General features: G+C 42.4%; 62 protein-coding genes, 1 tRNA gene and 1 riboswitch (2 of these 64 cut by a window edge). Of the genes, 49 read left to right on the plus strand and 14 right to left on the minus strand.

Translation table 11 applies throughout. The features are described from left to right. The 8 genes from N8M93_RS12340 to N8M93_RS12375 form a co-directional block, all read left to right on the plus strand. On the plus strand, positions 1–114 hold the 3' portion of the coding sequence (locus tag N8M93_RS12340; RefSeq protein WP_261132265.1) for a DUF402 domain-containing protein. The gene continues 441 nt to the left of window position 1, outside the view; the window shows 114 of its 555 coding nt (coding positions 442–555); its start codon lies beyond the left edge, outside the window; it ends in the stop codon at positions 112–114. After that, positions 111–638: a hypothetical protein gene (locus tag N8M93_RS12345; RefSeq protein WP_261132267.1), complete on the plus strand. Its 528-nt coding sequence runs from the start codon at positions 111–113 to the stop codon at positions 636–638. Before N8M93_RS12340 ends, N8M93_RS12345 begins: the two co-directional genes overlap by 4 nt. Positions 639–645: 7 nt before the next feature. Then, positions 646–1,197, plus strand: coding sequence for a hypothetical protein (locus N8M93_RS12350; RefSeq protein WP_261132268.1), 552 nt, complete (start codon positions 646–648; stop codon positions 1,195–1,197). Further along, positions 1,187–1,705 (plus strand): hypothetical protein, encoded by a 519-nt coding sequence (locus N8M93_RS12355; RefSeq protein ID WP_261132269.1) that lies wholly within the window; start codon positions 1,187–1,189, stop codon positions 1,703–1,705. Before N8M93_RS12350 ends, N8M93_RS12355 begins: the two co-directional genes overlap by 11 nt. Positions 1,706–1,784: 79 nt before the next feature. Then, a complete protein-coding gene (locus tag N8M93_RS12360) occupies positions 1,785–2,117 on the plus strand; it encodes a nucleoside triphosphate pyrophosphohydrolase (RefSeq protein WP_261132688.1) in 333 nt (110 codons plus the stop codon). Between the two features lie 3 nt (positions 2,118–2,120). Beyond that, positions 2,121–2,846 (plus strand): class I SAM-dependent methyltransferase, encoded by a 726-nt coding sequence (locus tag N8M93_RS12365; RefSeq protein WP_261132271.1) that lies wholly within the window; start codon positions 2,121–2,123, stop codon positions 2,844–2,846. A 140-nt stretch (positions 2,847–2,986) separates the two neighbouring features. Further along, entirely contained in the window at positions 2,987–3,850 is an 864-nt protein-coding gene (locus N8M93_RS12370) for an STAS domain-containing protein (RefSeq protein ID WP_261132272.1), read from the plus strand. Between the two features lie 114 nt (positions 3,851–3,964). Continuing rightward, positions 3,965–4,213: a hypothetical protein gene (locus N8M93_RS12375; RefSeq protein ID WP_261132273.1), complete on the plus strand. Its 249-nt coding sequence runs from the start codon at positions 3,965–3,967 to the stop codon at positions 4,211–4,213. 15 nt (positions 4,214–4,228) lie between these two features. On the opposite strand, the gene N8M93_RS12380 is transcribed toward N8M93_RS12375, so the two are convergent. Further along, a complete protein-coding gene (locus N8M93_RS12380) occupies positions 4,229–4,489 on the minus strand; it encodes a DUF6154 family protein (protein ID WP_261132274.1) in 261 nt (86 codons plus the stop codon). A gap of 121 nt (positions 4,490–4,610) precedes the next feature. Between N8M93_RS12380 and N8M93_RS12385 the strand changes: the two genes are divergently transcribed. The 5 genes from N8M93_RS12385 to N8M93_RS12405 all read left to right on the plus strand — a co-directional run bounded on the left by N8M93_RS12385 (position 4,611) and on the right by N8M93_RS12405 (position 8,098). Continuing rightward, a tRNA-Gln gene (locus N8M93_RS12385) sits at positions 4,611–4,685 on the plus strand. Between the two features lie 131 nt (positions 4,686–4,816). Then, entirely contained in the window at positions 4,817–5,923 is a 1,107-nt protein-coding gene (locus tag N8M93_RS12390; RefSeq protein WP_261132275.1) for an NADH:flavin oxidoreductase, read from the plus strand. Positions 5,924–6,127: 204 nt separating this feature from the next. Further along, positions 6,128–6,230, plus strand: a riboswitch (glycine riboswitch). Between the two features lie 138 nt (positions 6,231–6,368). After that, positions 6,369–6,866 (plus strand): serine dehydratase beta chain, encoded by a 498-nt coding sequence (locus tag N8M93_RS12395; protein WP_261132277.1) that lies wholly within the window; start codon positions 6,369–6,371, stop codon positions 6,864–6,866. Positions 6,867–6,882: 16 nt separating this feature from the next. Next, positions 6,883–7,857, plus strand: a complete 975-nt coding sequence (sdaAA, locus tag N8M93_RS12400; RefSeq protein ID WP_261132278.1) for an L-serine ammonia-lyase, iron-sulfur-dependent, subunit alpha — start codon at positions 6,883–6,885, stop codon at positions 7,855–7,857. Further along, the gene (locus N8M93_RS12405; RefSeq protein WP_261132280.1) at positions 7,790–8,098 is read left to right on the plus strand and encodes an iron-sulfur cluster biosynthesis family protein; all 309 of its coding nucleotides are present in this window, start codon (positions 7,790–7,792) and stop codon (positions 8,096–8,098) included. Before sdaAA ends, N8M93_RS12405 begins: the two co-directional genes overlap by 68 nt. Positions 8,099–8,392: 294 nt before the next feature. On the opposite strand, the gene N8M93_RS12410 is transcribed toward N8M93_RS12405, so the two are convergent. Beyond that, on the minus strand, positions 8,393–8,572 hold the full coding sequence (locus N8M93_RS12410; protein WP_261132281.1) for a hypothetical protein: 180 nt from the start codon (positions 8,570–8,572) through the stop codon (positions 8,393–8,395). Between the two features lie 180 nt (positions 8,573–8,752). Between N8M93_RS12410 and N8M93_RS12415 the strand changes: the two genes are divergently transcribed. The 6 genes from N8M93_RS12415 to N8M93_RS12440 all read left to right on the plus strand — a co-directional run bounded on the left by N8M93_RS12415 (position 8,753) and on the right by N8M93_RS12440 (position 12,422). After that, the gene (locus N8M93_RS12415) at positions 8,753–10,321 is read left to right on the plus strand and encodes an alkaline phosphatase family protein (protein ID WP_261132283.1); all 1,569 of its coding nucleotides are present in this window, start codon (positions 8,753–8,755) and stop codon (positions 10,319–10,321) included. A 76-nt stretch (positions 10,322–10,397) separates the two neighbouring features. Beyond that, positions 10,398–10,520: a hypothetical protein gene (locus N8M93_RS12420; protein ID WP_261132285.1), complete on the plus strand. Its 123-nt coding sequence runs from the start codon at positions 10,398–10,400 to the stop codon at positions 10,518–10,520. Between the two features lie 32 nt (positions 10,521–10,552). After that, positions 10,553–10,867, plus strand: coding sequence for a GNAT family N-acetyltransferase (locus tag N8M93_RS12425; protein ID WP_261132287.1), 315 nt, complete (start codon positions 10,553–10,555; stop codon positions 10,865–10,867). Beyond that, positions 10,846–11,217 (plus strand): nucleoside deaminase, encoded by a 372-nt coding sequence (locus tag N8M93_RS12430; protein WP_261132288.1) that lies wholly within the window; start codon positions 10,846–10,848, stop codon positions 11,215–11,217. Before N8M93_RS12425 ends, N8M93_RS12430 begins: the two co-directional genes overlap by 22 nt. A 1-nt stretch (position 11,218) precedes the next feature. Further along, a complete protein-coding gene (locus tag N8M93_RS12435) occupies positions 11,219–11,374 on the plus strand; it encodes a hypothetical protein (RefSeq protein ID WP_261132289.1) in 156 nt (51 codons plus the stop codon). A gap of 142 nt (positions 11,375–11,516) precedes the next feature. Next, complete coding sequence (locus N8M93_RS12440) at positions 11,517–12,422, plus strand: DUF899 family protein (RefSeq protein ID WP_261132291.1); 906 nt, start codon at positions 11,517–11,519, stop codon at positions 12,420–12,422. 156 nt (positions 12,423–12,578) lie between these two features. On the opposite strand, the gene N8M93_RS12445 is transcribed toward N8M93_RS12440, so the two are convergent. Continuing rightward, on the minus strand, positions 12,579–14,240 hold the full coding sequence (locus N8M93_RS12445; RefSeq protein WP_261132293.1) for an alpha-glucosidase: 1,662 nt from the start codon (positions 14,238–14,240) through the stop codon (positions 12,579–12,581). A gap of 225 nt (positions 14,241–14,465) precedes the next feature. Between N8M93_RS12445 and N8M93_RS12450 the strand changes: the two genes are divergently transcribed. The 4 genes from N8M93_RS12450 to N8M93_RS12465 all read left to right on the plus strand — a co-directional run bounded on the left by N8M93_RS12450 (position 14,466) and on the right by N8M93_RS12465 (position 20,361). Then, positions 14,466–16,163, plus strand: coding sequence for a DUF2339 domain-containing protein (locus N8M93_RS12450; RefSeq protein WP_261132294.1), 1,698 nt, complete (start codon positions 14,466–14,468; stop codon positions 16,161–16,163). Between the two features lie 136 nt (positions 16,164–16,299). Further along, a complete protein-coding gene (locus N8M93_RS12455; RefSeq protein ID WP_261132295.1) occupies positions 16,300–17,001 on the plus strand; it encodes an RNA polymerase sigma factor in 702 nt (233 codons plus the stop codon). An 11-nt stretch (positions 17,002–17,012) separates the two neighbouring features. Beyond that, positions 17,013–17,999 (plus strand): hypothetical protein, encoded by a 987-nt coding sequence (locus N8M93_RS12460; RefSeq protein ID WP_261132297.1) that lies wholly within the window; start codon positions 17,013–17,015, stop codon positions 17,997–17,999. A gap of 910 nt (positions 18,000–18,909) precedes the next feature. Continuing rightward, positions 18,910–20,361, plus strand: coding sequence for an amidase (locus tag N8M93_RS12465; RefSeq protein WP_261132298.1), 1,452 nt, complete (start codon positions 18,910–18,912; stop codon positions 20,359–20,361). Between the two features lie 71 nt (positions 20,362–20,432). On the opposite strand, the gene N8M93_RS12470 is transcribed toward N8M93_RS12465, so the two are convergent. From N8M93_RS12470 to N8M93_RS12480, 3 genes are all read right to left on the minus strand, one after another. Next, the gene (locus N8M93_RS12470) at positions 20,433–20,993 is read right to left on the minus strand and encodes a lipopolysaccharide assembly protein LapB (protein WP_261132299.1); all 561 of its coding nucleotides are present in this window, start codon (positions 20,991–20,993) and stop codon (positions 20,433–20,435) included. A 40-nt stretch (positions 20,994–21,033) separates the two neighbouring features. Then, positions 21,034–21,870 (minus strand): arylamine N-acetyltransferase, encoded by an 837-nt coding sequence (locus N8M93_RS12475; protein ID WP_261132300.1) that lies wholly within the window; start codon positions 21,868–21,870, stop codon positions 21,034–21,036. A gap of 156 nt (positions 21,871–22,026) precedes the next feature. Beyond that, complete coding sequence (locus N8M93_RS12480) at positions 22,027–22,485, minus strand: SRPBCC family protein (protein ID WP_261132302.1); 459 nt, start codon at positions 22,483–22,485, stop codon at positions 22,027–22,029. Between the two features lie 574 nt (positions 22,486–23,059). Between N8M93_RS12480 and N8M93_RS12485 the strand changes: the two genes are divergently transcribed. From N8M93_RS12485 to N8M93_RS12505, 5 genes are all read left to right on the plus strand, one after another. Beyond that, on the plus strand, positions 23,060–23,479 hold the full coding sequence (locus N8M93_RS12485; RefSeq protein ID WP_261132304.1) for a hypothetical protein: 420 nt from the start codon (positions 23,060–23,062) through the stop codon (positions 23,477–23,479). 75 nt (positions 23,480–23,554) lie between these two features. Then, a complete protein-coding gene (locus tag N8M93_RS12490; RefSeq protein WP_261132306.1) occupies positions 23,555–24,064 on the plus strand; it encodes a GNAT family N-acetyltransferase in 510 nt (169 codons plus the stop codon). Between the two features lie 422 nt (positions 24,065–24,486). After that, entirely contained in the window at positions 24,487–25,239 is a 753-nt protein-coding gene (locus tag N8M93_RS12495) for a DeoR/GlpR family DNA-binding transcription regulator (RefSeq protein ID WP_261132307.1), read from the plus strand. Beyond that, a complete protein-coding gene (pfkB, locus tag N8M93_RS12500) occupies positions 25,236–26,159 on the plus strand; it encodes a 1-phosphofructokinase (RefSeq protein WP_261132308.1) in 924 nt (307 codons plus the stop codon). Before N8M93_RS12495 ends, pfkB begins: the two co-directional genes overlap by 4 nt. Before the next feature lies 1 nt (position 26,160). Then, complete coding sequence (locus N8M93_RS12505; protein ID WP_261132310.1) at positions 26,161–28,029, plus strand: PTS fructose transporter subunit IIABC; 1,869 nt, start codon at positions 26,161–26,163, stop codon at positions 28,027–28,029. A 151-nt stretch (positions 28,030–28,180) separates the two neighbouring features. Here the strand turns inward: N8M93_RS12505 and N8M93_RS12510 are convergent, their stop codons facing one another. The 3 genes from N8M93_RS12510 to N8M93_RS12520 all read right to left on the minus strand — a co-directional run bounded on the left by N8M93_RS12510 (position 28,181) and on the right by N8M93_RS12520 (position 31,230). Then, the gene (locus N8M93_RS12510; protein WP_261132311.1) at positions 28,181–28,441 is read right to left on the minus strand and encodes a hypothetical protein; all 261 of its coding nucleotides are present in this window, start codon (positions 28,439–28,441) and stop codon (positions 28,181–28,183) included. Positions 28,442–28,773: 332 nt separating this feature from the next. After that, on the minus strand, positions 28,774–28,974 hold the full coding sequence (locus N8M93_RS12515) for an alpha/beta-type small acid-soluble spore protein (protein WP_261132312.1): 201 nt from the start codon (positions 28,972–28,974) through the stop codon (positions 28,774–28,776). A gap of 240 nt (positions 28,975–29,214) precedes the next feature. After that, positions 29,215–31,230 (minus strand): molybdopterin-dependent oxidoreductase, encoded by a 2,016-nt coding sequence (locus tag N8M93_RS12520; protein ID WP_261132313.1) that lies wholly within the window; start codon positions 31,228–31,230, stop codon positions 29,215–29,217. Between the two features lie 149 nt (positions 31,231–31,379). On the opposite strand from N8M93_RS12520, the gene N8M93_RS12525 reads away from it, so the two are divergent. Beyond that, positions 31,380–31,745 carry a VOC family protein gene (locus tag N8M93_RS12525; protein WP_261132315.1) on the plus strand — a complete coding sequence of 122 codons (366 nt, stop codon included), beginning with the start codon at positions 31,380–31,382 and terminating at the stop codon, positions 31,743–31,745. A gap of 342 nt (positions 31,746–32,087) precedes the next feature. Here the strand turns inward: N8M93_RS12525 and N8M93_RS12530 are convergent, their stop codons facing one another. Next, on the minus strand, positions 32,088–33,176 hold the full coding sequence (locus N8M93_RS12530) for a citrate synthase/methylcitrate synthase (RefSeq protein ID WP_261132316.1): 1,089 nt from the start codon (positions 33,174–33,176) through the stop codon (positions 32,088–32,090). Positions 33,177–33,298: 122 nt separating this feature from the next. Here N8M93_RS12530 and N8M93_RS12535 point away from each other — a divergent pair, with 122 nt between their 5' ends. The 12 genes from N8M93_RS12535 to N8M93_RS12590 all read left to right on the plus strand — a co-directional run bounded on the left by N8M93_RS12535 (position 33,299) and on the right by N8M93_RS12590 (position 45,522). Beyond that, on the plus strand, positions 33,299–34,183 hold the full coding sequence (locus tag N8M93_RS12535) for a LysR family transcriptional regulator (RefSeq protein ID WP_261132318.1): 885 nt from the start codon (positions 33,299–33,301) through the stop codon (positions 34,181–34,183). A 122-nt stretch (positions 34,184–34,305) separates the two neighbouring features. After that, positions 34,306–34,485 carry a hypothetical protein gene (locus N8M93_RS12540; protein WP_261132320.1) on the plus strand — a complete coding sequence of 60 codons (180 nt, stop codon included), beginning with the start codon at positions 34,306–34,308 and terminating at the stop codon, positions 34,483–34,485. A 94-nt stretch (positions 34,486–34,579) separates the two neighbouring features. Beyond that, entirely contained in the window at positions 34,580–35,797 is a 1,218-nt protein-coding gene (locus tag N8M93_RS12545) for an MFS transporter (RefSeq protein WP_261132322.1), read from the plus strand. 275 nt (positions 35,798–36,072) lie between these two features. Further along, complete coding sequence (locus tag N8M93_RS12550) at positions 36,073–37,089, plus strand: ABC transporter ATP-binding protein (protein ID WP_261132324.1); 1,017 nt, start codon at positions 36,073–36,075, stop codon at positions 37,087–37,089. After that, entirely contained in the window at positions 37,067–38,083 is a 1,017-nt protein-coding gene (locus tag N8M93_RS12555; protein WP_261132690.1) for an ABC transporter ATP-binding protein, read from the plus strand. Before N8M93_RS12550 ends, N8M93_RS12555 begins: the two co-directional genes overlap by 23 nt. Before the next feature lie 95 nt (positions 38,084–38,178). Continuing rightward, complete coding sequence (locus N8M93_RS12560; RefSeq protein WP_261132326.1) at positions 38,179–39,837, plus strand: peptide-binding protein; 1,659 nt, start codon at positions 38,179–38,181, stop codon at positions 39,835–39,837. A gap of 177 nt (positions 39,838–40,014) precedes the next feature. After that, the gene (locus N8M93_RS12565) at positions 40,015–40,965 is read left to right on the plus strand and encodes an ABC transporter permease (RefSeq protein WP_261132328.1); all 951 of its coding nucleotides are present in this window, start codon (positions 40,015–40,017) and stop codon (positions 40,963–40,965) included. Between the two features lie 12 nt (positions 40,966–40,977). Further along, a complete protein-coding gene (gene opp4C / locus N8M93_RS12570; RefSeq protein WP_261132331.1) occupies positions 40,978–41,904 on the plus strand; it encodes an oligopeptide ABC transporter permease in 927 nt (308 codons plus the stop codon). 25 nt (positions 41,905–41,929) lie between these two features. Beyond that, positions 41,930–43,909: a S9 family peptidase gene (locus tag N8M93_RS12575; protein ID WP_261132332.1), complete on the plus strand. Its 1,980-nt coding sequence runs from the start codon at positions 41,930–41,932 to the stop codon at positions 43,907–43,909. A 148-nt stretch (positions 43,910–44,057) separates the two neighbouring features. Next, positions 44,058–44,243, plus strand: a complete 186-nt coding sequence (locus N8M93_RS12580) for a hypothetical protein (RefSeq protein ID WP_261132334.1) — start codon at positions 44,058–44,060, stop codon at positions 44,241–44,243. A gap of 79 nt (positions 44,244–44,322) precedes the next feature. Then, on the plus strand, positions 44,323–44,724 hold the full coding sequence (locus N8M93_RS12585) for an HIT family protein (protein WP_261132337.1): 402 nt from the start codon (positions 44,323–44,325) through the stop codon (positions 44,722–44,724). A 3-nt stretch (positions 44,725–44,727) separates the two neighbouring features. After that, a complete protein-coding gene (locus N8M93_RS12590) occupies positions 44,728–45,522 on the plus strand; it encodes a class I SAM-dependent methyltransferase (RefSeq protein ID WP_261132339.1) in 795 nt (264 codons plus the stop codon). 63 nt (positions 45,523–45,585) lie between these two features. On the opposite strand, the gene N8M93_RS12595 is transcribed toward N8M93_RS12590, so the two are convergent. Continuing rightward, the gene (locus N8M93_RS12595) at positions 45,586–46,455 is read right to left on the minus strand and encodes an STAS domain-containing protein (RefSeq protein WP_261132341.1); all 870 of its coding nucleotides are present in this window, start codon (positions 46,453–46,455) and stop codon (positions 45,586–45,588) included. A gap of 139 nt (positions 46,456–46,594) precedes the next feature. Here N8M93_RS12595 and N8M93_RS12600 point away from each other — a divergent pair, with 139 nt between their 5' ends. The 8 genes from N8M93_RS12600 (at position 46,595) to N8M93_RS12635 (ending at position 54,111) form a co-directional block, all read left to right on the plus strand. Next, positions 46,595–46,735, plus strand: coding sequence for a hypothetical protein (locus N8M93_RS12600; protein ID WP_261132343.1), 141 nt, complete (start codon positions 46,595–46,597; stop codon positions 46,733–46,735). Positions 46,736–46,800: 65 nt separating this feature from the next. Then, on the plus strand, positions 46,801–48,495 hold the full coding sequence (locus tag N8M93_RS12605; protein WP_261132345.1) for a M3 family oligoendopeptidase: 1,695 nt from the start codon (positions 46,801–46,803) through the stop codon (positions 48,493–48,495). An 87-nt stretch (positions 48,496–48,582) separates the two neighbouring features. After that, a complete protein-coding gene (gene deoD / locus N8M93_RS12610; protein WP_261132347.1) occupies positions 48,583–49,290 on the plus strand; it encodes a purine-nucleoside phosphorylase in 708 nt (235 codons plus the stop codon). A 383-nt stretch (positions 49,291–49,673) separates the two neighbouring features. Then, the gene (locus N8M93_RS12615) at positions 49,674–50,408 is read left to right on the plus strand and encodes an ABC transporter ATP-binding protein (RefSeq protein WP_261132349.1); all 735 of its coding nucleotides are present in this window, start codon (positions 49,674–49,676) and stop codon (positions 50,406–50,408) included. After that, on the plus strand, positions 50,398–51,414 hold the full coding sequence (locus tag N8M93_RS12620) for an ABC transporter permease (RefSeq protein WP_261132351.1): 1,017 nt from the start codon (positions 50,398–50,400) through the stop codon (positions 51,412–51,414). Before N8M93_RS12615 ends, N8M93_RS12620 begins: the two co-directional genes overlap by 11 nt. Before the next feature lie 29 nt (positions 51,415–51,443). Further along, positions 51,444–52,100, plus strand: a complete 657-nt coding sequence (locus N8M93_RS12625) for a TetR/AcrR family transcriptional regulator (RefSeq protein ID WP_261132353.1) — start codon at positions 51,444–51,446, stop codon at positions 52,098–52,100. A gap of 43 nt (positions 52,101–52,143) precedes the next feature. Further along, positions 52,144–52,878, plus strand: a complete 735-nt coding sequence (locus N8M93_RS12630) for a TspO/MBR family protein (protein ID WP_261132692.1) — start codon at positions 52,144–52,146, stop codon at positions 52,876–52,878. A 177-nt stretch (positions 52,879–53,055) separates the two neighbouring features. Then, positions 53,056–54,111, plus strand: a complete 1,056-nt coding sequence (locus N8M93_RS12635) for a bifunctional 2-polyprenyl-6-hydroxyphenol methylase/3-demethylubiquinol 3-O-methyltransferase UbiG (RefSeq protein WP_261132354.1) — start codon at positions 53,056–53,058, stop codon at positions 54,109–54,111. 19 nt (positions 54,112–54,130) lie between these two features. Here N8M93_RS12635 and N8M93_RS12640 read toward each other — a convergent pair whose 3' ends face one another. The 3 genes in view from N8M93_RS12640 to N8M93_RS12650 are tightly spaced (each overlapping or abutting the next) and all read right to left on the minus strand, a layout consistent with a single transcriptional unit that may run on beyond the window. Beyond that, on the minus strand, positions 54,131–55,252 hold the full coding sequence (locus N8M93_RS12640) for a Ger(x)C family spore germination protein (protein ID WP_261132356.1): 1,122 nt from the start codon (positions 55,250–55,252) through the stop codon (positions 54,131–54,133). Next, complete coding sequence (locus tag N8M93_RS12645; RefSeq protein WP_261132359.1) at positions 55,249–56,352, minus strand: spore germination protein; 1,104 nt, start codon at positions 56,350–56,352, stop codon at positions 55,249–55,251. The genes N8M93_RS12640 and N8M93_RS12645 overlap by 4 nt, the downstream gene beginning before the upstream one ends. Beyond that, positions 56,342–57,671: the 3' portion of a spore germination protein gene (locus tag N8M93_RS12650; RefSeq protein WP_261132361.1), read on the minus strand. The gene runs 215 nt beyond the window's last position; the window shows 1,330 of its 1,545 coding nt (coding positions 216–1,545); its start codon lies beyond the right edge, outside the window — the gene reads right to left on this strand; its stop codon occupies positions 56,342–56,344. Before N8M93_RS12650 ends, N8M93_RS12645 begins: the two co-directional genes overlap by 11 nt.

A 57,671-nucleotide genomic window follows, 5' to 3' on the forward strand; every position in this document is an offset into this window, starting at 1 on the left:
GTAAGTGAACGGGATGATATCCTCTCCAAATGGAAGCAAGGTGAGTTTTCTATCCTCGATCAAGCTGAAGTGCATATGAAATTACTTCAGAAACTAATAGAAGTGAAAACATGACTCGTAAAATGATTTGGTGTGTAATCGGTGTGGTTGTTTCGGTATTACTTGTAGCAATCTCCCTTCCTGCTGTAACTCTCCACTTTGGGAAAAGTTTTGGTGGTCAGGTTTATGGGTTTGAAAAAGGGGAGGAAGAGCACTACGCGGAAAAGCCAAGTGACAATTGGGAGATCACCTTTTACGCCGTCACTCTTCACAATGAAGATATGTATACAGATCCACAATCTATCATGGTAATCAACTATAAGAACGGTGACCTGCCCAAAAAATTCACCTATATTGTTGAAGGGACAGATGTGACTGAAACGATTGACCTTCATGATGGCAAGGTGTACGTCCAACTCCCTCAAAAATCAGTTGAACCGTTTTTATACGATTTGTATGAAAAAGGTCCACACAGTACTTTGAAGATAAAAATGCAGTGGAATAATCAAGAAGAGATGATCGAGCTGCCATTTTTAACATCATTCAGCAGACGACAATATCCCTGGTATTTGAAATTCATGGAACGAGAACTGAGATAGAGGAGGATTGGTTATCTTTAGATACATAATTCTAGTTTGTGTGATTGCATTATTGGCTGCATGTTCACAAGGAGCAGCAAAAGACATAGAAGATTTATTTGAAGAAGGAAAGATAGAAAGTTTTTCAATTAACATCGATAATGTTTCTACAGGTTCCATCAAAGAACAGGAAAAAATCAGTGATCTTTATCAAATCCTGGATAATGTGAAATTTGAAAGTGTCTCTTCAGAGGAAGCAATCGAGATACTTAAGTCTAAACATGCAGAATCCATTCAGGTAATGCTTGAAACTGAAACTCAATTCAATGGATACCATATTGAACTTCTAGAGGATGGCAGATTGACAGTAATTGATGTTAATGAAGGTATAGGAGAAGATTTTTATAAAAGTGTAGGCAGCTCTTCTGAACTGTATGATGAAATTTTCACGTTTTCAAAAGAAAAGCTGGATCATGGTAAACCAGTCCAACAGAATATATTAGAACAGTTAGAAGAGGATGACAAAGACAAAGTTATCGAATATCCTGATGATGATAGGATAACGGATAATGGTGAATAAGCGTTTAATACGAATGATCGGGATTTTCATTGCTGTTGCACTTGCCTTTTGGGGTTACACGTATTTTCAGAATTCCACAATTGAAAAAGTGTTGGAGGGAAAGGATGTTCTGGACGTGGTACCTATTTCCACCAATGATCATTTAGTGATATATCAATCTGATCAAATGATTCACGGTGATCACTATTCTAAAGGGTTACTTGGATGGAAATTGGATGGTACCAGTGCCCCGGCTATCATGAATCGTGCGGAAGATACGATTTTTCGAATCGATAATTTCAGTGTGATCGAAATTGGAAATAAAGGATTTCTGTACGGTTATGCCGATCCAATGAAAATCAAACAAATAAAGTTCCAAAACGGTGACTTCAGCATCAGGACAAATGTGGATTCCTCCTACTGGTACCTCCCTATGCTGAGTGAAGAGACAAGTTTTAATGCTGGACAACTTAGTGTGATTTTAGATGATGGAACTGAAGTTTTCTATCCTTTCGATGGTTTAGAGTAAATCATTCCTTCGGAAAATAGCGTAGTACTTTTTTGGAGAATAGGTGAGTCAGATGAAAAAAACTGAAGGGGCGATGGCTATGCCGGTTTATAACAAGTTGGTTCGAGATCGGATTCCTGACATAATTGAAAATGGTGGAGATTCTTACCAGGCACGTATTTTAGATGAAATGGCGTACATAAAAGCATTAGAGGAAAAAGCGTTTGAGGAACTTAAGGAATATCAGGGAGCAGTAGATACTGAAGACGCACTTGAAGAATTGGCGGATTTGATCGAGGTCATCCATGCTTTGACAAAAGCACGTGGCTTCACTGTCGATGAATTGGAGTCAGTACGAAAGAACAAAGCTGAAAAACGGGGTGCTTTTTCTGAACGTATATTCTTAATCGATGTAAATGGGAGTGGGAAGTAAAGGATGAGCGGCTCTTCCTATTATGATCAACATGATTTCTTTGAACAGTTTCAAAAAAGGCGGAACAGAGCAGAAAGCCCAAATAATGTGTTGGAAGGCCCAGCACTGATGTCCTTGATCGGAGAAGTTGGCGGCACGGACATTCTTGATCTTGGATGTGGCGATGGCCAGTTCGGGGCTGAGCTTCTCTCTTTAGGAGCATCAGTCTATCATGGAGTGGATGGATCAGAGAAGATGATTGAACAGGCTGAACGGAATTTGAAGGATACAATAGCAACCGTAGAACGTGCTGATCTGAATGATATCAAAATTGAAGCGAACAAGTATGATCTGGTTGTTTCAAGGTTCGTCTTCCATTATATCGCTGATGTATCAGAACTTTTTCAAAAAGTACATCATGGTTTGAAAAAAGGTGGAAGGTTTGTGTTCAGTGTACAGCATCCTGTTATAACAGCTTCAACGAAAAGTGCTGACGGAACCCAACGTACAGACTGGTTTGTGGATGATTATTTCAGTCAAGGAGAACGAACAGAACCATGGGTCAACCAGCCTGTAACCAAATATCATCGAACCACAGAACAATATGTCAGCGTATTAATCGGAGTAGGGTTTTCCCTGGAAAACCTGAAAGAAGGAACCCCGGAACGACACCGGTTCAGCTCAGTAGAAGAATATGAACGGCGCAAACGGATACCGCTATGCCTGATCTTAGCGGCAAAAAAACGCTAGAAGTGCCAGGCACCGATCAGAAAGTGTTGTGTAGCAAGGGGTATTAAATGGTGTCAGGTACATGAAAATTTTTGCAGGAATTTTGTGTTTTATTGGAGAAAGCTATTTTAGAAAATTATTAGATTAGGGGTGTGAGCGAAATGAATCAAGTAGAAGAGACCGACAAGGTTACGTTTGTAGCAGAAAAAATACTAGAAAATAAACAGAAGATTGCTGATGATATCGTCAGGTTACGATTGGAAGCTGTCCAAACCGATAATGAGTTCTTTATGAGGGATGCTTTGGAAGAGAGAGCCTTGAGTTTGGTGGAATTGATCGGTACCAATTTGAAGGGAAGTGATCCTGCTGATTTCAATGAAGCGATCAGTTGGGGGAGCGAAAAAGGGAAAGAAGCTGTCGTAAAAGAGGTTCCAATCACCGAGGCCCTTCAAAATACATTTTATTACCGGAAAGCGATTTGGCTATACATTGCGGAGATTGCAAAACAAGAAAGGCTAAGTGGAGAAACGATCATTAAAGTAGCGAACAACTTGGATCCAGTTTTGGATCAAGCAGTATTTGGATACAGCAAAAGTTATGTAGAATACAATCTGGAAGTGGCAAACAGGTACCAAAATACATTGCTAGAACTCTCCGTTCCGGTCGTCCCTTTGTTTTCAGGTGTAGCAGTCTTGCCCCTCATAGGTGATATTGATACACATCGCGCAAAATCCATACAAGAAAAAGCGTTAGAGCGTTGCCAGGAATTGAAATTAGATCGCCTGGTCATCGATTTATCTGGTGTTGCTGTGGTTGACACGATGGTCGCGCATCATATTTTCCAACTGGTCACTACGCTTAAACTCCTTGGTGTCAAAGCTTTGATTACTGGAATACGCTCAGCGGTTGCAATAACGGCTGTGAATTTGGGTATCGATCTTCAGGAATTGAATATCTATACCTCGTTACAACAAGCACTGGATGCGCTGGGCTATGGTTTAGTACGCGAAGAAACCATCAAATAATCAGAAAGGTAGGATCGTATCAATAAATACATCAACTGGAACATCGTTCTGTTTTTACTTTTGTTACAATGGTTAGTCACTCCAATCGGAATGCCCAATGCTGAGGACTTGTGGTTGGAACGGATTATGCTCGGACTTATTCTGTTTTTTGAACTGATCAACGAATGGAGGAAGCTCATTAAGACGAAAAATGTGTTTGGGTTGTATGCGTTGTTTATTGTTTTTTTACTTACAATCCTCATTGTGGATTTGCTTTTAAAGGGATATCAATCATTTGCATCAGCGATATTTGGCGTTGGAATGGCGTCTTTGTTTGATAGGTACAAAAAAGATTTCAATGCAGAACAGGAATACCAACAATAAGAGCAGGCTTCCCTGTCATTGAATGAAATCGTCTGTGTAATCCTGCCCAAGGGTTACACGGCCGATGCCTTCTTCTGCTAATTTTTTCTGTAACTGTTCTAGAATAAATAGCGAGATCATTTCATTTAATTCTTCATTGGACAACTCTTCTAGTAGCTCTAAAATTTCTTCTCGTGATTTGGCTTCCATCAGTCCGTAGACGATAGGATACATATCTTCTTCATCAGCTGAAAAATGGTATTTGAAGGTATCATAAATTTCATCTACAAGTTTCATCTATCATCACCTCAAGGTTAATTTGCCCTTGACGACGCCCATCATTCACCTGTAAAATCTTGAAATTTTTTCGCATATTTTTTAAAATTATATTCATAATAGAAGATGTGTTCAACATTAGTGGGCTATAGCCAAGCGGTAAGGCAACGGACTTTGACTCCGTCATGCGCTGGTTCGAATCCAGCTAGCCCAGCCATACATAAATTGACACCCAATGGCGGGTGTTTTTTGTTTGAGCTGAACCCTTGATTCAATGAATGAGGCTTGTTAGTGTTAGGTATAACTAAATAAAGTTTATCCACTAACATTATGAAAGGGAGTTTGATAATGAATCCTTTATTCAATACAGGAAAACTAGGTAAAGTTGAAATGAAGAACCGTTATATGGTAGCACCAATGACCCGTGTAAGTGCGGAAGCCGACGGACAAGCGAATCATCGGATGGAAAAGTATTATGAACGATATGCAAAAGGCGGTTTCGGGGCGATCATCACCGAAGGTATCTATCTCGATGAGTCCTACAGCCAGGGCTATCACAACCAACCTGGTATAGCGAACGAAAAACAAATGGAAGCATGGCGATCAATTGTTGAAACAGTTCAACATCATGGGTCTAAAATAATCGCACAACTCATGCACGCTGGGAGTCAAGCACAAGGGAACCGTTTTACAGATGAAACGGTCGGTCCGTCCGCAATCACTCCTAAAGGGGAACAGCTTCCTTTTTACGGTGGATTTGGTCCGTATGAAGAGCCGAAAGAAATCACGCTGGATGAGATTGAAAATGTGAAGAGTTCCTTTGGAAAAGCTGCTGTCTATGCCAAAGATGCTGGATTCGATGGTATCGAAATCCATGGAGCAAATGGCTATTTACTCGATCAATTTTTGACAGATTATTTGAACCATCGAGAGGACCAGTACGGTGGCTCACTTGAAAATCGACTTCAATTCATGCTAGAAATCATCGACGTTGTTCGGCAAGCAGTTGGAGATGAATTCATGGTGGGGATTCGAATTTCACAAGGGAAAGTGTCTGATCAGGAATATAAATGGCCAAATGGTGAAAAAGATGCATTTACGATCTTTTCACAGCTTGGTGAAACCACCCTTGATTACATTCATGTTACGGACGGAGATGGTTCTGAACCAGGCTTTGGAGTTGGAACGAAAACGTTGGCTAAGGCAGCCAAAGAATTCAGCCGTCTCCCGGTCATAGCTAATGGCGGATTAGGGGAGCCTGAGAAAGCTCGGAAACTGATTGATCAAGAACAAGCGGATTTTATCAGCCTTGGAACTACTGCATTGGCCAACCCGGATGCACCGAATCGCGTCAGAAAGCAAGCGACTTTAAAAGAATTCAATGCAAAGAAAATCCTAATGCCGAAAGCTGAAATCAAAGATATTGAACTGAAGGAAGAAATCATTACTGGATAGATTAGGAAAGATTGCCACGTCGTAAAGTATGTACATGGCAATTTCCTTTTTCACGCATAAAGAAAGTATAAGCGCAACTAAGGTTCAGCCTGCACCAAAGGCTTTGCTTTGCGAAGTTTCCTTTAATAGGTGTAAGCGGTTTCTAAAATTATTGACAAATCCCCCTTAAATCCGACATAATGGTATAAAATGAATAATATGCGAATGAAGGTCGTGGGAGAGTCGGACATTCAATACCGACACCGAAGGAGCAAGTTCCAGAAAACCATGGAACAAATCTCTCAGGTAAACGAACTGCGATCGGACGCATCTCTGGAGAGCGCGAAAGCCACCAAAGGGGTAACCAATAATCTCTCAGGTATAAAGGACAGAGCGGGTGAAATCACCTTCTTTGTCCTTTTTATTTTTGTGTAAATAGAAGCTCTCTAAAAAAGGAGGCGTTACAATGGGCTACAATAGTTGTTTCGATATTATCGGGCCGATCATGGTCGGTCCATCAAGTTCACATACAGCAGGCGCGGTTTGGATCGGCAGGGCTGCCTATGAGCTTTTAGGCGGTGTGCCGGAACATGCTGAAATCAAGTTATTCGATTCTTTTGCGGAAACTTATCAAGGACATGGTACAGATAAAGCTATCCTTGGCGGTTTACTAGGCTTCGATACAGAAGACACTCGGATCAAACATGCCTACGAATTTGCCTCAGATGCAAATCTGAACCATGAGTTCGTGTTAGAGCAAAATTGTAAGGAGTTCGATCACCCGAATGTCGCGATTCTGACCGTTCAACTGGGTACGAATAAAATGGTCATCGGTGGTGCGTCTGTAGGTGGAGGACTTGCTAAGATTTTCAGGATCAACAATTACAAAGAATTAGATATGACGGTAAGTACATTTGACGATTTGAAAAAGATTGTCCGACGTATGGGCGAAGAGGTTGCATGAAAGGGAGGTGAGCGGTATGGATATCCAATCAACAGCTGATCTACTCGACTTTTGCGAACGTGAAAATAAGACGATAGCTGAAGCGATGATCGAGCAGGAGCACTTGAAATCAGGAAAGTCGAAGCAAGAGATTTTTGACATGATGAAAGAACGATTGATGAAGATGCAGCATGCAGTTGAAGAAGGTTTAAAGGACGCATCAGAAGCACCGAGCGGAATTTCCGGCGGTGATGCCGTGAAAATGAAAGCCTATATTGAAGCGGGGGACGTCTTATCTGGATCGATCATCAGTGATGCCATGGCTTGCTCAATGGCGACTTCAGAAAGCAATGCCCGAATGGGTGTGATCGTTGCTACCCCGACAGCTGGTGCGGCTGGGATTTTGCCAGGTGTATTGTTTTCCCTTCATAAAAATACCGATATGGAGCTCGATGATCTGGTCATGGGGTTGTTCACGGCGAGTATGCTCGGTTATATCATCGCCAACCGATCATTCATATCCGGTGCAGCAGGCGGTTGCCAGGCTGAAGTCGGCTCTGCAACTGCGATGGCAGCAGGTACGATCGTGGAGTTAAAAGGTGGATCACCTAAGCAAGCGGTTCATGCTACAGCAATGGCGATGAAATCGTTGCTCGGGCTAGTCTGTGATCCTGTCGCTGGGTTGGTTGAGGTACCATGCATCAAACGGAATGTCATCGGAACATCAATCGCATTTTCATCAGCAGATATGGCACTCGCTGGCGTGGAAAGCAGAATACCATGTGACGAAGTGATCGATACGATGTATGATATTGGTAAGAACATGCCGCGCCCTCTTAAAGAGACAGCATTAGGAGGATTGGCGATCACGCCGACAGGTCAGAAGGTGAAAGAGCGGCTATTCTCAAAAACCGGTCTTGTCAATCGACTGGGAGGAGGAAATCATGATGAACCTCATCATAACGGAAATGGCACTTCACGAACTGAAAAAGCTGGAGTTGGCAACAGATAAAATTCTCCGTATCGATGCTGAAATGCAGGGTGGATGCGGAACGATGATGAAATTCAAATTGATTGAAGACGATCCACGAAAGAGTGATTCAGTCATCCAATCAGCAGGGGTCGAGTTCTACGTCGATCATTTTACAAAACGAAATCTTGATGATGAATTGACCTTGGATCACCATCCAGAGACAGGCTTCGTATTCGAATCTGAATGGGGTCCGATGGGACTTGAATGTCATCTTGCTTAAAAGCCGCCCGCAGTGCCGGGTGGTTTTTTGTGGGGGAAAACGGAAATGCTCAAGTCCATACATTTAAGAAAGAATTGCGCGCACTTCTTCCTTTTGACTAAATCTGCCACGTTAGTTACGTGCGTCTATTTTACTAAATTGCACAAGATGACTTTGAATTTGTACAAGATGCCCTCTGAATTGTACAAGATGCCTTGGAAATTGCTCAAGATGCCCTCGGAATTGCTCAAGATGATTTCAAGTGCACAAGAAACAAAAAGTACTGACCCGGTTCAAGTCAGTACTTCGTTAAGGTTATTGCATTTGGTTTGTTGTTTGGTTAGACTGACCAGCAGCCATCCCACCCATATTTCCCATTCCTGGAATCATATTCTGCAATTGTCCAGTTTGTTTTCCAGACATCATGTTGTAAGCAGCAGCACCAATACCTACAGATGCGATGATTGGCAGCCATTGAATGTTTCTTCTGTTCATTTTGTAAATACCTCCTTTACTCAAGTGAACGAAAGACATTACTTATTGTGTTCTTCCGTGACCTCAACATGTTAGTAGAACAATCCCATTTTTAGATGTTAAAAGCAGAAAGACGAAAAATAGGATAAAGCAATCTGGGTACCCTAAGAATAAATTGCTGACAAGGGATGTAAACGTGTAATGGTAAAACGCAGCTTATTAATCATCAGTATTTTACTGATTATATTTGCCACATATGTATTCGGGTTTGCCACATCACCTAATGCGTTCGAGAAAAATTCAAATGGTTCGTCTTCTAAGCCAGTTGTGCTTTTACTGGTTGATTCTTTGATGGAGAAACCTTTACAGCAAGCAATAAGAAAAGGCAAAGCGCCAGCCATGGAATTTTTGATCGAAAAAGGACAGCTGCAATCTGGAGTGATCACCTCTTATCCAACCATGTCTGTAACCATCGACAGTACACTTTTGACAGGAACCTATCCCAATGAGCATGAAGTGCCGGGACTTGTTTGGTTTGATGAGGATGAGAATCGTTTGATCAATTACGGTAGCGGAAAAGGAGAAATTTTCCGGATTGGCGTCAACCAGGTAGTTGAGGATGGATTGATCAACTTGAATCAAAACCATTTGAATGGTGCCACGCAAACCCTATATGAGGAATTGTCCAACAATGAAAAAGATTCAGCCTCCATCAACGGGCTCGTTTTCCGCGGGAAACATGAGCATGTACTACAGATCCCACAGTTTGCTCAAATTTTCAACATGATACCAAAGAACACCATAGTAACTGGGCCACCTGTGTTGTCGTTGGGTGCTGTCTCATACCATAATCCAGAGAACCGGTTGAATAACAATGTCTGGCAGGCGATGGGTTTCAATGATAAGTTTTCAGCTAAAGAACTGGAACATCTGATTAAAAGTGACCAGCTCCCAGATTTCACGCTCGCTTATTTTTCAGATATGGATCAAGCTTTACATGAAAAAGGACCGATGGATCTCGAAGGCATCGCTAAGTTCGATGAGCAGTTACAATCTATACTGAATGTTTATGATAGTTGGGATGAAGCGATTGAAAAAGTCACCTGGCTGGTGTATGGGGATAGTGCTCAATCGAAGATAAAAGATGAGAAACAAGATGCTCTTATCAAACTGAGAGACCTTTTAAAAAAGTTCGACATCTGGGAAATCGGAAGTCCGATCGTGAAGAATGATCAGATCGTATTGGCAGTCAACGAGCGAATGGCCTATATCTATCTAAAGGATCAGCAGGTGTCTATAGAAGATGTTGTTACTGAATTGAAAAAAGATGAGCGGATCAGCTTCATCGCCTGGAAAAATGAGAGGAAAAATCATGTGATAGCTCCAGGTTCTGATAAAACGCTGACCTTCGCCCCTGGCAGCAATTTTATAGATGATTATGAGCAATCATGGGAGTTGGACGGAGATTTCTCTGTAATGGATCTTAAAGTAAAGGATGGACGAAAGATTTACTATGGCGATTATCCTGATGGGTTGGCGAGACTCTATGGTGCACTACATTCCCATGAAGGAAGATTCATCATCGTGGATGCCAGACCTGGGTACGAGTTTGTCGATTCCCACACCCCGACACACATCGGTGGCGGTGGGCATGGATCCTTGCACAAAGCCGATTCCGTGACGCCACTAATCATTACTGGTACATCAAAAGCTCCACAATTTGATCGTGTCATAGACTTCAAAGAATGGATTTTATCGATTACAAAATGAACGTGATCAAAGGGAAAAATGGTACAAATCCCGAAGAAGATTTCTTAGGGCAGGTAAAATAATAGGAGAGGGAAGAATGTTTACGTTCATACCTAATACTACGATCATGATCGCAACAGAGCTGGAGATCATGAACTCGAACCATCAGTACAATTTATGGGCATCTGATAAAACAATGTTGGATGTGAGGATATTTTAAAAGAACATGAGGAAAGTGGACGATTAGGTTCGATGCGTTGGATCGTTCAATTTGGAGAAGATGGGATCGGGCTTATCGATTACTTGCGGGAGAATCCTAAAGATGGCTTCCCCTGGATCGGGTTGTTCGTCTTACATAGTGGTTTTCAAGGAAAGGGTATAGCGAGTTCGATTTTTGCACGTTTAGAAGAGAAATTGAAAAGCTACGGCCATACTGAAATTCGTTTGGCTATTCTAGATAAAAACATTCCAGGTAAACGTTTTTGGGAAAAACAAGGTTTTGAAAAATACAGTGACGGCGAGTTGGATGGCAGAAGGATCGAAAAGTGGAGGAAAGAATTGAAATGATCAATGAACTGGAACGTGATCGGCATTTTCTTAAGATAGCAATGGAAGAGGGAGCTAGAGCAGAAAAAGCGGAAACGATTCCGATCGGAGCTGTGTTGGTAGATTCCGAAGGTGAAATTTTTGCATGTGGACGAAACCGGGTCCATTCGGTAATGGATGCCACTGCTCATGCAGAAATTGATGTGATCCGTAAAGCGGGGGGAGATATGATTAAATCATCTAATGAGCGTCTATTCACGTTGTATACGACTGTCGAGCCTTGTGTCATGTGTTCGGGTGCCATTTATTTTGCTAACATCAAACGAGTGGTTTGGGCACTGGATGATGATAACTTTGGAGGGTTTTCGTGAATTGAAACAACATCCAAGATATGAAGAACGATACAATAAGATCAATACCACTTCCATGCCTTTTGAAGACATGGCAAATCTCCAACGGGACCGCATGATTCGATGGGATCTAAGGAGAGGGAAACGTAATCACTGGCCAGAAGTGGTCATACCGTAATTTCATTGGTTTTTTTCATGGCATTGTTAAAGGGAGTACTGAGAAAATAATCGAATCCATCTTTTTACATTTTAAAAAAGGAGTCTCCTGATCGATGCAGAATTTACGTAGTGGATTCTAAAATTATTAGGAGGTTTTTTTTATGCAAGCGCAAACCTTGATTGAAGAAATCAACCAATTAGGTGAAGAACTCCTGAAAAAGAAAAAGCAGCTGGCAGAATTGAGGAGAGAAGTACCCGAAGAGCGGGTTGAAAACTACAGATTCAGAAGTAAAGAAAATGATGAAGTAACACTTGAGGAATTATTTCTTGACAAGGATGAACTGATCGTCATCCACAATATGGGGAAGGGCTGTAACTATTGCACGTTATGGGCTGATGGATTTAATGGTGTCTATCATCATCTGATCGAACGGGCTGCCTTTGTTGTAAGTTCACCGGATGACCCAAGTGTTCAGGACGATATAGCAGCAGAACGCGGGTGGAGGTTCCCGATGATCTCGACGAAAGGGACCACCTTTAAGGTGGATATGGGTTATGAAAAAGATGGCTCGTATCATCCGGGCGTTTCGACCTTCCGTAAAAACGAAAATGGTGAGATCTTTCACTATGCGAATGCACCCCTCGGGCCTGGAGATGACTTCTGTTCGGTTTGGCCATTATTCGATCTATTGCCGGGTCGTGAGGGCTCCTTCCAGCCGAACCGTAAAATCAATCAAAGATCATCACTGCAGCTGACAAACAATGTCGCAATCCAGGTGCAAAATTACCCCGCTGCTATTGAATTCTACGAGAAAATAATCGGCATGAAACCAGAAAGAACCTTGGAGAATGAAACGAAATTATCTTTCAACGGTACTAATTTTTATATGGAAAGAGCGGATGAAAACAATGTGTATTTTGAGTTTTCGACCGATGATTTTGAACGCATGAAAGAGCAGTTGTTGGACCACGGATGTGAAATTACGAAGGAATACAATGAAAAAAGTATCATGGTTGCTGACCCCTACGGCATGAAGTTCCACCTTTTTGAGAGTAGCAATCGATAATAAAAAGGGCTGTTCAAAATTATTGGACAGCCCTGCATTTACATTTAATTTCTTCTATATATGGCCAACTAAGGCAAAGCTTACGATCATACCTGGCTTTCCTTAGTTTTCTTTATGGATTGATCAACTTTCGCTGAAATCACCAAAGCCTATCGATTAAAATAAATACACTCTTGCTTCGAAAGGCTTTAGAGTTACTACTTCGCCACTATCGTCGATCTCATCATAGTTGGTGAGTAGAAGTCCTCTGTCCGAACCAACATTTACCTCATTAAAATCAAACTTCGCTTCATCACTGGATAAGTTCGTGATGATCAGCGCTTTATGATTGTCAACGGAACGGCTATATACATAAAGCTTCGGATGCTCCGGTAAAAATAAATCATAGTTTCCGTATACAAGCACATCGTTTTCCTTACGCACCTGGATCAATTTTTTGTAATAGGCCAAGACAGAATTCGGATCATCCTGTTGGTTCTCCACATTGATATCGGTGTAGTTCGGGTTGACCCCGATCCACGGTTTGGAATTCGAAAATCCAGCGTATTCACTTCCGTTCCATTGCATCGGTGTCCGGGAATTGTCGCGGCCTTTCGTCCAGATGACCTCCATCAATTCTTCTGAAGCTTTTCCGTTACGGATTCCCTCTTCATAAAAATTCAGCATCCCGACATCATTGTACTCCTCAATAGAATGGAATTTCACATTCGTCATCCCGATTTCTTGGCCCTGATAGATATAAGGTGTACCTTGCATTAAAAAGTAACAGGTGGCCAAAGCTTTTGCGGATTCCTTGTGATATTTCCGATCGTCGCCGAAACGGGACACCGAGCGGGTCTGATCATGATTTTCAAGATAAAGTGCATTCCATCCGCGATTTTCCAATCCTTTTTGCCAATCAGTCAGGATTTTCTTAAACTGGGTCAGATCGAATGACGTGTCATTTCCTTTCTGCCAAAGTCCCATATGTTCGAACTGGAAGATCATATCGAAGTACCCGGTTTCTTCGCCGACCCAATCTTCCGCACCCTCGATTTTTACACCATTAGCTTCACCGACTGTCATGATGTCATAGTTATCAAACGTCTCTTTCTTCAATTCTTGAAGAAAGACATCGATACCTTCACGGTTCATATGACCATCGAAAGAAGGGACGTATTTTTTATTGTCGGGATTCGGCATATCAGGGAATCCGGGAACTTTTTTGATATGGCTGATTGCATCGACACGGAAACCATCGATGCCTTTATCAAGCCACCAATTGATCATGTCGTACACTTCTTCACGGACCTTTGGATTTTCCCAATTCAAATCAGGTTGCTTTATATCAAAGATATGCATGTAATACTCATCTGTTTTCTCATCATACTTCCATGCGGAACCGCCGAAAATCGATTCCCAATTGTTCGGTTCACGGCCATCCTTCCCCGGATGCCAAATGTAGTAATCACGATATGGGTTGTCTTTTGATTTCTGCGATTCAATGAACCATGGATGCTCATCAGAGGTATGGTTGACGACAAGGTCCATGATCAATTTCATTCCGCGTTCATGGGTCTCAGCCAATAATCGATCGAAATCCTCCATCGAGCCGAATTCATCCATGATGTCTTTGTAGTCGCTGATATCATAGCCGTTATCGGCGTTAGGAGATTGATAGATCGGGCAAATCCAGATCACATCGATGCCAAGATCTTTCAGGTAATCCAATTTTGAAATCACGCCTTGAATATCGCCGATCCCATCGCCATTGCTGTCTTTGAAACTGCGTGGATAAATCTGATAAACAACGCTTTCTTTCCACCATTTTTTAGCCATATATTTCTCTCCTCTAATGCTGTTTCTTTTTCTCTTATCGATCTTTACAAATTAGTGCAAGCGTTTGCATTAGTCAATATCCTTATGATACCTCTTTCCTTTTTGTATTGCAATGTCTTATCGGGGCTTAAATTTTCAGGGATAAAAAAAGAGGAGCTACCATACAATTTGTGGAAGTAGAGGTGAGCAGAAGCAGCAACAGATTTTTTGATTGAAGGTGAATATATGTCAGAAGAACAACGAATAAGAGAGTTGGAAGAGCGTGTCAAAAAACTTGAGCATCAATTAAGTGAGATACAAAAAGCTGAGCCACATAAAAGGATGGACCAGATGAAAGCCGTTCCACCTGTGCAAAAACGAGAAGTACCTGAAGAGGATACTCGTAAGTCTATGGATGATATTCCTCCATGGGAGCCTCAGAAAGAACCGATGGATTGGGAGCGGGTCATCGGTCAAATTTGGTTGCCGAGGATTTTTATTTTTGTCTTATTGTTAGGGGTCATCTGGGGATTCAAGGCTGCTTCGGAAGTAGGAATCATCAATGAGTTGGTGCGTTGTATCCTCGGATTTGTAGCAGGAGTCGCTCTGATCCTGATTGGGGAGCTGCAGATCAGAAAAGGACGAAATGCACTGGGACAGGTGCTTTTAGGTGGATCGGTAACAGTCCTCGTGGTAACAACGTTTGCTACTCATGTCCTGTATGGATTCATCGGACTGTCGGCTGCATTCTGCATGAACCTTATTTGGATCGGACTGGGCATCTATTTCGCAATCCGTCATCGGTCAGAGGTGCTTGCCGTACTTGCGACTTTCGGTGGTTGTTTCATTCCGTTCTTATTGGACAGCAATACATCCAATACGTGGTTTTTTGTAAGTTATGAGACGATTTTCTCCATCATCATGCTAGGATTCGCATTATGGACAAAGTATTCCAAACTTCACGTCGTCGCAATGGTCCTTTTACCAGTCGTCCTTATGCTTTATCTGGTGTTTGCAATCTTACCGAATTACCCGGTTGCTAAAGGAGATCTTGGAATTTTAAGCTACGGCATGTTTTTGCAGCATCTTGCTTTACTAGGTGTATTTTTAACTTATAAAGCGTATCCGAAAGTTCAGCAGTCTGTCTTGTTCATCAGCTTTCTAGCAAGTCTTGGTTTCATGTATCAAGGCTTCGACCGCAACAATTGGCCAACGATCTTGCTCGGAATCGCAATCGTATATCTCATTGTCTACGGATATGTCCATTTTAAAAAGCTTATCCACACCAGTACAGTGATTTTTCCGATTTTGCTGCTGAGTATGTTGTTTTATTTCATGGAGGTCTTTACAGGGCGTGAACTGGCAATCATCTTGTTGCTCCAGGGCACAGCAGCGATCTATATCGGTTTGATCAATAAGCTCAAGGTGCAGCTTTGGAGCGGTGCTTTTGTGTATATCATCGGCCTTTTGCATACGATCACTGTACAGATTGAAGAAGTGAATTCAGCACCGATGTACAGCTGGACTGTACTGATTGCAACATTGTGGTTGCTGACGTACCTGGCAAAGAAGGATAGGGAAATCATACCGAGAGAATCTCGAAGACTGTTATTCGGGACAACAGCAGTCGCACTTCTTGCGTATATCAGTCAATTAAGCTATGTTTTCACAAAATATGAATCGGTGAACACTCAATATCTGACGATGACCCTCTGTTGGATCATCTATGCGGTTTGCGGAATCGTGTATGGGGTGATCCGGGACAACCAGGCGGTCCGGATCGTCGGTATCATCCTCATCTTTTTATCTTTAGGAAAATTGATTTTCATCGACTTACCGAATGTTTCGATCATCGTCCGTGCAATCCTCTTCATGATTGTCGGGGCCACAGGAGTTGTCGTTTCACGCTTCTTCTATACGAAAGACAAAAACGAGTCAGTCTGAAAAAGTTCGTTCCCCTCGTTCTCCATGTCGGGGGGATTTTTCAAGTTCTAGAAGAAATTTTATAAAGATTGATAGATATGAGCAGGCATTGGCATCTATATAGTGAGACACGAACACAGTTTGGGGATGTGAGCATATGGTTTTGGAGGAGATTGACGTTGTAGAGAGGGACGTTTCAGATCAGCAGTTGGTGGAGCGAGCTCAGCTTGGCGATGAAGAAGCATTTGGTGAACTAGTAAGACGACACCGGGCAAGTGCGTATGGATATGCAATTTCCGCTAGTAGAAAGCATGACCTGGCAGATGAGATCGTACAAGAAGCTTTGATTCACGCTTTCTTAAAACTAGGAAACCTGTTGGATCCTGCAAAGTTTGAAGCATGGCTCCATAGGATCGTACGTAATCAAGCTTATATGAAACTGAGAAGAGGAGGACCTTATCGAAGAGAACAGCCTGTCTCTAGTATGTTTAAAGAAACGGAGATTGATTGTTTCGATTCGATTCTCAGCCATCTTTCTCTTCGACTTGAAACCAATAATGAAATCGATCCTGAAAAGAGACTGATTAAAAAGGTGACACTTGAAGGGATTCAAGAGATGCTCCACTGTTTATCTTCCACTGAGCGGAATATATTCATCGCTTTCTTTTTCAAAGAGCTGTCACCACAAGAGATTGCTGCAATGTATGAAACGACAACGAGCAACGTCTATAACCATTTATCACGCTCCAGACGGAAGCTCCGCAGTGAACGGATTCGTGTCCGGATCGACGAGCACATCCAACTGAGACGTGAACTGGGAAAGCCGAGAAGGAAAGTGCTTGATCTTGAAAATCAATGAGGGGTGTTTGTATGGATAGTACAGTAGCAAACCTAGCATGTGAAAGCTATGAAGGGACATGGACGACGATGGCATTTGCAATTCATCGAGCCACTAGATCGAAAACGAAACTTTCATTAGTGGAGTTGATGGGATATACCGGCTATGCATTCCGGTTGAACGTCAATGAGGAAAAGGTAGACGTGGCGGGACCCACAGCATTTGATTGGGATGCGTATAACAAAAAAGCTCTGGGGAACATCGGAGTGCGGTTCGTAAGCTATGGTACTTCAGATTTCACACCACCGACTCCTGACGAATTGACACTTGCCATAAGCAAGATTCAAGAGAGCATTGATAAAGAACAGCCCGTGATTGCATGGGATCTATTCCTTCCAGAGTTCGGGATCATTTACGGGTATGATGATGATAAAAGGGAGTTTCATGCCCGGGACGGCACAGGAAAGGACGGTCCAATCGCTTATGAGAAGCTGGGGAATGGTGAATTGAAGGAACTCTTCATCATGACGATTACGGATTATTTTGAAGTCAGTAAGGTGGAACGATTAAAAGGTGCACTAGACATCATCCTTGCTCATGCCTTGGAGAAGGAAGAAGGCTGTCCGGTGCCTATGAAGTTTCGAAACGGCTTGCAAGGATACGATGCGTGGGTGAAAGCTTTTGAAAAAGAAAAGGTTCATCCATTCGGGAACGCCTATACTATCGCTGTATTGTATGATGCGAGACGGTTCGCTGCGAAGTTTCTTAGCGATGTTCGTTCAGAGTGGCAGGATGAGAATGATTCTGTGGTTTCGTATGCTGGTATAGCTAGTGACCACTATGAGGACGTGGCTCAACTGCTTTTGGAATTCCGAAACATATTCCCGTTCCCAGAAGGTGGGGAGCCGAATGATCCAGCAAACCGCGAACGTGCGATTGGACTATTGGAAAAAGCGAAGGAGTCTGAGGAGTTGGGTATTGAAGCACTGCAGAAAATGTACGCCGAACTGGAAAGATAGACCATGTTCAGAGTGGGGAGAGGTCCCCGCTCTTTTTTATCAGACTTTCACTGAGATGAAAATGTTTTATGAACGCTTCATACGGTCACTCCAATGTTGAAAATTTCTAGAGTGACCAAATTAATCGGAAAGGGAACAGAATCCCCCCCAGAAGTGAACAGATTCTCCTCGACACTGAACCCAATTCTCTGAAAAAAGAGCACTGATTCTCCCAACAGCAGGCCGAACATTCCTACAATCACCATTTTTTTTCATCTGGAATGGAGGAATGTTTCCTATTCTTCACGTATATATCCATAATGGAATGATTTACAATATTCACCTTAAATCGGAATCTCACATCATGATGTTTCTTTTTGGCTCTTTTCTAAAGAATTGTTGCTTTTGAGTCATTTTTAAAAAAACACCTTGTGCAAGTTGATTGGAGAGCAAGGTGCGAGACTCCTCGAAAATAAAATTCGCATTTTCTTCGTGCGATGTAACGTTGCCGAAGCTTTCCTTGTCCTGCGGGATCAGCGTGCCTACTACCTGAATAATCTCCTCACAAGGCATGCGACGAGGAAGCTCGAATCGACAGGACTTTCTTGTAGACGCAGGAGTACAAATGCTTCTGAGGTAGCAAGGCGACGAGTGGGCTCACCGCACGCCCCGCTGAGCGAGCATCCTGGAGCGGAAATCAACGACTTTTAATGAAAACTTGGCGAGACCAAGCCTTTTGTAGGTCGAGCCTTAGTTGCCCTTATACTGAAGAAAAGTATTTTATACTTTCTTCAAGTGCAAGAACAACAACGTTTGCGAAAACAACCTTCTTTTTGCACTAATGAATGGCTCAGGCTTCGCTACTGCTAGGCTTTGCAAATTATTTTTCTTCTGAAATATAGCCATTATGGCGGAAAAGGGTGGGGTTTCTATGTCAATCTTGGATATGGATGCGTCGGAAATAGCCGTTGGAATCAAGGACGGGAACATGACCTCTGAACAGGCTGTGGAAACATATATCAAGCATCTGCAAGCGATAAATCCAAAGTTGAATTGCCTGACAGAGGAACGGTTTGAAACAGCGCGGAAAGAAGCACAACAAGCAGATCTCCTTTTGAAGGATGGACATGCGAAAGGAAGACTGTTCGGCGTTCCGATCAGCATCAAGGAATCCTTCAATGTGGAAGGAATGAAAACGACAGGCGGCCTGGTACATCGCAAAGACTGGGCAGCTGATGAGGATGCTGAAGTTGTCCGTCTTTTAAAAGCAGAAGGTGCGATCATTCTCGGCAAAACAAATATACCTTCGCTATGTTTTTACCAGGAGACTGATAATCCATTATATGGCCGGACGAATAACCCGTGGGATTTAGGAGCGACGGCTGGCGGATCGAGTGGAGGAGAAGGCGCATTGATAGGAGCAGGTGGAGCAGCTGTCGGGCTTGGGGCTGACATCGGCGGTTCGCTCAGGTTTCCTTGCCACTTCAATGGTGTGGTCGGTTTCAAATCTGGGAACGATCAGGTTTCTCAACAGGGCAATTACCCTTATGTGGAGTTTGAAGAGCAAAAGCGGATGTTGGGTATCGGAGCGATGGCGAAAAGCGTACGCGACACCCGGCTTGTCAACGATATCATCTCAACCCGCCAACCAACCTCAACAGATTTAAGTTCTTTTCAGGTTGTCATACCACAGTTCTACACATGCCCTTTAGGTGTTGAAACTGGCAGGCTCATCCGTTCCATAAAAGATGAGTTCGAACAGGATTTTGCAATGCAGGTGGATGAACCTCCTTTATTTGAAGAATCTGCACTCATTTGGCAGCAGCTTATGTCGATGGATGGGGCGAAAGCTTTACGGAAACATTTGATGGTGAATGAAAGACAACCGAGTCTGTATAGGGAGTTTTTGAAATCGAAGTACACGCGCTCGGATATCCATTCTTATTTATCCTGGGCGATGATCGGAGCACGCATGTTCAAACCATCGGGCAGACGGTTGAATACACTGCGGGAGCTCTTGAAAAAAGGTGATGACAGGCTCCGGAGATATCTTGATCGCCGCTTGATCGTGATGCCGGTTTATCATTCGCCAGCTCCAATTCATGGACAATTGTACAAGGAACTTTTCTCGTTCCAAAAAACGTTCCTGCGCTATATGCCTTTCATCGCCTATGGGAATACGTGGGGTTTGCCATCATTGATTGTACCGGTCGGTGAAAGTTCGAAGGGCTTGCCGATTTCGGTACAGGTGATGAGTTGTGTTGGAAACGAGGCAGCACTATTTGAATTTGGTGAGTTGCTTGAACAACGTTATCGAGGTTATGTACGTTGTGACAAACACGATGCTGTGACAAGTGAAGAGGCTGCTGCTAATCTGGCATGAAAAAACTGACCCTATTTTTGTACCGCTCTCAATGGAGTACCATACAATCTCAGGTCAGTTTCCGTTTCGGGTCAAGGTAACATCAAAATCTCTTTGCATCGGTTGATGGAGACTTCAGTTGATCTGACAAGACTGTAGTCTCCTTTTTCTTTGCGGATCTTCAGTGCTACTTGAAAGAGGGAATAGGCAGCTTCAAATTCACCCTCATCATATTTACATTTGCCATAGTGTTGATACAAAAAGTCTTTGTAAGGTTCATACCGCGCATGATCGTGTACCTTTTTTATCAATTCATTGAAGAGTTTGTTCGCTTTGTTGAATTCCTTCTGCCATTGATATGTATGAGCAAGTCTCAATTGGTTGATGAATACCGCTGATAGGTTTTCTTTGACGGTATGAAGATCGATAGCCGATTGTAAAAACCGTTCACTATCATCAAGTTCACCGATGATCCGCGAGTATACCCCTATTTCCCCATAAAGTTTCGCCTCCGCCTCACGGTCTTCAAACGAGTCAAGCTGTTCAATCATATGGCGCACGCCGCTTTTCATATCCTCGAAATCCACCGGTTTTTCTCGTAAATCCTTATCAAATGTGAATTCCATGTTAAAAGGTATGCTATTGTTGTCCATCTGACGTTCTCCCTTCGTCCGTATCTTCATGGACGTCGTTTCAATCTTTGAAAAGTTCCACACCTCGTTTTTCTAAAAAGGCTGCTGCACCTAATGAAGCCTCCTCTTCAATACCGAATACCTGATACACATTCGCTGCCCAGTTTTTACGATCGGTGAATTTCGATACTTCTTTCGTGTATTCATTCTTTCTGGTGATGGTTTCATTGTTCAAATAATAGCAATACCTCGGTTTGAAGATGGTGGCGCTCAATCTCCTCATCACGATATTATCGGATTCATCCAAATGGGAATGCTCGATATCTGTTTTGAAATCCTCGAGGGAAAGAGGGGCCCAGTCAATTTCTTTTTTTACGAATGATTTCCCGTCAGCATGTCTGTCAATTTCATAAAGGGATGGGGAGATCTTCTTTATGAAAATTTCTTCTCCAAGTTTCTTGATCCTTAATTGTCCTTCTTCAGGCAACTGGACTGGGGAGAAGAGTGGGGCACCATAGCCGACATCGACATAATATTGCTCCTGTTCGAAGTGTACCATGATCGCCACATGTCCGGCGCGGATGCGGACGAGGGAAGCCTTGTATCCGATTGTGTTGAGAAGTTTTGCAAAATGGATGTTCAATGGATAGCAAGTCCCTCCCCACCTCATATTGGCACAGCAATCGACGAATGCTTCAGTGTCATATATGTACCGCATACTTACACCATTCTGGACGTAGTGATACTTACTGAAATTTTCATAGGGAATCGTATGTAAATGAGCCCAGATCAATGTCCGTAAATAATGTAAATCTTTTTGAGAAGCTTCTTTTACCCTTAAAATGTCCAAGTATTTTCTTGCCGTTCCTATTGAAAGGGGATGTTGAGACGTTTTCACGACAACCTCCTTTATGTGTATGATCTTGATGTTAATAAAGAAAACCTGGCAAAGCCAAGCCATGGGCGAAGGCTGAGCCATAGTTACACTTAAATTGAAGAAAGTATTTTATACTTTCTTTAAATGAGAAAAAAGACTGTTGAGAGATCAACAGTTCTACACCGTTACCTTCGCTTCCGATTCGGCAAGCTCTTTCAAATTCGCCATTTGTTTATGAAGAATGCGCTTTGTCAACCAACCGAACAAGAATCCCATGATTTTGGTGAATGTATTGGCTGTACCCATTTCCGCCCGATAATCCAGACGTGTCCCTTGTGTGGTATCAGACAATTCGTAATAAGCACTCACCGAAAAACTCTGATTACCGATTTTGACAGCGATCAGATCAGGACGGTCATAAGCAATCACTTCACCATCATATTCAACCACTCGCCCGCCTTCTTTAATTTTCTGTTTGAACTTTGTGCCTACGGGATTTTCAGGATCATACTCACCTGCATAATAGGTTTCCTGCAACCCTTCCATCCAAATCTTTTGTTTTTCATTGTCACTGATACAGTCGAATACTATTTCTTTTGGCGCATGGATGTCTATTGTATATGTGAAATCGCTCAAAATGAACCCTCCCTTTTTTCCCTTTTCAGTCTATTTCTACAATAATGGAATGAATCCTCTATTGTCTATCTATTTTTAAGGCAGTTTTCCAAAACTATGTTGCTCTTGAAAGTCGTTGATTTCCGCTCCAGGATGCTCGCTTTCCGCGGGGCGTGCGGTGAGCCCACTCGTCGCCTTGCTACCCTTTTCAAGGAAGCATTTGTGCTCCTGCGTCTACAAGAAAGTCCTGTCGAAGCAAGCTTCCTCGTCGCATGCCTTGCGAGGAGATTATTCAGGTAGTAGGCACGCTGGTCCCGCAGGAGTCTCGCACCTTGCTCTCCAATCAACTTGCACAAGGTGATTTATTAAAAACAACTCAAAAGAAACAATCTTTAGAAAAGAGACATTTTTAATGATTAAGATTTAAGGGAAAACAGGATTAGCAAAGGGGAGAGCATCTTGAAAACAAAAACCTTGATCAATTTTATACCATCGATCCTGAGACCGGGGATTATTTTATCGAGATTGCAATCATGATGATATTTTCAATAACTGGGACTCCTCTGTTTATAATTTACGTGATTTGGATTCTAGCTTGAAGTCGTTTTTGGAGGATTGTTCACAAGACATCGCTCTCAATAATAACGTCGTCTTAAGGTTTAATATTGAAGATGAACAGAAAGAGCCAAGTCTGGAAAAGACCATCGTTCAGGGGATCCGCAATTATTTTGATTATAACTATCACATCATGAAAAAGAAGTTGGAGGAGCGATGGAGGAAAACACTATTGTACGTCTTGATTTCCGTCCTTTTCACAGCTGCGTCCTTATATTTTAAAAATACGATGGAGTCCGAAATGGTTGATCATATCATCCTTCAAGGACTGACAGTGGGAGGATGGGTTTTCCTATGGAATGCTTTTTCAATGCTCTTCATCCAAAGCAGCGATCTATTGAAGAAACGAAAGCAATATCGTAGATTGTTAACCACCCCTATCAAATTCAGATACAAGTGAAAATTGAAGTATCCAAAATTATACAGGAACCAGTATAATAAAAGTATCTGACAGTCTGAAGGGGAAGGGCCCAATATGCCGAATATCGAAACAGAACGGCTACGTATGATAGATTTTAAGTTGGAGCTTGTAAACACGATCGTTACAGATAAAACCAAATTGAAGCCACACTTTGGAATCAAAGCACATGAAGATTGGCCGATGAAGGATTATGCAGAGATTTTACCTTTGAAATTAGAAGAGTTGAGGGAAAATCCATCGAAAGCGGTTTGGAGCGGACTGATTATTGAAAAAGAGACTGAGATCATCGTAGGAGATATGGGCTGTAAAGGTGGTCCTGATGCCGAAGGGACAGTCGACATCGGATACAGCATTGTTCCTGAAAAACAAGGACAGGGCTTTGCTACGGAAATGGCGACCGGTCTCATCCGCTGGCTATTTCTGGAACAAAAAGTGACCCAAGTGAAAGCGGATTGTCTCAAAACGAATAGGCCATCAATAAGGGTGCTAGAAAAAATCGGTATGAAACAAGTAGCTGAAGATGATGAATTTTATTATTGGTCGATCAAGAGAAACAGGTTCTAGGAAAAATGGGAGGTGTGGGGGATGTTTGAATATATCTGTGAGGAATGCCAGCGAATCGAATATTCCATCGAGTTGGAACTGAAAAAAACATGCCCTGAATGCGGATACTTCATGGAAACGAATGAATGTGAACCAAGTTGAAAAATGAATCGATCGAAAGCCCCTTAAGAGGGCTTTTTTTAGTGGTCTCTTACGGTCGGAGTGAGCGGTTTTACGGCCAAAAACAAACAGCAGTTTATCGGTCGGACGACAGGAATCGACCTGGTTTACGTGTTGGATTACGGACCTGAATTTGCGCAACCTAAATCTAGAACAAAACATCTTTCCAAAAGAAAGAATGAAAGTTTATGAATGAAATTGATCGAAAGTGATTGAAATATGATTGAAAATGATTTATCTTTAAAACTAAAGGTGGTGTGAAAGTGCTTACAACGAAACGGCATGAAATCATTTTAGCCTTATTGAAAAAACAAAAGACAGCATCCATACATGAACTTAGTGAACATACTGGTGCGTCTATTTCAACAATCCGTCGCGATCTTGAAAGACTGGAGCAGGATGAGAAGCTGAAACGCGTTCATGGTGGTGCTTCAAATATCCATAACCATCGATATGAACCACAATTGGCGGAAAAGCAAACGCTCAATGAATCAGCAAAAGCCCTTATCGGAAAAGCGGCAGCGGACATTGTTGAAAATGGAGATTGTATTTTCATCGATGCGGGAACGACAACGAAACAAATCTTGACGCATCTTGAAAATAAAAACGTGGTCGTGGTGACGAATGCGTTTCATTTTGTTGATCCGCTTATCGAAATCGGTTTAGAAGTACATCTGACCGGAGGCCGTGTGAAGTCGAAAACCGGAGCCCTGATCGGCGGACAGGCAGAAGATACGCTCAAGGCTTTCAGGTACGATAAATGCTTCATCGGTATGAATGGCATCCACTCCAAACACGGGTTCACGACACCGGACCCAGAGGAGGCTCGTATCAAACGGCTTGCTCTGGAACTTTCTAAACAGCCTCATGTAGTTGTAGATGACTCGAAATTCCAGGAGGTATCTTTTTCGAAAGTTGCAGACACTAAAGCTGCAGCTATCATCACTAATCAACATGACAATGCAATTTTACAAGAATTTCAAAATACAACAACGGTAAAAGTGGTGAAAAAATGATTTATACAGTGACACTCAATCCTTCGTTGGACTATATCGTAGGACTTGAAGATATAGAGTTGGGCAAAGTCAACAGAAGCGATGATACCGCTACCTTCGCCGGTGGAAAAGGAATCAACGTTTCAAGGGTTCTTAAGCGGCTTGATCAATCATCCTGTGCTCTTGGTTTTACAGGTGGATTTACTGGCGATTTCATCAAGTCAGCTCTGGAGCAGGAAAAGGTCCAAACGGATTTTGTCCAGGTTGATGGAAACACACGGATCAATGTGAAAATCAAATCGGGAGTAGAGACAGAAATCAATGGACCATCACCAGAGATAAGACCCGAACACCTGGATCTGCTTAAAAATAAGTTCAAGTCGATTACTCAGGCCGATGTCATCGTAATCGCAGGAAGCCTCCCTGAGAAACTTGAGCCTTCATTTTACAGGGAGCTGATCGAACTGCTTCCAGACGGGGCAAAGGTGATTGTCGATACGAAAGGTGTCCCGTTGAATCAGGCAATTTTAGCGAAGCCATTCCTGATCAAACCAAATCATCATGAGCTCGCTGATTTATTCAATGTCGAAATCGATAACAATGAAGACGCTGAGAAATATGCCAGAAAACTTGTTGATACAGGAGCAGAGAATGTCCTTGTTTCAATGGCTGGAGATGGCGCTCTGCTCGTTACAACGGATGGAAGCTATCTGTGCAGTGTGCCTAAAGGGAATGTGGTGAATTCCGTTGGTGCAGGTGATTCAGTAGTTGCAGGGTTTGTAGCTAATTATCTGCAGAGCACGAATATCATTGAAGCCTTCCAGTATGGCGTGGCAGCTGGAAGTGCATCGGCCTTTTCGATGGAATTTTGTACGAAAAACGAAGTTGAAGAGCTTTTTAAAACGATTCAAGTCCGGGAATTCGAAAAAGGAGGAGAATGAAATGGCTATTTCTGATTTGCTATCGAAAGTATTGCTGAAACTTGAAGCTGAAAATAAAAACGACGTGATTGATGAACTGTCTAGTGCACTTCATCAAGCAGGGAAAATCTCAGATCTGAACACATTCAAGGAAGCGATTTTAAAAAGGGAAATGGAGAGCACGACCGGTATTGGCGAAGGGATAGCGATCCCACATGCAAAAAGCAGTGCAGTAAACGAGCCGTGTATCGTCTTCGGCCGTTCAGATGCTGGTCTCGATTATGAAGCACTTGATGGCCAACCTAGTCATCTGTTCTTTATGATTGCGGTTCCTGAGGGGGCAAATAATGAACATTTGAATGCCTTGTCAAAATTATCGAGTTACCTGATGGAACCCGGGTTCAAGGAAACTTTGCTAAAGGCTGGAAAAGAAGAGGATGTCTTCAACGCGTTCAAGGAAAAAGAGCAAAGTGAAGGGGATGCGGATACGGAAGAAGAGGAAAACAAAGTTTCTGTCGATGAGACACTCTCCCGCAAGAAGGTTGTTGCTGTAACCGGTTGTCCAACCGGAATCGCCCACACCTTCATGGCCGCTGATAACTTGAAAGCCAAAGCAAAAGAACTCGGTTATGACATCAAAGTCCAGACGAACGGTTCCGGCGGGGTGAAGAACGAACTGACGAAACAAGATATCGCAGAAGCGGATGGCGTCATTGTTGCTGCAAGTACGAAGGTCGATCTTGCACCATTTGTAGGAAAGCCACTCGTTCAAGCACCTGTAACTGATGGAATCCGTGAACCGGAACGCTTGTTGAAAAAAGCTGCAGAAGGTGATGCATCCATTTATCAAGGAGATTCTTCTTCAAGCCGAGAAGCGAATGATTCTGAAAGATCTGAAGGGAGAAGCGGTTTTTACAAGCACTTGATGAACGGCGTTTCAAACATGCTTCCACTTGTTGTCGGTGGCGGAATTTTGATCGCATTATCTTTCCTGATTGATATTGACGGAAACAATCCTATCGCAAAATTGTTCATGACAATAGGAGGGGATAATGCATTCTTCCTGCTGGTTCCGGTCCTTTCTGGATTCATTGCAATGAGTATTGCCGATCGTCCCGGCTTAGCTCCTGGTCTTGTCGGTGGACTGATGGCAGCCAATGGCGGTGCGGGTTTCCTCGGTGGATTGATTGCCGGATTCCTTGCGGGTTATGCAGTGGTATTATTGAAAAAGATGTTCCATAACCTACCTCAATCCCTTGAAGGATTGAAGCCGGTTTTGCTGTACCCGTTATTCGGTATTTTGATCACAGGAGTAGTGATGAACTTAATAATTGGACCGCTTGGCGGGTTCAATGAATGGTTGAAGGATGCACTCAGCAGTTTAGGCACAGGAAATGCCGTCCTACTGGGCATCATAATCGGTGGTATGATGGCGATTGATATGGGAGGTCCGATCAATAAGGCTGCCTACACGTTTGGAATTGCACTTGTTGAAGCTGGGACGTATGGACCGATGGCTGCAATCATGGCAGGTGGGATGGTTCCGCCGCTCGGGATGGCGATTGCGACCACAATTTTCAAAAGCCGCTTCAACAAACAAGAACGTGAAGCAGGGAAAACGGCATATATACTCGGAGCTTCATTCATTACAGAAGCTGCGATTCCATTTGCAGCTGCGGATCCTGTGCGGGTGATTTCAGCTTCGGTTGTTGGTTCAGCCTTAGCTGGGGGCCTCGCGATGCTTTTCGGAAACGCAACACCAGCACCACATGGAGGACTGTTCGTCATCTTGACCGTAGAGAATGCTATACTTTATATCATCGCGATTCTAGCAGGAGCGCTGCTAACAGCCTTCTTGACTGGCATACTGAAAAAATCAAAAACTGTATAACAAACCATTTTGATGAGGTGATCCTATGTAAGGGGATCACCTTTTTACATTTGAAGAAAGTATACATACTTTCTTCAATATAAGGGCAACTAGGGCTTGGTCAAGTTTTCTCTATCTGGACAAAGCCGGTATAAGATAACCTATGAATTTCCTATTCCTCTTCTTCATCTGTTTCTTCTGCAGCAAGCCAGGATAATGCTTCTCTGATCAAGTTGTTCATTTTTTTGTTGATGAATTCCTCTCCGTATTTTTCTTTGGCGTCTTCCAAATCGGAAAGGACCCGATCATCCAGGCGGATGATCGGTTTATCCTCTTCAATATCGTTAAAAAGTTCGATGATGGCATCTAGTCCTTCTGACATCCTGTCAATTGAACGACTGAACTCATTGTATTCCCGTTTGACCGCTTTCATTGGGTACCTCCTGTACAATTAAAATAATGTTTACTATGATGGTGTGAATTTACAGAGTAATATAAGACGTATCTAAAAAACAGACTGCGTTAATGTTTGGATTTGCTAAGTTTAGTTTCGTAGAGGTCAACTAAAGCTAAGGAAAGCTTCGGCAGCGTTACATCGCACGAAGAAAATGCAAATTTTATCTTCGAGAAGTCTCGAAACACCTTGCTCTCCAATCAACTTACACAAGGTGAGTTTTTAAAAATGACTCAAAAGCAACTATCTTTTAGATAAGAGCCCAAATAAAAAGCATCCAGCATGAAGCTGGATGCTCTTCCCGGGGTTGATTAGTATCTTCCGCCCATTTGTTGTTGAGCCATTTGTACAAGACGCTTAGTGATTTCTCCACCAACAGAACCGTTAGCACGAGAAGTAGTGTCTGGCCCAAGTTGTACACCGAACTCTCCAGCAATTTCGCTTTTCATAGCGTCGATTGCTGCTCTTGCACCTTGAACTACCAATTGGTTATTGTTTCCTTGCTGTGCCATTTGAATAGCCTCCTTCAATTGTCGTTCTAGATTGAGAAAAGGTAATTATGTACCTTTCAATCTAAGTATTTGAGAAAATAGGAAAACCATTCGAGGGAATTTATGGTAATTTATTTTATTATTGATATTTTATAGATAGATATTATTTACAAAAAGCTGTATTCGCATAGAATATTGTCATTTAGTTTGTGAAATGTGCGCACTTTCCAGGGCAATCTTAAACCCTTTGAAAACAGCTTTTTATGATGTTCTGTTAATATCTACATAACAGGTGAAAAAGGTTGCTCCTTTACCGAGGTCAGAAAGTTCATCTGAGGTGAGGAAGTTGATGGAATACTGTTCTTTTTCTGCATCGTCCCACCATAATCCTTGCGTGATCAAAACACCCTCTGAAACATCTTCTGTCACCTCAGCTTGCAGGCTGACAGATCCTAAATCATTGAACAATTCAATAAAATCACTATTTTTAATGTTGCGAGACTCCGCATCTGATGGATGGATATAAACGACAGGTTTCTCAAGAGCCTGTAAACTTTTCTGGTTTGAAAATGTTGAATTGAGAAACTGATGATTCGGCCCAGAAATCAGTTGGAAAGGCTTTGATCGGTACTCAGATTGTTTCGTTTGATCAAGGAGTTTATCAACTGAAGACGTCAGCTCAATTTTTCCAGACGATGTTGGAATCTTTTCAGGAAAGGTCGTTGTTTTATCGAGCTTCAATTTTGCCCAGCCATCCTTTTTCAATTGTTCAAAGGTGATACCGTCCATGTATGGACTTCCTCTGTTGTCCAACGCGTCGCGAATCATATCTTCTTCTGTATCTTGAAAGCATGCCTCCTCAAAGCCCATCCGTTTAGCAAGCTGTTTGAAAAGGGTGAAATTCGATTTACATTCTCCTAAAGGTGCCATGACAGGTTCATTCAACTGGATATATAGATGCCAGTATGACTTGTATATATCCAGGTTCTCAAAATGACTCGTGGCAGGAAGCACAATATCGGCATAACGGCAGCTATCTGTCAAAAACAGATCATGTACCACCGTGAATAGATCGTCTCTCATCAATCCTTTCCGGACGAGCTTCTGGTTTGGGGCGACTTGAGCGGGATTGCTGTTATAGACGAATAAGGCTTTGATCGGATCGTCTGTATTTTGGAGTGCTAGTCCGATTTGATTCATATTCGTCGATGGACCTGCATGGTTGGGATGGAGATCGGGCCGTTGCAGTTTATAGGTATTCCACTCTGCGTAACCTGCATTCCCTTTCAATGCCCCTCCGCCAATCTTTCCCCATTGACCAGTCAAAGCGGGGAGACAGGATATCAACCTTGTACTCCGCCCGCCGTTTTTATGATGCTGAAGTCCATTCCCGATCCGTAAGAAGGAAGGTGAAGTCGTGCCATACATTTCGGCAAGTTCTTGCAATTGCTCTATCTTCAATCCTGTCTGCGCAGCAACCTTCTCAGGTAAGTATTCCCCTGCGCGTTTTTTCAAATCCTCATATCCACTCGTGTACCGGTCGATGAAAGTGCGGTCGATCCATTCGTTTTTTATGAGGAGATGCATAATGCCGAGTGCGAGTGCATCATCTGAACCAGGTTTGATTTGGTAAAAGTGATCCGCCCATTTTGCAGTACGGTTCCGATGCACATCGATGACGACGATCTTAGCACCATTTTTCCGGGCTTTATTTGCATAGATCACTTGATGGAGATTTGTACTGATCAAATTGCATCCCCAGACGATGATCAATTTGGAATGGATCGTTTCTTCAGGATCGATTCCAACCGATTTCCCCATTGTGACTTTATACCCTTCAGCACCAGCTGTATTGCAGATGGTACGCTCGAGGTTACGAGCTCCCAGGCGGTTGAAGAATCGTCGATCCATGCCCTCACTGTTGATGATCCCCATATTCCCGAAAAAGCTGTATGGAAGGATCGCTTGACTGCCATGCTTCTCGATGATCTTGTTGTAACGTGTGGTCATCTCATCATACGCCTGGTCCCATGTAATTCGTTCAAAAGAAAAGTCACCCTTTTTCCCCGTTCGTCTCATCGGATAGAGGAGGCGATCTGGATTATGGGTCCGTTCAGGCATTTTTCGTACTTTATGACAGATCGTCCCTTTTGTAACAGGGTGATCAGGATTTCCATCTACTTTCGTTATTTTGCCATTTTCTTTTTCCACCAGAAGACTGCATGTATCTGGGCAGTCCAATGGACAGACGGAGCGATGGTATGTTTTCGTAGTCAATGCTGTTGCTCCTTTCTTAATGTGAACGTGATTTTAATAAAGATTAACATTTTACAGAAAAAAATATAAGTATCTTGCAGGAACTTATCAGGTAGATGTCTAATCATAGTAACGAACAAATGTTCTCAATTTTGACAGGAGGGTTTATAATGAATCGAGTCGTACATTTTGAAATTCAGGTAGCGGAACCGGAGAAGTCTGCAGCGTTTTTCAAAAACGTTTTCGGTTGGAAAGTGGAAAAATGGGATGGGCCGGATGAATATTGGCTTGTCCAAACAGGAGAAGGATCGGATGGTATTGATGGAGGATTGATGAAGTCACCAGACGGAGAAACACGTACCATCAATGTAATCCATGTACAATCAGTAGATGAGTTTTCATCTAAAATAGAAGCGGAAGGCGGAAAAATTGTTGTTCCGAAAATGCCTATCCCTGGTGTGGGGTATGTCGCCTATGCGAATGATGTAAATGGATATTTGTTCGGATATATGCATGATGATCCCGAGGCGAAATGATTTTAGAGTAGGAAGACCCAAAACATCGATGAAAATTGAAGTTCAGGTCCTTTTTATTCTGAAAAGCTATTTTTAGGTAAGTGAAAAAACAAAGTTGATGTTCCATCTGCCAGAGGGCTACGAAAAAATTAGAGGACATCTGTTCCGTTATGTGTGACAAAAAGTGGTTTTCTCAAAAATTAGAAGACAACTGGTACGTTACTCGGGTATTTCCGAGCAGTTTTAGCTCCTTTTTTTACAAATAACGACTCTTGTGTCCTCTAAATTCTTGAATGAAGGTGTTTTGGGGAAATAACGACTCTGGTGTCCTCTAAAAAGTTTTGAGGGGCTTCTGCATCATTTTCACTTCGGCATCCGTCCGATATACAGGGACGAAGGACGGATGATCCTGTTATTTTCATTTTGCTCAAATACATTTGCAATCCAACCGACAACACGACTCATCGTAAAAGTAGATGTGAATAGGTCTGTCGGTAAAGCTAATGCTTTCAATATTGCAGCTGCATAGAATTCTACATTCGTATATAGCTTTCTACCTGGTTTGTATTCTTCAAGCAGCTTGATCGCGATCCTTTCTACCTGATTGGCCAGATCAAACCATGGGTCATCTTCTGCAAGCTCTGAAGTGATTGCTTTTAATGCCCTTGCACGAGGATCCTGGGTCTTATATACACGATGACCGAAACCCATTAATTTTTCACCTTGCTCTATTAATCGTCTCAAATGATTTTCAGCCTGGTCGGCTGTGCCGATATTTTGGAGGAGATCAATCACACCAGAGGGAGCACCGCCATGAAGGGGACCTTTCATAGCACCGATCGCACCAGTTATGGATGAAACGAGATCGGATTGAGTTGAAGAGATGACCCTCGCTGCAAAGGTCGATGCATTCATCCCATGCTCCATCGTCAGAATAAGGTATGCTGTCAGCGCCTTCACATGGGATTCTTTCGGTCCTTCACCTTCTAACATGTACAGATAGTTGGCTACATGATCAAGTTTCTGATCAGGCTCTACCGGATCAAGTCCTTGTAAGGATCGGTGCCGATAGGCGATGATGGTAGGAATTATAGAGGTGATCCGAGTGGCTTGCCCTATGGTTGATGGCCATCCAAAATCCATCGTACCCTTAGAAGATAAAATCGTTCTGATGACACTCATCATATCCATATCTTCTGGCAGGGCGTTCAAGATTGTTTCATCTGTAGAAGTCAACGAACGCTGGGCTTTCATTTTTTCTTTGAAGTCAATGAGTTGTTGGTTTGTGGGGAGCTGTTGATTCCATAAAAGATAGGTTGTTTCTTCAAAAGATTTCGTTTTAGCGATCTCTTCCGCCCAATAGCCCCGATAGACCAGTAAACCTTTTTCACCGTCCACTAAGCTGATTGTGGATTGAGCTGTTACAATACCATCCAAACCTTCTTTGATCATCTAGATCACTCCTTTGGTAAATGTTTCTTGATTCTATTGTAAAATGAGCATACGATTAATACTAATAAACAATTAATCTATAATCGATTAAGAACCATAATGGATCAGGAGGCGAGGTACGGATGCAAATACGGTGGTTACAGACATTTGTCATCGCTGCAAAATATGAAAATTATCGGGTAGCTTCTGAGAAACTATACATATCCCAACCCACGATTACCGTTCATATTCACCATCTTGAAGAGGAATTAGGGTGTAAGTTATTCAAAAAGAATGGTAGGAACATCTCTTTAACCGAATCTGGAAAGCACTACCTGCCCTTTGCGCATGCTATGTTACGTTCATTCAATGATGGATTGGAGTCGCTGTCCAGCTGGCAGCAAGGCTATGAGAGGAAATTGACACTTGCAGTATCACCATTGATTGCCGCCTCGATACTCTCATACATAGTGAAGGAATTCATGAATGAACACCCACACATAGAAGTTGGGATCCAAGTCGCCGAATCAAATGAAATCAGTTCACTCGTCTATGAGCAGAAGGCGGATCTCGGTATCTCGAGAACAAGTGCCATCCATCCAGGTCTACATTGTGTCACTTTATATGAGGATCCAGTAATTACAGTTGCAGCACATGACGGAGGTGACAGTGAAACGAGTCCCCCGATTGAATTGCATGAGTTATTGCGTCATGGTATGCTCCTTACCCACAACCACCCATTGTATTGGGATGATTTGATTTCCAGGGTCAGGATGCTTGAACCGACTGTCAGAACGATGGTCGTGACGCAGGTGAATGTGGCGAAGCGGTTCATTGAAGAAGGAATCGGTTTCTCATTTTTGCCCCGATCTTCTGTAAATAGGGAACTGCTAGAAGGACGGATCCTGGAAATACATACAGATGCGCTGCAACTTCCAATCGCCCATACCTATCTGATTCAGAAGGATACGAATGAGGAGATACAACAATTCATTGGATTCATAAACCGCTACTATCTCGGAGCATAAGGAAAGAGCAATGTTATAGTGGATCTTTCCCTTAAAGAAATACAAGCATATTAAGGGAAAAAGATTTCCACCCTGAAAATAAAATCCGCTATTACCTCAAATTGCTAGGAGAAGTCGGCGAATTGTCAGAAGTCATTCGAAAAGACAAACGAATGGGGGTATTCGAAAGGAACGATCGAAGAAGAATCATACGACGTACTGTATTATGTGATCGCAACGCCAACGTCTATGATATCGATTTGGATGAGTGCATGGCCCACAAGGAAAAACTGAACAATCTGAAAAATTGGATTGACCAATAAAAGTGGTGCAAATTTATCGATCCCGTTTTATAATAGGTTTATATATTTAGAGACTCGAAATACTTTTCGATCGTATGAGAGGGGATAGACGACCGTGTGGAGAAACCGTAATTTCATATTGCTCATGTTCGGTTTAGCGGTTTCAAGTACAGGACTTTGGGTTGGGATCATTGGAAATCTGGAGTTCTTACAGAAGAATGTAGAATCATCATTTTTACAAGCACTTATCATTTTATCAGGATTTTTAGTCGGTATATTCCTTGCTCCGATGGCTGGACGGGTGATTGATCGAAGCATCAAAAGGAACATTTTGATTTACGCTGGAATCGCCAGGTGTATCGCGATTTTATTCATGTATATGGCGATTGCGGAAAACTCGGTTTGGTGGATGTTGGCATACACGTTCGTGATCGGGATATCCGGAACGTTTTCCAATCCTGCCATGCAAACCATGATCCCATTGATTGTTCCGAAAAAGCAGCTCCTTGAAGCGAACAGTGTGAACGTCAATATTTTCACTGGGGCAAGGATTGTAGGAACAGCACTTGGTGGTGTGATGCTCGTTGGGATGTCCCTTTTTTCCCTTTATACGGTAACGCTCATTTCCTACGTGCTTCTTCTGATCAGTACCTTTTTCATCAAAGTGGATGAAGAGCCGAAGAAAGTGGACAAAATGGCGAAAAAGGAAAACTTCCTTACTACGATACGGGAATTGTATCCGATTGTCAGGAAACAGCCCATGGTGGTGTATGGTATCTTCCTGTTAATGCCCGCATTCTTGTTTTTAGCCGGATTCAACCTGATGGTGATCGAAATCAGTGAGCTTCAAGATAACCCTGGTATAAAAGGAATCCTCTACACCACAGAAGGGCTTTGTGTGTTCATCGGTACTTTCCTGGCCGGTAAATTTTTCAAAGATAATCCGAAATTGACGTATATGTTTGCGATCACTTTCATCATTGCCACAGCACAGACAACGTTATTTTTAGCGGATCATCCTATGATGTCCATCTTTTCTTTCGGTCTCTTCGGTTTGGCGGCAGGGACACTTTTTCCAGTAGTGACGACAATATTCCAAACAGAAGTTCCATCTGATTACCACGGCCGTTTCTTCTCCATCAAAGGGATGGTTGATAATATCATTTTCCAGGCACTGATGCTGTTGACAGGCTTGTTCTTAGATACAATCGGATTCAAATATATGGTCATCGGGTTTGGAGCCATTTCATTCATATTCGTGACCATCATAATGGTACGTCATTTGACAACGACAACTCGGAAAAAAGGAAAATCTGTCGCTTTACCAAGATAAATGTCGAACGATTTTTAAGGTGCAAAAATTATTTTTTGCATCTTTTTATATGCCTTGAAAAAATGTTGGTATTAAAGGGTTTTTAGTTCTTTTGACCTTGAAAAAACCGAGCATATTATTTGACAAAAGTTACAAAGGATTAAATTTTCTTTAAAAACATCTTGAATGTTTGTTTGGATAATTTTATAATGTTTTAAAATAATTCAAAAAGTTTGAAAATTTTCACATTAGACAAAAAACACGTCGAAGGTACTACTTAAAGGGGGTTTGGCTGTTTGGAGGAACTATTACAAGTCTCAAATCTAAAGACCTATTTTTTCGACAAAAGGAAAACAGTAAAAGCAGTTGATGGAATTGATTTCAAGATACATAAAGGTGAAACGCTCGCCCTTGTCGGAGAATCAGGCTGCGGAAAGAGTATGACCTCATTGTCGATCATGCGGCTGGTCCCGGAACCACACGGGAAAATCGTAGAGGGTGATGTTTATCTCGAAGGAAAGAATCTAGTTGGCCTCTCTGAAAATGAGATGTGTAAAGTACGCGGGAATGACATATCGATGATTTTCCAGGAACCGATGACCTCTCTCAACCCGGTTTTGACGATAGGTGAACAGATTGTAGAAGTCATTACATACCACAAACGATTACCGCGTAAGAAAGCAGTACAACAAGCTATCGAACTATTGAAACTAGTCGGTATTCCACGAGCAGAATCAATCATATCAGACTATCCTCACCGTCTCTCAGGTGGAATGAGACAACGTGTCATGATCGCTATGGCCATGAGTTGCGATCCCAAGCTTCTCATTGCTGATGAACCTACCACAGCACTCGATGTTACCATCCAAGCACAAATCCTTGACATCATGAAAGATTTATCTAAAAAAGTGAATACGTCGATTCTCCTGATCACGCATGATTTAGGTGTCGTATCCGAATTGGCGGAACGAGTCATTGTCATGTATGCCGGACAAATCGTCGAACAAGCAACTGTTGATGACATCTTTGAGGAACCATTGCACCCCTATACCCAGGGGCTGGTATCTTCAGTACCTGACATCGATGGGGAAATCGGGAGGCTTAATCCAATCAAGGGAAATGTTCCTACTCCTGAGGAGATGCCGAAAGGGTGTCGCTTCGCACCCAGGTGTGAACATGCATTCGATCGTTGCTTTTCAGAACAACCTCAATTACTAGAGAAAAAATATGGGACAAGAGCAGTACGCTGTTTCTTGTACGAGGATGAAAAGGGGGCTGGAAATGCAGGGGATGAGCAATACACTCACCGTTGATCCAAATTCAGACCATACAAATGGAACGATCCTTGAAGTGGACAACTTAAAGATGCATTTTCCAATAAAGGCCGGTCTGATGCAGAAGACAGTCGGTCAAGTGAAAGCTGTCGATGGAATCTCTTTCAAGTTAAGAAAAGGAGAGACACTGGGAATCGTCGGTGAATCTGGATGTGGAAAATCTACATTGGGACGAGCAATCATACGACTTTATAAACCTAGCAGTGGAAAAGTCCTTTTCAATAATCAAGACATCTCGTCCTTATCAGAAGGAGAGCTTCGAAAATCAGTCAGAAGACGAATGCAGATGATCTTCCAGGATCCTTTCGCATCATTGAACCCAAGGAAGACGCTTGGGACAAGCATCATGGAACCTCTTAAAACCCATAAATCCGGTTCTGCGGCGGAAAGGAAGGAAAAGGTCGACCGGTTACTTGATACTGTCGGATTGAATCCTTCGTTTGCAAATCGTTATCCTCATGAGTTTTCAGGTGGTCAGCGGCAACGGATCGGAATCGCAAGAGCTCTTGCCCTCAATCCAGACCTGATGATTGCAGATGAACCTGTATCGGCATTAGACGTTTCCATTCAAGCACAAATCATCAACTTGATGGAAGATTTGCAAGATGAATTCAACCTTACATATCTTTTCATCTCTCATGATTTGAGCGTAGTCCGTCATATATCAGACCGCGTGGGTGTGATGTATTTAGGAAACATGATGGAATTAGCTGATAAACATGATTTGTACAGGGAGCCATTACATCCATATACACAGGCACTGATGTCAGCTGTACCAGTGCCAAGGAAGAAAGGCCAGATCAAACGGGAGCGGATCATCCTGTCAGGTGATTTGCCGAGTCCATCCAACCCACCGAAAGGCTGCGTATTCCATACACGTTGTCCTGCAGCGATGGATATTTGCAAGCAGGAAGTTCCGAAGTTCCAGGAGGTACACCCGAATCACTATGTTGCTTGTCATCTCTATGAATAGAGTGTAGACATTTTTACTACGTGAAGGGGGGAGAGCAGAATCGTTTCCGTGTTTTGTAAGTCTGAGTCTTTTAAAAAATAAGGGGGGATTAGTTAATGAAGGGTAATAAGAAATTCCATCTACTATTAGTATTGACGTTCGTGTTTTCGCTGTTTCTGGCTGCATGTAATGCAAATCCGGATTCTGAGGAGGGCAATGAAGGAAACAATGGCACCGATGATGGTGAAACAACTGAAGAGGCATCAGGTGAACCACAAGAAGGCGGTGACATCATAGTTGGATCGATTGGTGCTCCGACAATCTTCAATGACCTCTACTCAACAGATATTTCAAGCTCTGATATTTCAGGTTGGCTCTATGATGGATTGATTACGTATGATGAAAACTTAGAACCTAAAGGTGTCATCGCGAAGGATTGGGAAACTTCCGAAGATGGTACGGAGTGGACGATCACGTTAAATGAAGGGATTACGTTCCATGATGGTGAACCATTGACTGCTGATGATGTCGTATTCACCTACAGCATTCCGCTAAGCGAGGATTATTCAGGCGCACGTGCTTCTGATTTTGAAAAAATAGAATCTATCGAAGCCGAAGGTGATACTACGGTCAAGATCAAACTAAGTGAGCCGTATGCTCCATTCCTGGGAACGTTAAGTTATGGAATCTTGCCGGAGCATATTTTGAAAGATGTGCCGATCGCAGAACTTGGTGAACATGAATTCAATACGAAAAGTCCTGTCGGCTCCGGTCCTTTCAAATTTGTTGAATGGAAAGAAGGCCAATATGTAAAAGTTGAAGCCTTTGAAGATTATTTCCAAGGACGTCCATACTTAGACACGATTACTTATAAGATCGTACCAGATGCAAATGCCTTGATGACTCAGGTCCAAGCTGGGGATGTACATGAAGCTGCAGTCCAGTCACAAGACCTTGCCACAGCACAAAAGTTAGCTGATGAAGGAAAAATCAATTTATCAACAGAACTTTCACTTGCATACACATACATCGGCTGGAATATGGCAAATGACATGTTCAAGGATGAAAAAGTCCGTCAAGCTTTGACAATGGCCATCGATCGTGAATCCATCATCGAAGCGGTTTTAGGCGGTGACGGTGAGATTGCTCATATTCCTGAAAGTCCATTGAGCTGGGCATATAACGAAGATGTACCGAAATTCGATTATAACGTTGAAGAAGCGAAGAAACTTCTAGAAGAAGCAGGTTGGACTCCAGGAGATGACGGGATTTTAGAAAAAGATGGGAAGAAATTCTCCTTTGAATTGAAGACGAACCAGGGTAACAAAGCACGTGAACAGATCGCTCAAGTAACGCAAGAACAATTGAAAGAGGTCGGTATCGAAGTGAAGCCTACCATCATGGAATGGAGTGCTTTCATTGAAGAAGTCACCGAGAAAAAAGATTTCGATGCAGTCATTTTAGGTTGGAGCCTGTCAACTGATCCAGACCCGACAGCTCTATGGCACTCAAAAGAAATTGAAGCAGGACTTAACTTTGTCGCTTTCTCTGATCCAGAATTGGACAAGTTGATGGAAAAGAATACGCAAGTACTGGATCAAGAAGAACGTAAAGATATCATTGGTGAAATCCAAGCAGGCATCGCTGAACAACAGCCTTACACCTTCTTGTATTATCCAAATGATCACTATGCGTTGGATGCAAACCTGAAAGGTCATGTGCATCATCCGTCCAGTGAATTCTATATGATTGAAAAATGGTGGTTGGAACAATAATCGTTCGATTGTTTGAAAGAGGATGGATAGAGCCTCATATTGATGTGCTTTATCCATCTCTTTATTTAACAGGTTAGAATTTCACAAGATCTTAAAATTAGAGATTTTCCGCCTATACATAATGCTGGGCGAATCAAGGATCAGCTTCTTAGAATTTAGATGAAGGGGGATGTGGAAATGCTCTCATATATCGTTCGCCGTGTATTGATGGCGATCCCATTATTAATTGGTATTTCGATTTTATCTTTTGCAATCATCCAATTAGCACCAGGAGACCCGACCACACTTTTGATGGATCCAAAAATCAAGCCTTCCGATAAACAAGCATTCATCGAAAAGTATGGTTTGGACGACCCGGTTCATATCCAATATTTGAAGTGGGTAGGGAATATGGTGCAAGGTGATTTTGGTCAATCCCTTATACGACGGGGGACAGATGTTTCTTATTTAATTATGGAACGTCTCCCTAATACCCTATTCCTGATGCTGGTTTCAACATTTCTCGCTGTACTGATATCGGTCCCATTCGGAATATTATCAGCACGTAAACCTTATTCATTGACGGATTATTCGGTTACGTTCACGTCCTTCTTAGGACTTGCTACACCAAACTTTTGGCTGGGATTAGTATTGATCATGTTCTTCGCAGTGCAGCTTGGATGGCTCCCGACCGGCGGTATCGCAACACTCAATCAACCTTTCAGTCTTTGGGATCGGATTCTCCATCTGATCATGCCTGCCTTTGTACTGGCCACAGCTGATATGGCCGCTCTCACGCGTTATACAAGGACAAGTATGTTGGAAGTGCTGAAGCAGGATTATATTCGGACAGCCCGTGCTAAAGGTTTTAAAGAAAAGAAAGTGGTTTATAAACACGGCTTGAGAAATGGATTGATTCCGATCATTACGATTTTTGGTCTTTTGTTGCCGTCGTTCTTTGCAGGGACTGTAATCGTAGAAAAGATCTTCAACTGGCCTGGTATTGGATTGTTGTTCGTGGATGCTGCATTCCAGCGTGATTATCCTGTGATCATGGCGATTACTGTAATCGCTGCTACCTTGACGGTAATAGGTAATCTGATCGCTGATATTCTCTATGCGGTGTTTGATCCAAGAATCGAGTATTAAAGGGGGATAAACATGTCACAGCCTGAAAAACAATTACGCCCTGGTGTACCTGTCCATCCAGAGCCACTTCCGCCAGATCCACTACCAAAGCCAGAAACATTGACAAGACTTACTGTAGAAAAATTCCTGAAAAACAAATTGGCCGTGATTGGATTGATCACTTTAGTGTTGATTATTCTGGCCGCCATATTCGCGCCTTATTTGACACCCTATGAGCCAAGTAATCAGGAATTATTGAAGAGATTGACACCGCCGAATGGTGAACATTGGCTTGGTGTAGATACACTCGGTAGAGATATGTACACGAGAATGCTTTATGGAGCAAGAGTATCACTACTCGTCGGATTTGCCTCAGTAACTGTCTCTATTTTCATAGGGACCATTGTCGGGGCAATTGCCGGGTACTATGGTGGTGTCGTTGACGCATTTCTCATGCGTGTCGTTGACGTATTCCTATCGATTCCAAGTCTCTTCTTTTTGATTACAGTCGTTACGATCTTTGAACCGAGCCTTACAATGTTGATTCTTGCCTTTGCATTGTTCGGTTGGACAACGACAGCGCGGCTAGTCAGGGGAGAATTTTTGACCTTGAGATCAAGGGAATTCGTTTTGGCAGCGAAAACGATGGGCGTAAGAAGTTCGAAAATCATCTTTTCGCACATTTTACCGAACGCGATGGGACCGGTAATCGTAACGGCAACCCTCTATGTCGGTATCATCATATTGGCTGAGTCAGCCTTAAGTTATTTAGGCCTCGGTGTTCAGCCGCCGACACCAAGCTGGGGGAACATGCTTCAGGATGCCCAAAACATAACGATCATGTATACGGCACCGTGGTATCCGATCTTCCCAGGGGTGATGATTTTGATTACAGTACTGGCATTCAACTTTGTCGGTGATGGTTTAAGAGATGCATTCGACCCGAAAATGAAATCATAACCAAAGAGTCAAAAGGAGGCTGGAAATGGATCAGTTAAATGGAATAAACATTGAAGATCTTTTCAAATTGAAATTTGTCAGTGATCCACAATTATCTCCTGATGGGACCCGCCTTGCCTATGTGGTAAAAGAAATCAATGGTGAAAAGAAGTATCAATCGCACATTCATTTGCTGAATGTCGGTACAAAAAAATCTGTACGTTGGACGAGTGGCAGTTCAATGGATACTGCACCGAGATGGTCACCTGATGGAATGTCGTTGCTCTTTATGTCAAACCGGACAGGGAAAAACCAATTATGGCTCATTTCATCTGAAGGAGGAGAGCCGGAGCAACTGACACATGTTGAAAATGGTGTTTCCAACCCGATATGGCATCCAGAAGGACACTCGATTCTTTATCATTACACAGTTACGGATAATGAAGATGAAAAGCCGATTGTAGTCGATAAATTGAAGTATAAAGCGGATGGGAAAGCGGCACTGACCTATCAATCTTACCTACATATCGGTGAAATTTCACTAAAGGATCGGGAAGTAAGAAACTTGTCCGAGGGTGACCATGATCATGTGAATGCCTGCTATACAACCGACGGTAAGGGAATTGTTTACGCAAAGTTCGATGAAGACGTGCCAGGTTCTTACCGCCGTTCGCATATTTATTATTACGAATTCGGAGGCACACCTGTCAGAATCTCGGAACTCGATGGGACAGTTGCCCATCCGATCTGTTCACCGGATGGCAGGTACGTTGCTTATGTCGGGCATGATCAATCATACGGCGGGGCCACATACAGTGAAATTTTCCTTTATGACTGGGAAAAATCCACTACCGAATGTTTGACGGAAAAACTGGATATTCAGGTCGGGGACATGATGATCAGTGACCTTCATGCTGTGGAACCATCTCCTCATTTGACCTGGAGCAGCAATAGCGAATCGCTCTACTTCCTTGCGAGTGAATTTGGAAATACAGAGTTGTACTCGATTGATCTGTTCAGAAATGTCGATAAGATTGTGGAAGGGGACAGGCACATCTTCCAATATGCATTAGAGGATAGTACGAAGGATGTGTATCTTGCTGTCAGTACACCTGCGCACCCAGGTGACATCGTACGTCATGATATCAACAGTTTAATGGAAGAACCGATCACCTATCATAACGAAACTTTCCTGAATGACATCAAAGTTTCAGTCCCGGAGTCGGTCCAATTTCCAAGTCAGGATGGAACGGTGATTCATGGTTGGCTTCTCAAACCGAATAATTTTAAAAAAGGTGAGAAATATCCACTCATTCTTGAAATTCATGGCGGCCCGCATATGATGTATGGAAATACTTTTTTCCATGAATTCCAGGTGTTGACCTCAAAAGGATACGGTGTCTTATATCTGAACCCGCGGGGAAGCCATGGTTATGGACAATCATTTGTTGATGCTTGCAGAAGCGATTATGGTGGCGGAGATTATCAAGATCTCATGGCTGGTGTGGATCATGCACTTGAAAGTTATGAATGGATCGATCCGGAACAGCTATTTGTTACCGGTGGCAGTTATGGCGGGTTCATGACCAACTGGATCGTCGGAAATACAAGTCGTTTCAAGGCTGCTGTAACTCAACGATCTATTTGTAACTGGCATAGCTTTTACGGTGTCAGTGATATCGGCTATTTCTTTACAGAGGGTGAAATTGGCGCCCATATGGAAGAAGATCCTGAAAAGTTGTGGTATCATTCGCCTATCCGTCTCGTCAAGCAAATTGAGACGCCACTTCTCATCCTGCATGGAGAGAGGGATTATCGATGCCCGATTGAACAAGCCGAGCAGTTATTCGTTGCTTTGAAGCAACAGAATAAGACCACACGTTTTGTTCGTTTCCCAGGTGCTGATCACAATCTTTCCCGCTCAGGAGATCCAGCAATGAGAGTGGCGAGACTTGAACAAATCGTTGGCTGGTTCGACCACTATCGAGTCGGGGCAAAAACAACGGAAATGGCAAAAACAAAATAAATTAAAGTTGATGAGTCTGACATTGAACGTAGCTTTTGACTGGAAGCTGCTCAAATGCCAGACTTTTTATTTGTATTTAGGTTTGATTACATTGTGGTATTAATTATTGTAGGTCGATCTTACTAAATTGCTCAAGAAGGCCCTTAAATTGCTCAAGATGGCATCAAAATTGCTCAAGAAGACCCTGAAATTGCTCAAGATGGCATCAAAATTGCTCAAGAAGGCCCTTAAATTGCTCAAGATGGCATCAAAATTGCTCAAGATCGCATCAAAATTACTCAGGCACAAAACAAAAACGCTCAACCTCCCCCAAAAATTGCTCGATCACCCCTAAAAAGAAGGGTTTCAGGAACCAGAAACCGAAATAATGAGGTGTAAGTCAATCAAAAATGACATCAATTGAGGAGGCTGACATGAAAGATTGTCCATTTTGTAATCCAGGAAAAGATCCTGAACAAAATATTGTCTTTGAGAACGAGCATTGTTATTTTTTGCTTCATCCTAAGCATCAGGAAGTTCTACAAGGAGCGGGTGTCATCGTTCCGAAAGTCCATCAGAAAGACGCATTTGCACTCACCAAAGAAGAATGGGAGGCTACGAACGATCTACTTCAGAAGGCGAAACTATACATAGACGAAAAGTATCGACCAGACGGGTATACGTTAGGTTGGAATGTCGGTGAAGTTTCCAATCAAACCATCCTCCATGCCCATTTCCATATCATTCCCCGCTATGAAGATGAACCGCATGCTGGTAAAGGATTGCGTTATTGGCTGAAACAACGCGAAAACAAACGTCCCATAGAGAGTAGGTAAATCATGCGTACAAAAGAAAAGCTGGACGAATACAACGAATTATCTGAGATGCCTTTTTCGGGTTGGGACTTTTCTTTCCTTTCAGATACAGGGAGGGTCAGTTCAGAACCCTTGCCATGGAGCTATGGAAGTACCGTATTACCTTACATAAGAAAAGCTGAATGTATGCTGGATATGGGGACCGGTGGCGGAGAACTGCTATCCAAGCTGCAGCCACTGCCTGAAATGACTTATGCCACAGAAGGGTATCCACCTAATTTTCCGATTGCAAAAGGGCGATTGAATCCGATTGGGGTTGAAGTGTTTGAAGTGGGGGAAGGCGATCAGCTCCCATTTGAGGATCAACAGTTTGACTTGATCATCAACAAACATGAATCGTATTCTGTAGACGAGGTTGATCGTGTCTTGAAACCAGGAGGCACTTTCATCACTCAGCAGGTCGGTGGCAAAGACAATAGCAAGTTGAACGAGCTTTTAGGAGAGAACCCTGATTTCGGTTATGGATACTGGTGCCTTGACTATGCGAAGGAGGAACTTATAAAAGCGGGTTTTATGGTTGAAAGAGCAGAGGAAGCGCAACCTTATTCTCGTTTTTACGATATTGGGGCAATCCTTTATTATTTGAAAGCAGCCCCGTGGCAGGTTCCGAACTTCACCATCGAGTCTCATTTATGGAAGCTGGCTGACATTGAAACAACAATTGAAAAAGAAAACTATATTGAAACGCTTGAACACCGCTTCATCATAATAAGTGAAAAAGGAACTACCCCAAAAGTGTCTGAGATTCACCGTCCTTAACAACATTCTGGTTGTGTTGGAGTGAATCTGACACTTTTCTTTTGGGGGCAGTCCCTTTTCAAATCAATTATTTACAGCATGTTGTGAGAATCCGATTGATTCCAGTGCCTTTTGAAGATTGCTGAACGTAGATATATCTTTGAAGTCGATTCCTAAAGATACAACCGTCTGCGTCAATTCCGCACGCATACCCGTGATGATCGAATCGACACCTAGTAGTTTAAGAGCATTGACGACCCGGAACATGTTGTTTGCTACCATTGTATCAATGATGACGATCCCTGACAGGTCGATGATCAAGTGGCGCAATTTCAGCCGGCTGCTTTCTTCCAAAGCTTTTTCAAGAATATACTGAGAGCGATCTTCATCAAGCTCACCAATAATCGGCAAAACCGCAATTCCATCAGATACCGGAACGATCGGCATTTGGAGTTCCTGTACTTTCGCATGCGCTTTCGAAAGCGTTTTGTAATGGTTCTCAAGATGGGCGAGACTGAAGCAGTAGATACAACGATCAATCAACGGATCGATGATGGCGCATGCATCAATGACATCATCAATGGTTAAAACGTCAGTTTCCGCAGCTTGTTTTTTGATTGTATGTAGAATCGCTTTGCGGAAAAAGCGCAATCCATCAAGGGATTCTTCTAATGGTATTCCTTCATTTACTCCTAATTGTCCAGCTTTTTTGCCCCATTCTGTTATAAGGTTGAAATAAACTTCCTCGTCACTGAATAATGACTCCCCCAAATATGTAATGAAGGTTGCAGCAAATTCCTGTGATTCCTCTTGCGTCATTGAGACCAATTTTCTGGCCATCATTTTTTCGACAAGTTCAGGTTCCTCTTCCATCCGTAATGCAGTAGATTCTTTCAATATATCTAACCGATTTTCAATTATATTTTCACCGATCAACTTTACATTTCCACTCATATTTCGTATCCCCCAGTAATTGTAAAAAATCTACATTGTCCCTTTATTATACATTAAAACGGATATTAAAAATACAATTATGAGACATCCTGTTGGAATCATAGAATGGAAGAACTGGACTTGAAGGGTGGAGGGACTGATGAAGGATATCGATTGGCAGATGATTGCATTCGTGACAATATCTCTTTTGCACTACCATTGGGTATATGCCAGACTCCCGAAGCTCTATTATTATGATGCAAGCTTTCCGAAACAGAGAGAAGTGGAAAAGGAGGAATGAAGGATTCCTCTAACGATATGTAGAAAGACGTATGGACCAGTATTTTGAAAAAAGGAGATTTGGATATGAGATTCTCAGATTATAAGTATGTAAGACCCGATATGGAAAGGTTTGAGAAAGGTTTCTTTTCGTTGTTGGAAAAATTCGAACAAGCTGGAAGTTTCCAAGAACAGTCGAAGCAACTGGACAATATCGTCGAAATGCGAAATGAATTCGAGTCGATGATGAATATTTGTCATGTGCGCCATACGATCGATACGAACGATGAGTTTTACAAAGAGGAGCATGATTTTTTTGATGATAATTCTCCAGTTTATGAAGGATACATATCAAAATTTTATAAAAAGCTTGTGGGCTCCAAGTTCCGCAATCAATTAGAAAACGAATGGGGCCCACAGCTGTTCAAGATTGCAGAGTTGACGCTGAAGACCTTCTCAGATGAAATCGTGGACGATTTGAAAAAGGAAAACAAATTGGCATCGGAGTATTCGAAGTTGATTGCATCAGCAAAAATCGAGTTTGAAGGCGAAGAGCGGACGTTGGCGCAAATGAGTCCGTTTGTCCAATCGAAGGACAGGGAATTGCGGAAGCGTGCAAGTAAAGCCCGATATGGATTTTTTGTAGAAAATGAAAAGAAGATAGATGATATTTATGACCAACTCGTTAAAGTCAGAACAGAAATCGCAAAGAAACTAGGATATGAAAACTTCGTGGAGCTAGGGTATGATCGATTGACTCGTACTGATTACACGGCAAAAGAAGTGAGTGTTTTCCGAAATCAGGTGAAAGAACATATCGTCCCGATCACTCAGAAATTATTTGAACGGCAAAAGAAGCGTATCGGTCTCGATCATCTCGCATACTATGACCTTCCGTTCAGTTTCAAATCAGGTAATCCGACACCGAAAGGGAATCCTGAGTGGATCATCGAGAACGGAAAAAAGATGTATGCCGAGCTTTCGCCTGAAACGGATGAGTTCTTTACATTCATGAACGAGAATGAATTGATGGATCTCGTAAGCAAACGAGGAAAACGTTCTGGAGGCTACTGCACGTATATCAGCCAGTATAAAGCTCCATTCATCTTTTCCAATTTCGTAGGAACTTCTCATGACATCGATGTGTTGACCCATGAAGCGGGACACGCCTTCCAGGTCTATTCCAGCCGCCATCTTTCCGTTCCTGAATATAGCTTTCCTACCTATGAAGCTGCAGAGATCCATTCGATGAGCATGGAGTTTTTCACCTGGCCATGGATGGAGTTGTTTTTTGAAGAGGATACGGAAAAATACAAATTCAGTCATTTGAGCGGAGCTTTGACGTTCATTCCATACGGAGTAGCAGTTGATGAATTCCAGCATTATGTGTATGAACATCCTGAAGCAAGACCTGAGGAACGTAAATCAGCCTGGAGGGAAATTGAGCGTAACTATCTGCCTCACCGAGATTATTCCGAGAATGACTTTTTGGAGCGGGGCGGTTTTTGGCATCAACAAGGACATATCTTCCGAACACCGTTTTATTATATCGACTATACCCTCGCTCAGATTTGTGCGTTGCAGTTTTGGAGAAAAGCGAATGAAGACAAAGAGCAAGCGTGGGCGGAGTACCTTCATCTATGCAAACAAGGTGGAAGCAGATCATTCACAGAACTCGTTGAAATCGCAAACCTTCAAGCGCCTTTCGAACGAACGTGTGTTGAATCGGTTGTGTCAGACATTGAGCAGTGGCTTGATTCTGTCGATGACCAAGCACTATAATGATGTAGGATTGCATTGATTCAGAACGGTTACCCTAATGAACAGTGACGACACCAATGAATGAGATTTTATAGGAGGAATGATTCAATGAGTATTCATATCGGGGCCAAAGAAGGCGAAATTGCAGAAACGATTCTGTTGCCAGGAGATCCGCTCAGAGCGAAGTACATTGCAGAAACTTTCCTGGAAGACGTGACGTGTTATAACGAAGTTCGTGGAATGCTGGGCTTCACGGGAACTTATAAAGGAAAGCGTATTTCAGTACAGGGGACTGGAATGGGTGTACCTTCGATTTCAATCTACGCGCATGAGTTGATTGAAAGTTACGGCGTGAAAAATCTGATCCGTGTCGGGACGTGCGGCGCATATCAAAAGGATGTGAAAGTCCGCGACGTGATCATTGCGATGTCTGCATCTACAGATTCTTCATCCAATCAGCATCGTTTCGGAATCGATTTTGCCCCGACTGCGAACTTTGATCTTCTCCACCGTGCCTATGGAAACGCAGTGGAACGAGATCTTGAAGTTAAAGTCGGTAATGTATTCACAAGTGACACTTTCTATAACGACACGCTGGATCTTGCGAAAAAATTAGCCGATCATCAAGTACTTGCTGTAGAAATGGAGACATCTGCCCTTTACACACTGGCAAACAAATTCGGTGTCAATGCCCTGTCTATCCTCACAGTAAGCGACCACGTCTTTACAGGTGCAACCACCTCTTCTGACGAGCGCCAAAAGACGTTCAATGAAATGATTGAAGTTGCGTTAGACACGACCGTGGAAAATCAATAATTTAAAAATGGAAAGCATCCGTGAGAGATCGGGTGCTTTTCTCTTTAAAAAAGCTCTTTTCTCAAAGGTTGTTGCTTTTGGGTCATTTGTAAAGAACCACCTTCTTCTGCAAGTTGATGGGAGAGCAAGGTGCGAGACTCCTGCGCGGAAAGCGAGCACCTGGAGCGGAAATCAACGACTTTTAAAGAAAACTTGGCGAGGCCAAGCCTTTTGAAGGTCGAGCCTTAGTTGACCTTATACTGAAGAAAGTATTTTATGCTTTGTTTAAGTGCAAGAGCAACAAAGTTTGCGAAAACAGCGTTAAAAAAAGAGGAAACATCACATTTATCACGAATAAAATAAAGTGAGTAATCACTCATTATTTAAAATAAAGAGGTGAAAAAATGAACGATTCAACAGTGATTGAAGTGAAGGGATTGACGAAAGCGTTCGGGAAAACAGTTGTCATAAAGGAAACGTCATTACGTGTTGAAAGTGGAGAGATTTTCGGAATGTTAGGGCCATCCGGAGCAGGGAAGACGACTCTTGTCAAAATGATTGCGGGTATTGAAAAACCAACGAGTGGAGAGTTTTCCTTGTTCAACGAAAAAATGCCTTCCCACAAGCTGATCAGACAGATCGGCTATATGGCTCAGTCAGATGGACTCTATCATGATCTTACCGGAAATGAAAATCTCAAGTTCTTTTCAGCGATGTATGGTATGAAAGGCAAGAAACAAAAGGAGCGAATTATCGAAGTGCTTAAGCTGGTTGATCTTACAGAACATAAACAGAAGCTTGTCCGTAATTATTCAGGTGGAATGAAACGCAGACTTTCTTTGGCAGTCGCTTTGCTTCATGAACCGAAACTGATCGTGTTGGATGAACCGACCGTCGGTATCGATCCGGTCCTTAGGCAATCGATTTGGGATGAGTTTTATAAGCTGAAGGAAAAGGGGATGACGATCCTAGTGACTACACATGTAATGGATGAAGCTGAAAAGTGCGACCGTCTGGCGATGATGCGGGATGGTTCCCTCATTGCAGTCGGTAAACCGGAAACATTAAAAGAAGAAACCGAATCTGAATCAATCGAGGAAGCTTTCTTACATTACGGAGGTGGAAGACATGAGGGTTAGAGCGCTGACAATCCGGATCATCAAGCAGTTTTTACATGATAAAAGAACGTTGGCGATGATGCTGGTTGCACCATTACTGATTTTGACGATCATTTCTCTGGTGTTCAATGGTGAGGAAGTTGTCCCTGCGATCGGAGTTGAACAAGTTCCGGAACCGATTATTAATTTGATGGAAAAGCAGGATTTTACGATTGAAGAAATGAATGAAGAGGAAGCAAAACAAAAATTCGAAGATGGCAGTCTAGATGCGTGGATCACAATCGAGAATCAACAACCCAGAATCATACTTGAAGGAAGTGATCCTGGCAAAAACCAAATGGCACTTTCACTCATGCAGCGTTCCATGCAGCCGCAAAATCAAGTGATGGAACCAGATGTGGAATACTACTACGGTTCTGATGAAATGACGAGCTTTGATAATTTCGGACCAGTTCTGATCGGGTTTTTTGCGTTCTTTTTCGTTTTCTTGCTGTCAGGGGTTTCATTTCTACGAGAACGTACAGGTGGAACATTGGAACGATTGATGGCAAGTCCAGTGAAAAAATCAGAGGTGGTCATCGGCTATCTGCTAGGATTCGGATTTTTCACACTTATCCAATCGACGCTGATCGTTTTCTATTCCATCTATGTCCTTGATCTGCTCATGATCGGCGATTTCATTTGGGTGTTAGCGGTCACTTTGTTATGTGCTTTCACGGCATTATCACTTGGAACATTGCTGTCAGCTTTTGCGCAAAATGAATTGCAGATGATCCAATTCATTCCGATCGTCATTGTGCCGCAGGTTTTCTTTTCAGGACTGTTCGATCTAGAAGCGATTTCGGATTGGGTGAGCTGGATCGGTCCAATCACTCCACTTTACTATGCGGCAGATGCATTAAGGGATGTTATGATCAGAGGACTGGGATACGAAGAGATAGCAATGGACCTGGCTGTCTTGTTTGGATTTTCCTTATTCTTTTCAATAGCGAATATCTTCGCTTTACGGAAATATAGAAGCTTTTAAATTGACTATCTTTCAAAGGAGTAACGAGTATGGACATGAACAATTGGGCGGATGATTTTTTTAACCTGATGGACGAAGGGAAGATGACAGAAAAACAGAAGAAGATTTTGCTGGCTTCGATCGAGGTGTTTGCTGAAAAAGGCTATGCTGCATCTTCTACTTCAGAAATCGCTAAAAAAGCTGGTGTTGCAGAGGGGACGATCTTCCGTCATTATAAAACGAAAAAAGATCTGCTGATGTCGATCGTAGCTCCGGTGATGGCAAAATTCATAGCGCCTTTACTCATAAAAGACTTTCAAAAGGTTTTCAAACAGAACTTCCAATCCTACGAGGAATTTGTTAGAGCTTTATTATTGAATCGTTTGGCGTTCATCAAGGATCATTTATCAGTTGTGAAGATCTTGCTGCAAGAAATCCCGTTTCATCCTGAATTGAGGCAGCATTTCAGTGAAACGATCATGGAACAAGTGGTATCGAGGATTGAATCTGTCATCATTCCTTTTCAAGAAAAAGGGGAGGTCATCGATTTACCGCCTAAGTCGATCATCCGGTTTACAGCCTCCTCAATCATCGGCCTTTTGTTCGGCAAGTTCATCTTATTTCCAGAAAGTGAATGGGATGAAGAACAGGCGATAGAAGAGACGATCCAAATGATTTTACACGGTGTGGAGAAAAAGGGAGAATAACACATACTGATAAGAGGTATGTAGAAGGGTAGAGGTGAAAGAAATGAATAAAAAGGTCATCGTCCTGTACATTCTATCTGTACTTTCTTATCTATTGATGTTGGGTGTGAATACGTTTGCCAACACCCTGCCCTTAAACGGTCAGACGACGGGGGAGATCTCTGACCGTTTCAATGTGTTGTTCACGCCTGCAGGGTATGTGTTTTCCATTTGGTCAGTCATTTATATTTTACTGGCAATATGGCTCGTGTATCTACTGTTTCCAAAAAGTGTGAACCACAATGTTTTTCAGAAAACAGGATTATGGTTTGTCATCAGTTCGTTGTTGAATACTAGCTGGGTCGTACTCTGGCATTATGAATATTTCACTTGGACATTTGCTGTCATGGCGGGGCTTTTACTTTCGCTGGTTATTCTTTATTCACTCATACAGCGTTCGTCTGGAAGAAGATTGATGGATCGCCTGCCTTTCTCGGTATACCTTGGTTGGGTATCTGTCGCCACAATAGCCAACGCAAGTATCGTTCTTGATTATAATAACTGGAGCAGGTGGGGATTATCTGATGCAACATGGACGGTCATCATGCTAGCTGTAGGTGCATTGATTGCACTGATCTTTTCTCTCAGGAATGAGGACATCGTCTATCCGCTTGTTTTTGTATGGGCTTATGTTGGAATTGCGATCGAGCAGGTGGATGTTCCACTTGTCAAAAATACAGCCCTGGCTTTGGGGATCCTGTTGGGAAGTTTCGTTTTGTTCCATTTAAAGAAAGTATAAATACTTTCTTCGGTAACTAAGGGTCAGCCTGTGCTAAGGCTTGGCTTTGCCAAGTTTTTTTACACCTTATCATTCGATACAAACGTCAATAGTCAGAAGATTCCAAATCATGCATTGACTCATTTTCTCATGTGCGTGTAATATGGAAGGTAAGAAACCAGGGACGGAGGGGGCCGTATGACCGTCATTCATACAGAAAAACGTCCGGGAATCACACCTTATGATGAAAACGATTTTGATTTTACTGACGTGCTGTCCAGCTATCGGATCGATCTCAGGAATCCACGAAATGAGATGCCAGATCGTTTTTTCAATGCGAATGTAGTAAAAGATTGGTCGAAGTTGACATGGAAAGAGATCGGAAAACCTTATGAAGTAAAGAAAATGTCTAGCGAGCGTACGGATTGGGAAAAAGAACACAAGCAGGCGATGCCTGTAAAAACGTCGTGGGAATATTTCAACCGGTCATTTCATGAATGGTTTGTGAAAGATGTTCCGAGAGAACGAAATGAAGTAACGGAAAACCTGAAAAATCATTTGAAACAATTCAAACTCAATGAAGTACACCAAGGAATCGGACACATAGTACGTTTGTCCCTTTGGAATTACGCACACAGAATTGAAGACGGCATTTGGGATCCTCGCGGAAAAAGGGCTTTATTCGAGGGACTTGATGTCGATAAACCGAACATTCTATTCCTCGGGGCAGCTGAGGGATATGAAGCGATGCAACTGCAAGCGATGTACCCGGGCGGTCAAGTGGTCATGGTCGATTATGATGATTATTGCAAGACGAATCGCTTTGCTGAGTTCCCTGATACATACCCTTTCTTAGGAGAAAACCCTGAGACCGGAAGCCCACGGGTATGGTATAAACATCAAATGAATATCGAGTATGTGGTGGAGGATATCCGGAACCTCAAATACGGAAAAGAATTCGATATCGTCATCAGTGTTGGATTATTAGAGCACGTACCCGATGCCTATAAAGAAGAAATTCTTGATTTCCATCGCCGTTTTTTGAAACCTGGTGGATATGTGATCATGACTACACCACGCAATCAGTGGAAATCACGTATGTACTATCATGTCATGTCCGATGTGATGAACCATACGTACCGTGAATTGATGGACATCCGGCAAATGGGATTATACCTCTATCAGTCAGGATTTGATATCTTAAGACATGGTTATATGAAGGTCCATAATGGAATCGTTGCAAAAACAAGATAAAAGAGACTGGATAAGGTTTTTAATTGATGATTCCGTGATCAACAATCTCCACATTGACTTTTGCTTCCATTTTGATTTTAGGGTATTCTTTTTTCCAGTCTAATTTTTTCCATACTTCAGGGTGAAATGCCATCAATTCAAGACCGACACCGAATGGATCACTGTTCGCTTCCTTCAATTTTTCTAATACTTTGTTGGCATCTTTCGTCATAAGGGTTGAAAGCTTTTTGTTCAAATGATCGATATGTTTCTTCGACATCAAATCGTCGTGAGGATACTCAATGACATTAACTGCCATGTATACATTGAAGGCTGCAGTAATACTACTGTCAGCCAATGGGGTCACAGTCATTTTTGATTTGTTTTTCTTTATATGGAAGCTAAGGTAATTTTCGATTTCTTGTTCAGATTCGTCACTCACTTTTTGAACATATCTGGCTATTTTCCTCTTTTTATTATGGAGGAGAAGCAATAGCTTTGATTCATCAGCATTCAGATGACCCGTCATTTTGTCGTCATCAAAAAGAGCTACACCTTTAAGACTTATTTCTTGTTTCTCTTCATCAAATCCAATATAGGGGACATAAGGGTCTTTTCCTTCATTAAAAAATACCGGACATACAGTTTGGACATCAACTCGAGGGACAACTGTATGATCTTCTCCGCTGATGATCATTTCTTCTACGAATTCTCCAATCAATGTATTTCCTTTGCGATACATTTCCAGGATTTTTCCTGCTTCCCCTTCGGTCACCGCAAGTTTAGAGTTCAACGAGCTCCTTGGATCACGGTAAAAAACATCCAAAAAGGGATAGAGACCTTGTTCGGCAATCTCAGTGCTATACATGAACACTCGATTCTTAGATGGATTGAAGGTGTTTGAAAGTTCATGGTCGATATTGATCCGGGTCTTACGTAAATTCACTCCTGTTGCTTGGACAACTTCATTTTGTGGTACACCACCACCAGTTTCACCACCTGCCATAAATCCCCGTATAGCCGATGTCGCTTTGATCTTATCATCATCAGTTAGATCAAAAGCGGTCGCATATACAAGGCGGGCGTCTTTGATCATTTGTTGATCCCAGCATCCGGTAAGGAGTAGTAAGATCATTACCCAACTTAATAAATACCTCTTCATCTTCTTGTTCTCCTTTTCCTCATTAGATTTTGGAATATGGAAAGTAGCAGTAAAACCATTGGTATCACAATTATGAAAACATAACTTGAATATTCGACGACTTTACTGAAGGAAGCGATTTGTAAATCTGTTTGTGGAATAAGAGCCCCTACAAATGCAACCGGAAAAATGAAATATAGCATTTTACTATGTGTTTGTTGTTTGAACAAGTGCTGTAATCCTATTGCAGAAAATAATGCATAACTCATCAGGGAAGTCCCCACGACAACGATCCATATCGCGATAAACAGTAAGTCGATCCGTTCCACAACTTGAAAGGTGATGGCCTTCAACATATATAAAACGGGTTGTGGAACTAATTTGATTTCTATTGGTGAAAAGACGACAAAACTGACAAGGACAAGATAAAGGTATAAAAGTGAAGTAACCCCGCTTGCGATACTGACGGATTTAAGGATTTCACGATCATTTGCTTGCGCATATGGGAACAATAAGAGCAGCATTTCAAAACCGAGCATTGAAATCAATACGGCATGAGCACCTTTCAGTATATTCATCATTCCTGCTGCACCGACCGGAAGTAAATAACGGTATTCCATAACCCCAGGGAAAGCTACAAGCGTTAACATAAACAATAACGGGATAAAGACAGTGACAAACATATAAAATCTTGCAATGACTCGTATGCGATCCTTCACTAAAAACCAGCAGGTGATTATCATCAAAAGTAGTACGATCCACCTAGGGGTTGATTGGAGTACCCAAAGTTTAATAATATTCTCATATAAAATCAGAATAAGTGTCACCACGAGGATTCCATACAGTACATAGATGAATACAATAAGCTTCCCTATGACTTTTCCTGCAACTAGTTCTGATATCCCGAAAATGGTCTGATCAGGAAACCGACGCCCCAATAGCCATATCAAGAAAATCAGGAATTGGACAACGACCCCTGCAATAATGACGGAAATCCAACCATCACTGCCAGCCACCTGTTGCACTGAAAATGGCAGACTTAATACACCGACCCCAATTTGAGTAAGTAGGATCATGAAGATCAGTTGATATTTCGTAATGGAGTCTGGTTTATTCTTCATCCTGTTTCCATCTCCTAGAATACCATTCCTGACGATAATGCTGTGGACGGGCGTCATGCGGTCTGGTGTCCAGCATCCATATTGGCAGCCTTATGACCGTATCCTTGATGTCTTTAAGGTGGAACGGAGCAAACGGAGCAAAATAAGGGTGCCCGAATGGTTCCATCCGACATAAGTGAATCAAAAGAACCATCAGTCCGAAAACAATTCCCACCACCCCTAATAAAGCAGCTAAGATCATCAGTGGGAAACCTAGCAGTCGTAAAGTTGTCGTCATTTCATTCGATGGAACGACGAACGATGCAATTCCAGTAAGCGCGACAACGATCAACATCACATTCGAGATCAAATTGGCTTGAACGACCGCGGTTCCGATGACGAGACCACCGACAATACCGATCGTCTGGGAAATCGGACTAGGTAATCGCACAGCAGCTTCCCGTAATAATTCCAGCGTCAATTGCATGATGAAAGCTTCAATTAAAGGAGGAAATGGAATGAATTCTAACGAACTTTTTACAGAGAAAATCAATTCAATCGGAATGACTTCCATATTGAAAGAAACGAGCGCGATGTAAACTGCCGGGAGTCCGATCGCAATCAGGAAACTGGCAAGTCGCAAAGCTCTTAAAAATGTCCCGACAATCCATCTGGCATTGTAATCATCTGGAGATTGATAGAAACTGAAGAATGTTACAGGTAAAATGAGTACAGTAGGACTGCCTTCCATCAATATGGCGACCCTGCCCTCCATGATGTTTCCTGTAGCCCTGTCTGGACGCTCCGTGTTCAATGTTTGCGGAAATGGAGACCACGGGTAATCCTCAATGAACTCCTCGATATAACCAGGTGTTTGAATCGAATCTGTTTTGATATAGCTGATTCTTTCTTTTACTTTTTCAACAAGCTTTGGATCAGCTAAATCTTTTAAATACATGATTGCAAGGGTAGTATTCGTAGCTTTTCCCAAAACCATATATTCGACCTTCAGATTGGGATTTTCGATTCTTTTCCTTAATAAATAGATATTGGTCTCCAGGCTTTCAATGAAACCTTCGTGCGTCCCACGGATGACATATTCATTCGTCGGTTCTTGAATACTTCGAAATTCCGTTTTATAAACACTGATTACATACATTTGCGGCTCTTTTTCAGACAAGATCACAGTGTTTCCTTTAACAAGCGCTCGTTCTGCATCAGTTAAATCATTTGTTTCATCAACTTTAACTGCCGTAACGATATCGGGAATATATCCTTCCTTATTTTCAAGCATAGGCTTCATGACCAGTTCATTGATTTTTTCTTTATTCACCAGTGAG

Origin of the sequence: Bacillus sp. Marseille-Q3570 (genome assembly GCF_946151055.1) — a bacterium.
Lineage (GTDB): Bacteria > Bacillota > Bacilli > Bacillales > Fictibacillaceae > Pseudalkalibacillus.

Bases quoted from the DNA above. Each gene is read 5' to 3' on its own strand.
- N8M93_RS12345 (WP_261132267.1), top strand. From the start codon at position 111: ATGACTCGTAAAATGATTTGGTGTGTAATCGGTGTGGTTGTTTCGGTA.
- N8M93_RS12355 (WP_261132269.1), top strand. From the start codon at position 1,187: ATGGTGAATAAGCGTTTAATACGAATGATCGGGATTTTCATTGCTGTT.
- N8M93_RS12360 (WP_261132688.1), top strand. From the start codon at position 1,785: ATGCCGGTTTATAACAAGTTGGTTCGAGATCGGATTCCTGACATAATT.
- N8M93_RS12365 (WP_261132271.1), top strand. From the start codon at position 2,121: ATGAGCGGCTCTTCCTATTATGATCAACATGATTTCTTTGAACAGTTT.
- N8M93_RS12370 (WP_261132272.1), top strand. From the start codon at position 2,987: ATGAATCAAGTAGAAGAGACCGACAAGGTTACGTTTGTAGCAGAAAAA.
- N8M93_RS12380 (WP_261132274.1), bottom strand. From the start codon at position 4,489: ATGAAACTTGTAGATGAAATTTATGATACCTTCAAATACCATTTTTCA.
- N8M93_RS12390 (WP_261132275.1), top strand. From the start codon at position 4,817: ATGAATCCTTTATTCAATACAGGAAAACTAGGTAAAGTTGAAATGAAG.
- N8M93_RS12395 (WP_261132277.1), top strand. From the start codon at position 6,369: ATGGGCTACAATAGTTGTTTCGATATTATCGGGCCGATCATGGTCGGT.
- sdaAA (WP_261132278.1), top strand. From the start codon at position 6,883: ATGGATATCCAATCAACAGCTGATCTACTCGACTTTTGCGAACGTGAA.
- N8M93_RS12405 (WP_261132280.1), top strand. From the start codon at position 7,790: ATGATGAACCTCATCATAACGGAAATGGCACTTCACGAACTGAAAAAG.
- N8M93_RS12410 (WP_261132281.1), bottom strand. From the start codon at position 8,572: ATGAACAGAAGAAACATTCAATGGCTGCCAATCATCGCATCTGTAGGT.
- N8M93_RS12415 (WP_261132283.1), top strand. From the start codon at position 8,753: ATGGTAAAACGCAGCTTATTAATCATCAGTATTTTACTGATTATATTT.
- N8M93_RS12420 (WP_261132285.1), top strand. From the start codon at position 10,398: ATGTTTACGTTCATACCTAATACTACGATCATGATCGCAACAGAGCTG.
- N8M93_RS12425 (WP_261132287.1), top strand. From the start codon at position 10,553: ATGCGTTGGATCGTTCAATTTGGAGAAGATGGGATCGGGCTTATCGAT.
- N8M93_RS12440 (WP_261132291.1), top strand. From the start codon at position 11,517: ATGCAAGCGCAAACCTTGATTGAAGAAATCAACCAATTAGGTGAAGAA.
- N8M93_RS12445 (WP_261132293.1), bottom strand. From the start codon at position 14,240: ATGGCTAAAAAATGGTGGAAAGAAAGCGTTGTTTATCAGATTTATCCA.
- N8M93_RS12450 (WP_261132294.1), top strand. From the start codon at position 14,466: ATGTCAGAAGAACAACGAATAAGAGAGTTGGAAGAGCGTGTCAAAAAA.
- N8M93_RS12455 (WP_261132295.1), top strand. From the start codon at position 16,300: ATGGTTTTGGAGGAGATTGACGTTGTAGAGAGGGACGTTTCAGATCAG.
- N8M93_RS12460 (WP_261132297.1), top strand. From the start codon at position 17,013: ATGGATAGTACAGTAGCAAACCTAGCATGTGAAAGCTATGAAGGGACA.
- N8M93_RS12465 (WP_261132298.1), top strand. From the start codon at position 18,910: ATGTCAATCTTGGATATGGATGCGTCGGAAATAGCCGTTGGAATCAAG.
- N8M93_RS12470 (WP_261132299.1), bottom strand. From the start codon at position 20,993: ATGGACAACAATAGCATACCTTTTAACATGGAATTCACATTTGATAAG.
- N8M93_RS12490 (WP_261132306.1), top strand. From the start codon at position 23,555: ATGCCGAATATCGAAACAGAACGGCTACGTATGATAGATTTTAAGTTG.
- pfkB (WP_261132308.1), top strand. From the start codon at position 25,236: ATGATTTATACAGTGACACTCAATCCTTCGTTGGACTATATCGTAGGA.
- N8M93_RS12505 (WP_261132310.1), top strand. From the start codon at position 26,161: ATGGCTATTTCTGATTTGCTATCGAAAGTATTGCTGAAACTTGAAGCT.
- N8M93_RS12510 (WP_261132311.1), bottom strand. From the start codon at position 28,441: ATGAAAGCGGTCAAACGGGAATACAATGAGTTCAGTCGTTCAATTGAC.
- N8M93_RS12515 (WP_261132312.1), bottom strand. From the start codon at position 28,974: ATGGCACAGCAAGGAAACAATAACCAATTGGTAGTTCAAGGTGCAAGA.
- N8M93_RS12525 (WP_261132315.1), top strand. From the start codon at position 31,380: ATGAATCGAGTCGTACATTTTGAAATTCAGGTAGCGGAACCGGAGAAG.
- N8M93_RS12530 (WP_261132316.1), bottom strand. From the start codon at position 33,176: ATGATCAAAGAAGGTTTGGATGGTATTGTAACAGCTCAATCCACAATC.
- N8M93_RS12535 (WP_261132318.1), top strand. From the start codon at position 33,299: ATGCAAATACGGTGGTTACAGACATTTGTCATCGCTGCAAAATATGAA.
- N8M93_RS12555 (WP_261132690.1), top strand. From the start codon at position 37,067: ATGAGCAATACACTCACCGTTGATCCAAATTCAGACCATACAAATGGA.
- N8M93_RS12560 (WP_261132326.1), top strand. From the start codon at position 38,179: ATGAAGGGTAATAAGAAATTCCATCTACTATTAGTATTGACGTTCGTG.
- N8M93_RS12565 (WP_261132328.1), top strand. From the start codon at position 40,015: ATGCTCTCATATATCGTTCGCCGTGTATTGATGGCGATCCCATTATTA.
- opp4C (WP_261132331.1), top strand. From the start codon at position 40,978: ATGTCACAGCCTGAAAAACAATTACGCCCTGGTGTACCTGTCCATCCA.
- N8M93_RS12575 (WP_261132332.1), top strand. From the start codon at position 41,930: ATGGATCAGTTAAATGGAATAAACATTGAAGATCTTTTCAAATTGAAA.
- N8M93_RS12585 (WP_261132337.1), top strand. From the start codon at position 44,323: ATGAAAGATTGTCCATTTTGTAATCCAGGAAAAGATCCTGAACAAAAT.
- N8M93_RS12590 (WP_261132339.1), top strand. From the start codon at position 44,728: ATGCGTACAAAAGAAAAGCTGGACGAATACAACGAATTATCTGAGATG.
- N8M93_RS12595 (WP_261132341.1), bottom strand. From the start codon at position 46,455: ATGAGTGGAAATGTAAAGTTGATCGGTGAAAATATAATTGAAAATCGG.
- N8M93_RS12600 (WP_261132343.1), top strand. From the start codon at position 46,595: ATGAAGGATATCGATTGGCAGATGATTGCATTCGTGACAATATCTCTT.
- N8M93_RS12605 (WP_261132345.1), top strand. From the start codon at position 46,801: ATGAGATTCTCAGATTATAAGTATGTAAGACCCGATATGGAAAGGTTT.
- deoD (WP_261132347.1), top strand. From the start codon at position 48,583: ATGAGTATTCATATCGGGGCCAAAGAAGGCGAAATTGCAGAAACGATT.
- N8M93_RS12615 (WP_261132349.1), top strand. From the start codon at position 49,674: ATGAACGATTCAACAGTGATTGAAGTGAAGGGATTGACGAAAGCGTTC.
- N8M93_RS12620 (WP_261132351.1), top strand. From the start codon at position 50,398: ATGAGGGTTAGAGCGCTGACAATCCGGATCATCAAGCAGTTTTTACAT.
- N8M93_RS12625 (WP_261132353.1), top strand. From the start codon at position 51,444: ATGGACATGAACAATTGGGCGGATGATTTTTTTAACCTGATGGACGAA.
- N8M93_RS12630 (WP_261132692.1), top strand. From the start codon at position 52,144: ATGAATAAAAAGGTCATCGTCCTGTACATTCTATCTGTACTTTCTTAT.
- N8M93_RS12635 (WP_261132354.1), top strand. From the start codon at position 53,056: ATGACCGTCATTCATACAGAAAAACGTCCGGGAATCACACCTTATGAT.
- N8M93_RS12640 (WP_261132356.1), bottom strand. From the start codon at position 55,252: ATGAAGAGGTATTTATTAAGTTGGGTAATGATCTTACTACTCCTTACC.
- N8M93_RS12645 (WP_261132359.1), bottom strand. From the start codon at position 56,352: ATGAAGAATAAACCAGACTCCATTACGAAATATCAACTGATCTTCATG.